Consider the following 57,389-nt stretch of genomic DNA (forward strand, 5'->3'; position numbering starts at 1 on the left):
TTCTGGCAGCCGCAGGCGGCCACCCCCAGCTACACCCACTAATCTTTCGAAACATCATTAGCCGCTCGGATCTGGTTCTTAATGGCATTCATATCCTGATCAAGCTGATGAACTAGGTGCGCCTTAGCCACTAATTCCTGCCGCAATTCATCCTGATGGGCCACGTCCTTCTTGTAGTTGAGTTCATGTTCCAACGATGCCCAGAAGTTCATCGCAATGGTTCGAATCTGAACCTCCACCGTAACCGCCTCGACCCCGGCATTTAGAAACACGGGCACGGCCAGAATCAAGTGTAGGCTTCGGTAACCATTAGCCTTGGGCTTAGTCACATAGTCCTTGCGTTTCAGAATTCGAATATCCGGTTGTTTCTCCAACCGCCGCTCCATCGCCACGATGTCGTCTTCAAATCTGACGATAATTCGAATGCCAGCGATGTCGTGCATCTGATCCGGTAGTGTGTCCAGGTTGAAATCTAAGTGTTTGCGCTGCACCTTCTCCAAAATACTCTCCGGTGACTTAATCCGTGACTGCAGGCTGTCTACCAACGAATGGCCGTGTTGAATCTGATATTCCTGATCCAAATAAGTAATCTTCGTCCGCATCACACGCACGGCACTCTGGTAGAGCAACATTAACTGTCGAAACCGGTCAACCGCTGCCAGCGAGGTCGGATCGGTTGGAAATGATGTGGGTAAATTTTCGTTTGCCATTGATGACGCCTCCTATGCGTGTTGTTGCCGAAAATGACGGATTTCTGGGACCAGCCACCACAATAAGCCAAAGTTCAAGAGTAACGTGATGGCCGTAAAAATAAAGACCCCATTATAGTTAAAAATGTTAGCCACGACCCCACCGAAGAGGGAACCAAACATGCTTCCCAGTGCCTGAAAGGATTGGTTCCAGCTAAACACGGTCCCGGTCAAAGACTGTGGCGAGTTTTTAGTTAACAGGGTCTGGACAGCGGGGAACAACGCCCCATCCGAAACCCCGATCATGAATCGCAAAATCCCTAGTAACCAGACACTGCTGACGAATCCTTGTGGGAAGTACATGAGAACCGCGAAAATATAGCCAAAGACTAACACACGACTAGTTCCGTGGCGGTCACCGTACTCGCCCAACTTAGGTGCTGCCAACAATGTCGACAGCCCTGGCAAGGCCGCAATAATCCCGGCAACCAAGGTAATTGGCCCGACGTTGTGCATCAATTGCTTCACGTAAAGACTAATAATGGGGGTAATGGAGTTGTTGCCCATTTGAATAATCAACGTCGAAACTAGTAATACCAATATCAGCTTGGGATTCTTGACCTGGTTCAGCCAACTCCCCTGCCGCGCCTGTTGGGCCCGACTCACTGGTGTGAAGTGTTCGTGCACGAGTGTCGCACTGAGGAAGAAGACAATAATTAAGAAGATCCCGGTCAGAATAAATGTCCAGCGAATAGAGAAAACCTGTGCCAGAATTCCGCCGAGGACCGGGCCAATCAGATTACCACTGACATAACCGGTCGTGAGAATTCCCAGTGCGTTACCACTCTTTTCCCGTGGCGTCTCCGATGCGATCAGAGCACTGGCATTGGGAATATAGCCAGCAAAGAACCCTTGCAAGAATCGCAAGCCGATTAGTTGCCAAATATTAGTCACAAATCCCATCAGCCCAATGACCACGGCCATCCCTAAGGAGGACCGCAACAGCATCAGTTTACGACCCTTTTGGTCCGCCAACTTGCCCCATAACGGGGACACCAATGCAATCACGAAGAAGGTCACGGCATACGTGACCCCACTGTACATGGTCAGCTGTCCCTTAGTAAATGTCCCTAGATCATCCACATATAACGATAAAAATGGCATGATTTCACTAAATCCCATGCCGGCTATGAAGGTTCCTAGCCATAAAACGGCTAAATTTCGCCGCCATTGTTCTTTTTTTCGTGTGCCCACGATGTCAATCGCCTCTCTACTTTTTGCTCTCGAAACGCCTTGATATCCAGTTTAGCACACCTTTTTTGATCCCGAACTTTTAAGCCATTTAAAAAATAAATGAAAAAAATTTACAAAATGACTGGCATTTTTGATCGTTTTGTTACATAATAGAGCCATAGGCATGTGACAACATTCACTTACACTTCAGGAGGTAATTACAGATGGCTCATCGTTTAGATGGTAAAGTTGCAATTGTTACGGGTGGTACTTTAGGAATTGGGTTGGCTGTTGCCAACAAGTTCGTTGAAGAAGGCGCCAAGGTTATGATTACTGGTCGTCACGCTGACGTTGGTGAAAAGGCAGCCAAGAGTGTTGGTGGCCCCGATGTTATCCAATTCTTCAAGCACGATGCAACTGACGAAGACGGTTGGGTTAAGTTATTCGATGCTACGGAAAAAGCCTTTGGCCCCGTATCAACTATCGTTAACAACGCTGGTATGGCCGTTAACAAGAGTATTGAAAACACGACGACTGCCGAATGGAAGCAACAATTAGCCGTTAACTTAGACGGTGTCTTCTTCGGTACCCGTCTTGGTATCCAACGTATGAAGAACAAGAACCTCGGTGCTTCAATCATTAACATGTCTTCAATCGAAGGCTTCGTTGGTGACCCTAACTTAGGTGCTTACAACGCTTCTAAGGGTGCCGTTCGGATCATGTCCAAGTCAGCCGCTCTTGACTGTGCTTTGAAGGACTACGACGTTCGTGTTAACACTGTTCACCCAGGTTACATCAAGACCCCATTAGTTGACGATCTTCCAGGTGCCGAAGCTGCTATGTCAGCTCGTACCAAGACCCCAATGGGCCACATCGGTGAACCTAACGATATCGCCTACATCTGTGTTTACCTTGCATCCAACGAATCCAAGTTCGCTACTGGTTCAGAATTCGTTGTTGATGGTGGTTACACCGCTCAATAAACCAATAATTTTAAATTTAAGGACGACCGTTCAATGCGGTCGCCCTTTTTCTTTTTGGCTTGAAAAATTGCTTTGGCGTTAGATTGGCCGCCTACGGCTGCCAGGGATTACGCCTGCTGTGGGGACGCTTCAGCCGGGAACCGGGCTTCTCGCTCGATTTGAAGCCACGAAAACCACGTGTCTTCAAAGTCGCCCGTAGCGTAAGGCCGAGAAGATCACTCGGTCTAACGCTACCATCACGGCCGGCTCCATCCCTGACCTCCTCCGGCTAGGATCCATTCAATCATCCATTTCTGAATCCAGCTAAGCTAATCAGGATATAGAAAAAGCGTTGGCAAATTTCTCCGCCAACGCCACAAATTCAAATTTAATCGCCATGGACCCCAATGAACAGGGCAAAAAGTAAGATAAACAACACCAAGGTCGTGATCGCCACGTACAGGTGGTCCCGCTCCTTATAGAACGCGTAAATGGAAACGACCACCCGTAGAACAGGTGTCAAGATCAGACAGTACGTGCCCAACATCATAATCGCATAGGCCTTGAGGTGCCAAGTGCCGACTAGGATCGCCCCCATGCTCAGTGGCATGGTACTGCCGGGATAACCGGATTGCCCAGTTACCAAGAAGATGACTAACCCAATCAACATCACAATGGCTGAAACAATGACCCCGACCTGCAGGATTCGGCCGATAATTGTTTCAACTTGTGCCATTTCTTTCGCTGTTGCTGTTTGTTTTTCTTGCATTAGAAGTGAACCCCCAATCCCTTAAAGAGCATCTGTAGCCCGATATAGAGAATAATCGGAATGAACACGATTCGAATCCAACGGGATGGCAAGATCTGCATGACTCGTGAGCCAATGACGGCCCCACCCAAAATTCCCAGGGCCATTGGCACGGCAATGCCAGGTAAAATGGATCCATTAAAGAAGTACACCGTGGCACTGGCTGCCGCGGTAACCCCCATCATCAGGTTAGATGTTGAACTCGATGGCTTTAACGGCATCTTCATGAAGGTATCCATCGCCATCACCTTGAAGGCCCCGGAACCGATTCCCAGCAAGCCGCTGGCCACGCCGGCCCCAAACATCACGGTAAATCCAGCCGGCACATTTTCAACTTGGTAGTCAACATCTTTCATTTCTGCCTTGTCGTAATAAGTCCCGTTGAGCTTCAGCTTCGTCGCAATCCGATCGGGTTCCACACGTTGGAGCACTTCTTGCCCCCGCCGCAACTTGCGGTACATGTTCCACCCAGAGAATACCAACAGGCACCCAAACAACAGATACAGGTACTTGGGATCTAAGACCCCAGTCAGTAACGCCCCCGTGATGGCCCCAGTGGTCGTGGCAATTTCCAAGAACATTGCCACGCGTAAGTTCAACACGTTGTCTCGCAAATAGGCAATTGTCGAACCAGAGCTAGTCGCAATGACAGCGATAATGCTGGCCCCAATGGCATATTTAATATTTAGACCCATTCCCAGGGTCAGGATGGGCGTGATAATCATCCCGCCACCGATGCCCAGAATGGACCCGGCGATCCCGGCAAAGATGCCGACCCCCATCATAATTAAGGCTGTTTGGATCATGATTTCAAATTCCTCCTCGTCAATCAATCTACGCCCTTGATTATCAACTTTTATTGACCCCGAGGCAAGCCGGTGTGACGGGCTAGACGGCAACTTGGAGAATTATTTTCACAATGACAAGTCCCGATATTAAAGCGTTTATATTAAGTATTCTTTTAATTTGTGATTAATTGTTCAATAGCTTGTTTCCAATCTTGCACACAATCCTTAATTAGCCATCGTTTTGAAACCGTGATGCCACTTGAAATAAAACGGTTACAGACAAACACGGCACTCCCATACAAAATAAATATGGGAATGCCGTGTAATTTGTATTTCAGATATGGTTAGTAACTGTCGATAAAGCGTTGAACCAGTGGGCTAGGCTCACGGTTAGCCGGCCAGACGACCTGAAGCGTCGTGCGCCAAGCCCGAAAGTTTATCGGATAAATCGTTGTCTGAACGCCACTAAGCTGGTCCGCCACGGAACGAGGCACTAACGCGACCCCCATCCGGGCATCCGCCCACTGAACGGCCGTCCGCGCATCGTCGCAGGTACAGGCGATGAAGGGCGTTAGGTCCTTTTCTGCAAAGGTTTGGTCAAAGATGTGGGTGAAGCGCCGATAGATAATCAAAGGTACCTGGGCCACGTCCTCGACCCGCAACGTCGCCGTTTGAAAGTGATCGTACTTACGGGGAACGACCGCCACCATGGGTTCACTGGCCAAGGACTTACTAGCCAGATCCGGAGCACTGAAGGGCGTCCGGACAATGGCCACGTCGATCAGCCGCTTTCGCAACTGGTCTAACAGACCATAGGTATTGTCCTCCACCAAGCGAATCTGAAGCTTGGGATAGTGCCGCGTCAACGTCTGTAGCTTGGCATTAGGCGTGGCCCCAATGGATGAGGACACCATCCCCACTGCTAATGTTCCCGCCAGTCCTTGTCCCAGGGCTTTAACCTGGCTATCAGCCTGAGCACGCAGATCCAGTAGCTGTTGGGCATAGTCTTGCAGCAGTTGACCTGCCGGCGTTAATGTCACGCCATTGACGGAACGGTTGAACAGGGTCACCCCCAGTTCTGTTTCCAATTGTTTGATCTGATAACTAAGCGGTGGCTGGGCGATGTGTAACTGCTGCGCCGCCGCGGTAATTTGACCGGTCTGCGCCACCGCCAAAAAATAAGTGAGTTGCCGAAAATTCACCACCATCACATCCGTTTCATTTTACGATCATTATACCAAAGTCTATGGGAGTCCCGTCTCGCCGGGATCCGAACTGGCATTCCGCGACTGTTTGGTCGGCGGCGTGTAGCGATCCTTGGCGGGCAAGACTTCTTGCAAGATGTACTGTCGAATCAGGAGGACAATCTGACGATTCTGCGGCAGATCCGAGTGGGTCGTATTATCCCCGGTCACGGTGATCTGAGTGTAATGCGCGACCTGATTTTGAAAAACGTACTTGCCTTGATTGACACTATTTGCGGGGACCGTCCCATCACTTGAATAGGTCTCGGAACCGGCAACGGAGTAGACAACCAATTTCTTCGGTAGGTTTTTGCGGCCATTAATTAGGTCTTTTAGAATCGGCGTTTGCTCAGTCGTACTGTCCGTTTCCATATTGTACGGCGTGGCAATCGTCATGAGTTTGTCGGCCGTGACCGACTTGATTTTAGGCAAATAATCTTCCATAAAGAGACTCAAAGCCAGTCCACCATTGGAGTGGCCCAACGCGGAGAAGTGGTTAAAACGATAGGTCTTAGCCAAATCCTTGAAGGCGAGATCCAACCAGGCTGCTTGCTTCACAATATTTGAATAGCCATCCCGATTATTCTCAAACGCGATCACGATGAAAGGTTGATTATCCCCCCGTTTGATACTCCCGGTATAGGACAACTGACCGTCTTCCATGACCTTGACCTTGAGGACACTGTGCGGCACCTTAGTTTCTTGCCGCAACTGTGTAATCAAGGTGTCAAATCGGTCCTGACTGGCACTCGACCCCGGCACCATAATAATGGGATTCAACGGTGTCCGATAATCTGATTTATATTGGCTGATCCGCTTGGATAGCCAGGCTTGACTCGGGATAAAGACAGCCACAATGACCACCACTAAGATCAGCCAACGCCACCAACTATGCCGCATGGTCCGCACCCCCTTCTAGATTCAGTAATCTTACAAAAGGCAGGTAAATGAGAACCGACAGAACCAAACAGAGCAAGCTCAAGGCTAGGGCTCGCCAATCACCACCTGTGCCTAGAAAGGCCACGAGCGGTCCCGGAGTCGTCCGTGGAACCGGGTAAACGATCGGTGGGACTAATTTCCACGAAATTGCGGTCCACGCCACAGCAATATTAACCGCCGGTGCGATCACAAATGGAATCAACAAAATGGGATTAAAGAGGACCGGTAGCCCCAACAAGGTTGCTTCGTTAAGGTTCACTAAATTAGGCAATAGTGTCTGCCCAGCCACTCGGCGGTAACGGGCCTGGTGGGACCCGATACCGATAGCAATCAGCAACGCTAGCGTCATCCCAGCACCCCCGAAGTTGGCATAGGCGTCACCTAACGTATGCAAGGTAATCGGGTGGGGCGCACCCCAACCGGAACCATGTTGCACGGCATAGGCCAAGTTCTGTAGCGAGGTCACCGAACTATTTCCAGCCACATCGATGGGCCCGATCAATCCCAGCCACCACAGACCATTACTCATAGCCGTCACCGCCAGAATCCGTAAGCCATGATGCCCAAGATTGGTATTTAAGGCCTGAAAACTCAGGTAAACCAAGGTGTTTAAGCCCCCGGTATTCAACCAGCTCAGGGCATACCCAACACTAACCGTGACCAGCAGAATGAGACTGAGCGGAATCGCAATCCGCCCGGTCCAAGACAATGGTGTTTGCCGATGGGCCAGCCACCAGCGGCCGAGGACCTTCATCAGGTGACTCGCTCCCCACCCGACCGCGAGCCCGACGACGATGGCGAGAAAGATCCCTTGTGGGCCTAAGTTGCCTTCGAGAAATTGTGAGGGACCCGTAGCACTGTTCCGATTGGGGTCACCCAATGCGAGGTAATTTACGTTAAGTGTTAAAAACGCCAGCGCGCTGGTCATCCCCACCGCTAAGGCATCGGACTGATAGGTTCGTGCCAGATAGTGGCCCGTGGTGAACGCCACCATGACGGCCACTAGACCATTAATCACAATACTAATCGCTTGGATCAGCTGTTGCCACAAATCCACGGCGGGTAGCCACTGCTTCACGTGATAAATTTGATAGAAAAAGCCCGTCTTCGTTAGCCACCCCTGGCCAAAAAAGTCGAGTAAGGCCATGACTAATAAAAACGGGTAAGCCACTCGCAGGGCTTCCGTAATGGCACGCATAGCCCGCCATTGGTTGATTCGTTGGTTAAAACGCCATAATACCCGCATTGCTACTCCCCCTAAAACGCTTGATCGGGCCACCCAAAGTGGCAATTCCCTGCAACAATTATCGTCAACTACCGACCAAAATTTTATCGCGTGGTCCTTAATGACCACGCACCGTTCACTTTGCTTTTTATTATACGAGCTTCACGAGACAATGGGGACCTCAACACTTATAAATTTTGTTATATTAGGCCCAATCCGTGCTAATAAGTTAAACGAAACACTGCTCAAATGGCAGCGGCAATGTTATACTGGCCCCGAGACGAACTGATTGTCTGACCAGTTCGTCTGGCATAACCTACCATAACTTAATCTCCACAAAAGAAGCCACCGGGATCTCTCGGTGGCTTCTTCTCGTTTACGTTGATTTTAATCATCTGTATTTTTTACTCGTCAGGTAGTTGAAAAATTCTACCTCCCGAGTGGTGCTGTAGGGACTGGAGCGTATTGACCAACCAAGTGAAACAGCACCACTGATCCTTCTGACTAGCCACCTTCCGGCTCAAGTCCAGTCGTTCAAACTTGACTATCAACCATCGTTTCTAAAACCGGAGTTCATCTGAAATGTTCAGTTATTGATAACAATTTATCTCAGCCGGAGGTCGGTGCTGGCGGGGCTCAGTGGTGTCGTTTGTCTTGTGGAAGAGCCTTTCTCCCGCTAGACAAAGGCCGAACTTGAAGCCCTTCGTTCTGTGAAGGGCTTCAAGTCGTGCCCACTACGTTCCAGCCCCGCCAGCACCGGCCGGGAGGCCCAGTTAATCACCATTTTTAGTTCCGGCCCAAGTAATGGAAATCCGGATCGCGGCCCTCGCGGTAACAAGCAAATGACGCCGTCAATTCATTGTGAAACGTCACCAGGATCGCTGGTGTAGCCCAGGTGGAAGCCGCCCAAAAGACGGTGTCATCTGGCTCACGATTGTCATTCGGATAGCGGTAATAGCCGACAGTCTCATCCCAAATAGTGCCTTGCGTATTGAGCCAGTCCTCGGCCAAGCCAGCCTGGACAACGGCTATAACGTCCTGATTATCCCGAATCAGGGCGGCTAACTTATCCCAGTCTAATTGCCAATCATGTTCCTTAGGAGACTGTCCCCGCGTACCTAGCGGTGTGTGACGCAACGCAATCGGCTTCAGATCAACAAAATCCATCTGATTACCCTCCTCGTTTTACCCTATCATACCGCATCCCCGGTTGACACGCAGCGGATAGCGATCAATTGCAAAGACCGGTAGCGCCCGGACGCTACCCGAATCACAATTTGGTCCTCATCCACCCCTGCGACTTGACCATCGACCGTCACCGCCACTTGGTTGGCATCCCAAACATTTAGCTGGAGGTGCACGGGTTGCTTGTGTCGCCAGGCACTCGCTAAGCGCTGACTGACCTCAGCCTGTGTCTGCCGAGGTTGAAGAATCTCCACCTGTTCAGCCGCATGCATCTTCGCCAGGGCACTCGTGTGATCAGATAGGTAAAAGCCTCCCCATTTCAACATGCCCCGGTCATGATAATCCCGCTGGAAAAAGTCATTGGCCATTCGGTCATTATCCACATGATGTAAATGCATGGCCCTTCACTTCCTTAGCGGATCCACCGTTGACTCTCTGGCCAACGAACATGACCAAAATTAACAAAATTTAGCGACAGTTGCGTATGTTTTTTAAGTGCCACAATAATCTTTTCCAAGATAGCCAAATCCGTGGCATGGACCGTATGCAGGGGGATCGACCGTTCCCGATGATTCTTACGGCGAATATCTAAGAAGAAATTAAAGGCCGAACCATACTGATTATTCACCACGTCGATCCGATACTGACAATGCCACTGCGCCGTAAACAATGGATCTAACCGAGTCGCAATGACGTCGGCCTCCTGATCACAATTAATCAAAACTATTCCCCCCATTATGACCACCAACCAGAGATGCCCGCCGCAACATGGTGCCACCGGGCATCAGACTGCTGGCCGGAATGACCGCGGTCTTGCCAAATTTATCGCGTAACTCATCGAGAACCCGGTCGAACTGATCATTTTTAATCTGCCGCTCAGGTTCCTGAAAGAGGTCCAGCTGAAGATTCTGACAGTGACTGAGACGGGAGAGGCCTACCCCAAGGTTTCGCACCGGTTGGTCGGCCCAGTTCTTCCGAAAGAGATGCAAAAGTGTCGCCACAATCGTCTGGGCATTATCGGTAGGCGCGATCCGACAAGAATGGTCAAACCCAGTTCGCCCGTCATTCTCCGTATCTGCTCGAGCAAAGCCCACGTACAGGCTGACACAACCGGCCTGTTGACGATGGTGCCGCATCCGTGAGGTCACTTGCTGCCCAATCTCTCTAATCACCAGCTCAATTTCGGCCTGTACACGGTAGTCTCGGGGCAGAACCTGCGAATTACTCCAACTCTTTTCCTTGGGTGGCCGTACCTGATGTAGCTGACTGCGATCGATACCCCAGGCCAACGCAAAAAGTTGGGCCCCAATCATCCCCATCTCGGATCGCAACTCATAAGGATTCACATGAGCCAGATCATCCATACTGTGAATACCCAGTCGCTCCAGATGGGCGGCCGTGCGATGGCCAATACTCCAAACCTTTTCCAAGTTAGTGATTGGCCAGATATGTTTAGGAAACGAGTCATAAGTTAGCCGGCCAATCAACTCGTGATCATGCTTGGCCTGTAAATCCAACGCCAACTTGGCCTGAATTGGATTCTCACCGATGCCGACCGTCGTATAGAGTCCTAGCTCGTGGCGAACCTTCAATTGAATGCGCCGGGCCACCTCTTCTGGAGTCTTACCGAATAATCGCCAGGAATGGGTCATATCTAAAATTGATTCATCAATTGAATAGGGAAACAGATCGTCATCTGTCACGAATTGGCGAAAGATCTTATTGATCGCCAGATTCTTTTGAATGTACAAGTTCATTCGGGGAGGGACAACTAAAATTCGTGAATCATGAGGAACCTCATACTGCCGCGAGACGTTACTGATCCCGAACTCTTTCTTGGCCATTGGCGATGCCGCCAACACCAGCCCACTCCCCGTGTTGTCCGCCTCCGACATCACAATCAGAACGGATTCCAAGGGATTCAGCCCACGTTCCACACTCTCAACACTGGCATAGAAGGATTTGTTATCAATCATCAGGAACATCCCATGTGGTTCTTGTTGGTAATCCATCGCCATCACCTCCCATCAATGATTGCTTTTATTATACGAACGTTTGTTCGATAGTGCAAGCTTATTTTAAAAAAAGTTCATTGCCGGCGGGTCGACTTCAAAACATCTCACGTTTCTCAATGGGTCACCAAAATTAATCTCATCCTGTAAACTAGTTCACCTAACAAACCGCCAGCGAGTCGCTCACAGTTCAGCCCCTAAATTCTCCGACAACTTAATTAAATTTGTTTCGCCGATCAGGTAGCTTTTACCGCACCAACGTGTTAAAATGTACTTGTGAAGTTAGCCCTAGTCAACTAGCTTCCTCAACTTTAAAAACAAGAACAGTCTTGCCGCACTTAAAAACGGTTAGACTGTTCTTGTTTTTTGGTTAGAAATTGATTTGTTACAGGACTGTTACAGTTTGCTTTATATGTAACTAAAATCTTATTGTTATCAATCGTTATACATATGTGTTTCAACTGTGTTCGTTAACGCGAACACAGTTGAAATCATAAAGGACGGTCGGAGAAATTCCGATCGTCCTTTATTTTATTAAGATAACAATTTAATCAGTGGCAAATGCCTGGCGCATCTGCGCCACATCTCTTACGGGGTCAGTACTTCGGGTCAGCAGCGTAATCACCGCCGCTCCGGCCGCACCCGCTGCCGCCACCTCAGGCATCGTCTCTACCGTGAGACCCCCGATGGCAACGACCGGCACGTGAGATTGATCAACTAATTTGGCTAAGCCTGCCGTCCCAATCACTGGATCGGCATCCGCCTTCGAAGTCGTCGGAAAGATGGGGCCACTTCCCAGGTAGGCGATTCCCGCCACTTGGTTAGCCGCCGCAACTTCCTCGGCCGTCGAACATGACAGCCCCACGAACATGTCGCGTGGCTTGACCGCGTCCAAGACCTGTCGCACCCCGGCGTCACTCTGGCCGACATGAATACCATCGGCATGTAGCCACAAGGCTAGGTCCACGTCATCATCGACGATAAAGGGCACACTTGCCGCACGACACTGTTCCCGCAAATCGCGACCCAGAGCGACCCGCTCCGTTGCCGTTAAGGTGCTGTTCCCCTTGTCTCTGAACTGAAAGGCCGTGATTCCGGCCTTAAGCATGGTGGCAAGTACCTCGCGGAGATCTTGGCCGGGCACATCTTGACTGCCCGCCACAAAATAAGCTCGTAATAATCCTGATTCAAATGTTACTGACATCGCTATTCAGCGCCTCCTTGCCGATATGCCCAATGATTCAGTGGGCCGTGACCGTTACCCACCGCAATTGGGTGAACGATTGCCGCGGTCACGAATTTCTTGGCGATTCGAATGGCCGTTTCAAAGTCTTGACCCTTGGCCAGTTCAGCCGTAATGCAAGACGACAGCGTGTCTCCCGTCCCATGCGTCCGAACCGTTTCAACTCGTGGCGCTTCCAGCCAAAATGATCGGCCATCCATGAGTAATACGAAGTCGCGAGCGACCTTGGCGTCCCCGTGACCGCCTTTAATCACAATGTTTTTGGCTCCCAAATCCTGTAGGGCAACCGCCGCAGCTTCCATATCCGTCTCATCGGCAATCGTCATCCCCGTCAGCCGTTCGGCCTCCGGTAGGTTTGGTGTTAAGACATCAGCCAACGGAATCAGTTCCTCACGAACCGTTTCCACGGCGTCGTCGGCCAGTAAGGCCGCGCCACCCTTGGCGATCATGACGGGATCGACCGTTAACGGTCCGAAATCAAATTTCTTCAAATTCTCCACAACGCCGTGAACATGGCTGGCATCCGCCAACATCCCCGTCTTACAGGCTCGAATCTTCAAGTCTGCCGCCAGTGATGCAAATTGTTCATCAATTAACTTTTGGGGGAGTGCCATGAAGTCCTGAACCCCTAAGGTATTCTGTGCGGTCACGGCCACAATCACAGCGGTCCCAAAGACGTTGCGCTCTTGCATCGTCTTAAGGTCGGCCATCACACCGGCACCGCCACCACTATCCGTCCCCGCAATCGTTAGGGTCTGTGGAAATTCATTTGCCATACTAACTCATCCCTTCTCCAACTGGTACGCCGCGATCGTCTCAATCTCAGCCACCGTTGTCATTTGTAACCCATCCATTAAATGCATGGTAAAGCTGCCGGCCGCCACTTGAGGCTGCCGCTGGACCACTAACTGACCGATGGCCGCGAAGACCATACAGGCAGTCTGAGCCGCTTCGAAGTAATCCGTAGTCACGGCACAGAAGGCCGCAACGATACTTGATAACATATCACCGGATCCCACGTGAACTTGAAATAACGGGGTGCCATTTGTCACCTTAACCACCCGCTCGCCATCCGTAATGATGTCGGTAGGTCCCGAAAGAATCACGACACAGGCTAACTTTTTAGCACAGGCTGTGGCGATGGCAACGAGATCCCCATCACCTTCACCAGCGTCAATCCCTTTAGCTTGCCAAGCTACCCCAGCTAACGCCGCAATCTCACCGGCATTCCCCCGAATCACATCGGGGTGGAAATCGGTCAACAGGCCCTCGGCCACCTCGCGTCGATAGGCGATTGCCCCGACGGCTACTGGATCAATCACGAGTGGTTTCTGTTGCTGGTTGGCGATCCGACCCACGGTGCGAATCTGTTCGATTTGTCCCTGCGTAAACGCTCCTAAGTTCAGGCAAACGGCCCCGGCTAAGCCAACCATTTCATCGGCTTCGGCGACCTCTTCGGACATAATAGGTGACGCCCCCAAGGCATTCAACCCATTCGCCACGTCCTGAACCGTGACAAAATTCGAGATATTAAACACAATTGGATTCTGTTGACGCAGCGTTTCTAGCAAGGCTAATTTCATAAGTCTTGTTCCCCCTTAGGTCTGATCGGGCCACTCCCTACACCCCGGTCCTTAGGGATCTAAAAAACGGGCCACCAGCTCACAATGTGGGTGAACCGGTGACCCGTTACGGTCTCACGACACATTCCCTTCGCAAGTGTGAACTTGACAGGTTCCAAGGGATCGCGTGCGAGACGCATCTCAGCCCAACTCGTGGACACCCCTAGTGTTCTGGTTACTTCCAGCATAACAGGAAATACCCAATCGTCAACGCTTCTTAGATTATCGGATGACTTGTTTGGCAGCCATACTAATTAATCCCCACATCCGATCGATGGTTCGATCCGAGAGAAAACGCCGAGCAAATAAAATCTGACTTCCAGCCCCAGCAGAGTAGCGGGTCTTGGGCCGCCGTGACAAGGCCGCGCGGTCCACCAATCTAGCAATCACCCGCGGTTCACTGGAAAAACGTTTAACTACTTGTAGGATCCGGCCGGCATCCGCGGCAGCCTCTTGATAGGGACCGTGCGCAGAGGTTTCTTTCAGGTGATCAGTGGCAATATCCGCCCAGGCCGACTTGATTGCTCCGGGTTCAATGACCGCCACATGCACACCCTTAGGGGCTAACTCTAACCGGAGGGTGTCTGAGAGTCCCTCTAAGGCAAACTTAGACGCGACATACCATCCGGCTAGGGGTTGGGCGACTTTGCCGTCTACCGACGTCACATTGATGATCCGGCCGGCATGTTGCTGACGCATCATCGGTAACACTGACTGAATCAATCGGGCTACCCCAAAGAGGTTGACCGCAAATTGATCTTCGGCCTGTTCCAGGGGAACATCTTCGACCGCTCCCATCAGGCCATACCCGGCGTTGTTAACTAGGATATCAATTCGCCCAGTCTCACTAACAATCCGGTTAACCACGGACTCCACACTCTTCGCGTCCGTCACGTCGAGTACCAGCGTCGTGATGCCCAAATCATCCAGATCATTCATGCGGCTCACTCGCCGAGCTCCCGCATAAACGGTAACGCCATTGCGATGGAGACTCCGGGCGATGGCATTGCCAATCCCCGATGATGCTCCCGTAACCAGTGCTACTTTTCGCTGTGTCATAAATTTTACACCCTCCTAATTTGATGGAACTTGTAACTGCTTGCGTTCGTTGTAAAAACCGCGGTAGGCCCAGTAACAAGCTAGAACCGAGCCAATACTGGTAGCCGACATCAGCATGAACGTCACCATGATTTGATACTTAATGGCTCTGACCGGATCGACACCGGCAAAGATTAAACCGGACATCATCCCCGGCAGACTCACGATCCCCACCGTTTTAGCAGAATCAATCGTGGGTTGCATGCCCGTCTTGATGCTGGCCCGGACGATATCTCTGGAAGCATGCTTTAGGTCGGCACCTAAAGCTAATTTCTCCAGGACGGCCTGCCGCTCCTGCTTGAATTGCGCATTGAGATTGCGATAACACAATCCAATCGCCACCATGGAATTTGAGGCAATCATACCGGAGATCGGAATCATTTGCGACGGGATAAACTTGATGGCCCCCGCCAGCATCAAGACGCCCAGGGTGACGCCGGTACTGATGAGGATCGCCCCGACGGAAATGGGCAGTGCCTGCGGAATGCCACCGCTCCGTTGTTTAGCATTATAGCCAGCGTTAAAAATAATAATGAGGATTAGGATCGCCGTGAGCCAGATGTTGGCAATTCGAAAGACATACTTCAGCAGGTACCCCACCACAAAGAGTTGGATGACGGCCCGCACGACGCCGATAATCATATCACGGTCAATACCTAACTTTTCCTTCCAGCCGATCGCTAGAGCAATCATGACTAGCCCCAACGCCAGCACTAGAGATTGATTATTTACCGCTAGATTCATGAGGCACCTCCTGGAACGATCTGACCGTCAACAATGGTGACCAACCGCTTAGCCGCCGTTATCTCGGATTGGTCGTGTGTAATCGTGAGAATCGTAATCCCATCGTCTTGGTTAAAGTGGTCGATTAAGGACCAGACAAATGCCTTGTTTTCGGCATCTAAGCCCGCGGTCACCTCATCCAAGATCAACACTTCCGGATAGATCATGACATTGCGTAGCAGGGCTACCCGTTGACGCTGCCCCCCGGAAAGGTCAATCACGGCCTTATCCAGGTCGGCCCCAGCGAGGCCCACATACTCGAGGGCCGTAATCGCGCGTTGTGAGTCGAAAGGCAGTTGTCGAATTTGATAAGGAAAGGCCAAGTTGTCTCTGACCGTCTCCCCAAACAGCGTGGGCTGTTGGAAACTGTAGGAGACTCGCCGGCGGTAGGCAATCGGATCATAGCTGTCAATCGGCTGGCCATCGAAGGTCAGCTCCCCACTGGTTCGACTCAAAAGTGACGCGATGATGCGCGCCAAGGTGGACTTCCCGCCACCGGACGGTCCAGCAAAGGTGACCCACTCGCCAGCGTCAATGTTCAGGCTGATGTCCCGTAAAATCTGCTGTTGCCCCACTTGATAACCCACATTTTTCAAGGTCAATAGGCTCACAGTTAGCGCCCCTTCCGCATAAAAGTCGTTGCATACCATTATTGTACTCAAATCCTACAGCCTTGCCTATGGAAGCGACTTCATTTTCTTCAAAAATTCATGGCCCCCCGAGACCCCTTAAAGTTTGGTATAATGTTCAGGACCGTACTCATTCGGTAACGTGGCTTTTAGCCACCTTAAGCAGATCAATTCAATGGCGATTTAGCCGTCACTCAAGACACTCTATAGGAGAAAATATGGCAAATTACGACTCACGAAATCATTCTAACCAGTACCATCAAAACAACCGGCGACCACGCCAGGAAGAACCTAGCGTCCAAGTCGAGGTGGGCCAACGCTTCCCATTAACCATCAAGCGCATGGGGATCAACGGGGAAGGCATTGGCTATTACAAGCGAATGGCCGTCTTCATTCCCGGTGCTCTAACCGGCGAAGAAGTCGTTGCCGAAGTAACCAGTGTCGCCCAACGCTTCTTGCGTGCTAAAATTCACCGGATTCGTTTGGCTAGCCCTCACCGGGTTGACCCCCGCGACAGCTACGCCGATGAGGTCGGTGGCTTCGAATTAGAACACTTGGCCTACCCCGAACAACTGAAATTCAAGCGTGACATCGTCAGCCAGTCGCTGGAACGGTACCAACCAGTAGGCTTTAAACACTTCGACCTCCGCCCAACTTTAGGCATGGCCGATCCTTACGGTTACCGTAACAAGGCGCAATTCCAAGTTCGCCGCAACGCCGACGGCCAGATCGAAGCCGGTCTATACGCCGAACGGAGCCACGACCTGGTCGATCTTCCAACCTGTTCTGTCCAAATGCCCGTCGTGATGACGGTCATGCGGGCCGTCGTTGCCATGCTCCAAGATTTGGACATGCCCATCTACGACGAAGAACAGGGATCCGGTATCGTGAAGACCCTAGTTGTCCGGGCCGCCGCCAATACCAACGACGTGCAACTGGTCTTCATCACCAACTCACAAAAGTTACCCCGTAAACGCGAACTGCTGGAACGGATCGCTAAGGAACTCCCTCAGGTCACTTCCGTCATGCAAAACGTTAACCCCGGCAAGACGTCATTAGTTTGGGGCGAGGAAACCAAGCATTTAGCTGGCGCTGAGGCCATCACCGAAAAGCTGGACGGCTTGTCCTTCAAGCTTTCTGCGCGGGCCTTCCTCCAACTCAACCCGGCTCAAATGGAAGTGCTGTACGCCGAAGCCAAGAAGGCCTTGGACTTACAACCCGGTGAAACGGTCGTCGATGCCTACTCTGGCATTGGGACGATCGGACTCTCACTGGCCGACGTCGCCGAAGAAGTTCGGGGGATGGATGTCATCCCCGAAGCCGTCGACGATGCCAATGCCAACGCCGAAGCCAACGGCATCACCAACGCCCACTATGAAGTTGGGACGGCCGAAGACCTCCTTCCTAAGTGGATCATGACCGGTTTCCATCCGGATGCTATCGTGGTTGATCCACCCCGCACTGGTCTTGACGACACGCTGATCGATACCATTTTAGCGGTTCGTCCACCAAAATTGGTTTACGTTTCCTGCAACCCATCTACTCTCGCCAAGGACTTAGTAGCGTTAGTTCACGACTACCACGTCGACTACATTCAGTCGGTTGACATGATGCCGCAGACTGCCCGTTGTGAAGCCGTCGTGAAACTCACCCGGCGTCAATAGATTAATAGGCAGGCCCCGGTTTTCGTGTTAGACTTTTAACTAACGATAAATTGGTTTTTAATTCTGTAGAAAGTTGGCAAATGACATGCAAGATCCTTTCAAGGGCTTTAACGATGATGATCAAAATAACCAAAATGATAACGGCCCTCAAGGACTGCCGTTACCGCCGAACTACGCAACCGTCGTTAACCCCGAGACGGGGAACATGCGAATTGCCAAGGTTGGCTTTTCTTGGACCATGTTCTTCTTCCCCCCGTTCCCGACGATCTTCCGGGCCGACTGGTACAATCTGCTATGTATCATGGGCATCGAACTCGGAAGTGCCATGCTTCTGACTATGGTGCTGACCCCCGCGCAACTCACTGAGTTCGTAGCGATTGGCTGGCCCATCGTCCGCTGTGTTCTCTGGGGGTCCCTGTACAACCTCATGTACTTCAAGCACCTGTTCAGCCGCGGGTTTGTCCCCGCTGACGTGCGCTCCCGTGACCTACTCGGCCGAGCACACTACTGGTCCCAACCTAAAGGTAAAAATTAGCTTTGAAACCCACCGTGACTCGGTGGGTTTATTTTTGTTATTGGACCTGCCTGCGGTAGGTAGGGATGACGACCTGTGGGGCCCGGGGCAAGCCTGAAGAGCGGTCTTGCCCCTCGCTTTAAGCCCCACTAAAACCGTGGGTCTTAAAGTCGTCCCAGGCTGTAAGGCCGGATAGACCACCCGACCTAACACCCTCGACACAGGTCGACACCCCTACCCTCCTCCGGCTTTGATCGGCTAAGCTAAATCTATCAGCTGCTTTAAATAGTTGCTGTTAACTTCACTGTCCCTAATTCCTGATCATTTTCAACTTATAGCTGTTACTGTCCATCTCAAAACGCATTCAGACGAAAGGCCAGCGATCTTCTTCAGATCGCTGGCCCTTTCTGAACATTCATTTAGGCTTGTTTCGTCGGGTAAATCGTAAATTCATTAACGTTGACTTCGGCTGGTTGGTCGATGGCAAAGTTGACGACACGGGCAATGGCATCGGGGGTAATGCCGACCGCATCGTACAGCTGATCCATACCCTGCTTGGCCTCCTGGTTGGTAATGGTGTGGAGAAGTTCCGTGTTGATGGCGGCTGGGTAAAGCGTAGCCGTCCGGATGTTGGTTCCTTCTTGCGCACTCTCCATGCGAATAACTTCCATCAAGTTACGAACGGCAAACTTCGTGGCCCCGTAGACTCCAGAACCCGGGAAACTCTTAATTCCGGCAATGGAAGACGTCGTCACAATTTGCCCGTGTTTCTGCTTCGTAAAGGTTGGCATCACCGCTGCAACTCCGTTGAGAACCCCGCGGAGGTTGATATCAATCATGTCATTCCACTCTTGAACGTGAAGCGCACTGATGGGTGAGCTTGGCATGATACCGGCATTGTTGAAGATGACGTCCAAACCGCCAAACGTGGACTGCGCCAGGTCGACTAAACCTTGTACCTCGGCAGCATCCCGTACGTCGGTCACCTGGTAAGTGGCTTGGCCGCCAGCGGCCTTAATCTCATCAACTAGAGTTTGTAGGCGTTCTTCACGGCGAGCACCGAGCACCACCTTGGCCCCATTACTTGCGAGCAACTTGGCCGTAGCCTCGCCAATACCGGATGATGCACCCGTGATTACAACTACTTTATCTTTGACTGTCATTAAAAAATCACTCCTATTTGATTGAATAGGCACAGTCTACCCGCTTAGAGTAACTCTAAGTCAAGACAACTTACGCACTTTTTTCAAGTTATCCTTAAGCTTTTGACCCGGCATTCTGATTTAGTTGCCTTTTCCAGCGGGATTTGCTAATTTGAAAGCTAACGACTGACCCACATAAAAGGAGAGCCATATGCCAACAACTCGATCCGACACCCCGATGAAACGATTTTTCAAGGGCGTGATTATTGCGTTAGGTTTTATCCTCCCCGGAGTATCCGGTGGGGTTCTCGCCGCCATCTTGGGAATCTATGAACGCCTACTGGGCTTCATGGCCCACTTTCGACAAAATTTCAAACGTGACTTCTGGTACTTCGTTCCGGTCGGCATCGGTGGTATCGTGGGGATTGCCCTGCTATCGGCCCCGCTGGAATTTCTCTTAGCGCATGCCCAGGTCGTGGTCCTCTGGGGCTTCGCCGGGGCCATCATTGGGACCTTACCGGCGTTGACTCAAACGGCCAGCGCTAAGACACCGCGCGATGCCATCGATCTGATCTGGTTCTTCGCCACCCTGATCATTAGTGGTGGTTTGCTCTACTTCATGAGTGATCTCTTCGGCCCGCTCCCGGCAAATTTTGGGGGCTTCATGGTGGCCGGGGCCCTGATTGCCTTGGGGGTTCTGGTTCCCGGATTGAGTCCTTCTAACCTGTTACTGATTCTCGGGCTCTTCACGCCCATGCTAACGGGTTTCAAAAATTTCGACCTCCTCGGTGTGTACCTACCCATTGGCCTCGGGGGCATTCTCGCGATGGCCCTCTTCTCTAAGGGGATGGACTATCTGATCCACCGCTTTCACTCGCGCGTGTATCACTTCATTCTTGGAATCGTGGTGGCCAGTACCATCCTGATCCTGGTTCCCAACAGCCACGCCGCCGAAAGTATCTCTTATGCGAGCGCGACGACCAGCACCTTGTTGGCTAGTGCCGCAGCTCTTGTGGCTGGCGTTGCCTTGGGGTATTGGATGAGTCAATTGGAAGAAAAATATAAATAGATCAAATAACCGCTAGGGATCGTGTCGATCCCTAGCGGTTATTTTAATCTGCAATCTTATCTAGCTGAAACGTGGGACGCAAGGCAGCTGGCTCCGCTTAAACCTGATAACCAAATAATCCAAGTTCGGGATTATCTGGTTATCAGCCTTAATGCTCGCCAGCTAACCGCCTTGCGTCCCACTCTTATTTTACAAATCAGGTTTAAAAGCTCGAGTTGCCGCCACGGCCTGTTGCCAGCCAGCGTACAACCGGGCGCGGCGATCTTCAGCCATGTTCGGCGTGAATAAACGTCCCGCACTGCGGATTTCCTTAATCTCATCGAGGCTCTGCCAGAAGCCTACGGCCAAACCGGCCGCAATGGCGGCTCCCATGGCGGTTGTCTCTTCGTCGGCTGCCCGTTGAACGGGAGTCGCTAAGATGTCGGCTTGGAACTGCATCAGGTAACGGTTCCGTGAGGCCCCACCATCGGCCATCAATTCCGAGATATCAATCCCGGTATCCTGCTTCATGGTGTGGAGAACGTCTCGTGTCTGATAGGCAATCGACTGAAGCGTTGCCTTCACGAAATCATTTCGATTGGTTCCCCGGGAAAGGCCGAAGACGGCCCCTTTGGCATCGGGATCCCAGTAAGGCGCTCCGAGTCCGTTAAAGGCTGGCACCACGTAAACTTCATCGTTATCCGTGGACGCCATCGCCGCCTGGCGAGATTCCGGCACGTTGCTGATAATCTGCATGCTTTCGTGTAACCAGGCCAACGCAGTTCCGGCCACCAGGATTGACCCTTCAAGGGCGTAGGTAACCTCGCCATTCATCTTGTAGGCAATCGTCGTCAATAGGTTATGTTCGGAGGTTTGCGGTTCCTTCCCAGTATTCATCATGACGAAGGCCCCATCCCCATAGGTGTTCTTCACTTTGCCGGGTTCGATGGCCAGTTGCCCCAAGAGTGCGGCCGATTGGTCACCGATAATGCCGGCGATCGGCACTTCCACCCCGTAGAACTGGAAGTTCTGGGTCACACCATAGACTTCGGAACTGGACTTCACCGTTGGCAACATAGCTGCTGGAATGTTGAGCCAGTTCAAAATATCCGCATCCCACTTCAACTCATGGATGTTAAAGAGCATAGTCCGGCTGGCATTACTATAGTCGGTGACGTGAATCTTTCCGCCGGAGAGTTTCCAGGCTAACCAACTATCAACGGTCCAAAATAGCAGGTCGCCGTTCTCAGCGCGCTCCTGGGCCCCCGGAACGTGGTCGAGAATCCAACGAACCTTGGTGGCACTGAAATAAGCGTCAACCACGAGTCCGGTTTTATCCTTAATGGCTTCGGCCTTCCCTGCGGCAACTAAGTCCTTAGCCATCGAGGCCGTCTGTTGACTTTGCCACCCAATAGCGTGATAGATTGGCTCGCCAGTAACCTTGTCCCAAACAATCGTAGTTTCCCGTTGGCTACTGATTCCAATGGCGTCAATATTTTCGGGGTGAATGGAGGCGTCGATCAGGGCGCTGGCAATCACCGACAAGACACTGTTCCAAATCTCATTGGCATCGGATTCAACCCAACCGGTATGCGGATAATATTGGGGAACTTCCTTATAGGCCTCAATAACCTTACGGCCGGTATGATCGAAGATAAGTGCTCGGGTGCTACTGGTCCCTTGGTCAATCGCCAAGAGGTAATTTTCTGGCTGTTTTAATGCCATATGTAATGTCTCCCTCCAACTAAAACACCGCTAAAATCGAAAGCGGTTTCAATTTCAATGCACTAATCATAGCATGTTCCCCGCCAAATCCCGCAGATTTTGCCCACCCACGATTAGATTTGGCAGATTCTTAAGCTTTAAACACTAAGATGTTGACCTGCTAAGAAGGATCGGTCGAAATCTGCTGAGGACTTAATTCGTTTACCAAATTCATCGATCAGCGCATGAAATTCTTGAAAATCCGTCAGGGTAAAGGCCAACTGCGGGAGTACCTTGCGTTGAAACGCCGGATAGGTCTTGGGCATAGTCGCACCCAACCACGTAAAGAGTCGACGGGCATAGGTGTCCACCATAAAGGTCCCGTGATCCAGCGTGTACATCAAAATGTAATCGGCCGTTTCGTTGCCAATTCCGGTGATCGCCAAGAGATCCTGACGTAGGCTAACCCCGTCACGCTGACACAGGGCCGTCAGGTCATCGTTAGCGGTTCCTAGCCAAGTGGCCAGCGCCAAAATTGCCTCGCTCTTGCGATGATAGAACCCGCTGCTCTGAATCAATGGCACCAGGGTTTCTGGCGTATAAGTCCGTAACTTAGCCGGTTCGAATTGGGTGGCCGCCTTGAGCTTAATCAACGACGGTTCCACGTTGCGCCAGTTCGTATTCTGAACCAGAATCGCCCCTAACATGATTTCCACCGGCGTCTCCGCCCACGGCGTTCCCGGTCGCAGCCAAGGTTGGGGCCCCATTTCTTTGGCCATCAAATGATAGAGTTCCATTAAAGTCATGTGCGGATCTCCTTCCCAAATAAAAAGGTCAGCCACCTGAGTGACCGGCCGTTAACTTCTTATTCTGTGACGCTTAGCTCCGCTTGATGACTAAACGGATATCACCGTCGCCATCAGGGTTCATGTCTTCATGGTAATCGAAATTAGCACTCTGGAAGTACTTCTTAATTTCTTCGTTGAGTGTCTCGATTGGCCGCACGTCTTTGTCTTGTTTCTTTAATAAAAGCGTGTATTCCTTAGAATCTTCATCGACGTTTTCAAAGCTGTATTCAACCGCTTCGGAATTCAAAATTTCTTGAATCAATTGCCGTTCTGTCATCTTGTTTACCTCGCTTTATTTTATTCCACCTCTCTACTATAAGATTAATCCGAGATTTTGTGAACTATTTCGTCAAGGTTAGACAACCCAATGATGACAAATACGTGGTGAAATGGGTATACTGGGCGGTAACTAACTGTCCGAAAGGAAGCGACGCCATGCGCCCACGAATTGCTTTACCCGCCGACACCCTCGACGAGGCTACCAATATTATTAACGAACGAAACGCCGCCTTTGCCCCCCGACCAGCCGTCGAGGCCATCGTCAAGGCCGGTGGCTTACCGATCATTTTGCCTAGCGTCGATCCTAGCGACGTCGCAGATTACCTGCCATTATTTGATGGCGTGGCCTTTCTCGGTGGATTTGACGTTGACCCCACCTTCTACAATGAAGAACCTCACTTGCGGCTAGGCAAGACCTACCGGAAACGTGACCTCTTTGAGATCGAGCTGTTACGCCAATCTGTCGCACAAAACAAGGCGATTCTCGGTATCTGTCGCGGTCTCCAACTGATTAACGTCGGCCTCGGTGGGACGCTCTACCAGGACCTCAGTGAAGATCCAACTGCCAAGTTAAAACACAGTCAAGCCGCCATGGGTAACCAACCCAGCCACCACATCACGGTCGACCCCACTAGCATCCTGAGTGACCTAATGGGTGTGCGACCCTACGTTAACTCCCGGCACCATCAGGCGGTTAAAGACGTGGCCCCGACGCTGACCGCTATCGCCAAGGCCGACGACCAAGTCATCGAGGCGCTGGAATCCACCAACAGCGACCAGATTGTGGCCGTACAGTGGCATCCGGAAAACATGTACAAACATCACGAGGAATCCCGCCAGATCTTCGTCAACTTCATCCAGCGCGCCGCCAAGCGCACCCCTAAATTGTAAAATTACAGTAAAGGGCTTTCACTTCCCGCCAACTTCCTCTACACTGGTAAGTAGACTGAATGAGGAGAAGGTGAGCTTGTGGCAAAGATGAAGGATTACGGCCAACGAATGCGTTTCTTAGGGTTTTCGATCCTATTGAACTCTGCCGCAAACGCACTCACCATCTCCACTAACCTGGGGAGTGCCGTCTGGACCGGGTCATCGGTCAACCTGTCGAACTGGATTCACGTGCCACTGGGGACTACCCTTTTTCTGTATGGGATTGCCGTGACCCTATTGAATCAGGCTCTGTTAGGTAAATTCGACCGACGCCGCTTCGTGTCCAACCTGCTGTATATCTTGCCCTTTAGCTACCTGGTTGAATGGTTCGGCTACTTCTGGAACTGGCTGGGCGTCAATCAGCTCAACCTGACCGGCCGTATCATTGTCGATATCATTGGCCTCTTCGGGGTTGCCTTCGCCGTGTCGATCTATCAACGGTGCAATATCATCATGCACCCCAACGACGACTTGGCCTACATTTTGCGATTTAAATATCTGCGGGGATCGGCGGTCCTGGCCCAATGGGTAAGCTACCTGCCACCGCTAACGATCATCGTGTTGTCCTACCTATTTACCGGTGACCTACACGCGATCGGCTTCGGGACGGTCTGGGCACTCATTACCCAAGGCATTGTCATGGCCTGGGCGGACTTCCACGTCTTCCCTCGACTGAAGCACCACATTGATGTTTAACTAAATTCGATTGAAAAGAGTGTGACAAAAGGCGGTTAGTCAATGAGCATTAACGTCGCTAGGCGAACAATCCCGGTCTTGGATTGTTTGCCTAGCGGGGTTAAGCGGAGTTGACTGCCTTTTGTCACACGTTTCGACTATAGATGTTCGAGGCGCAAAAAGGATCTGAGACTGTTGTCCCAGGTCCTTTGTTTGTGTTAATTTAATTTTCCCGTCAATACGAACTGTTTAATCTCTTTCAACGTCCGCTTGGTTTCCGGCAAGTGCGGCCAGAGAATATAATCATGCAACATAGACGTCATGACGTGCGCGGTAAAAGACGTGCCCTCCGCGGCCGAGAGTTTCTGTAGCAAGCGCTCATCATCGGCCTGAAGTAATTCATTTGTTCCAAAGTACAACTCGATCTTGCCTAAGTGATCAAAGTTGCCATAGATGGGACTGACCAAGGGATCCGTGACCGGATACTTGCCCGCATACTCATACCCAATGCGTTTCAAGGTCTCCAACGTCAAGAATGGGTCATGCTTGGCTGCGGCCGTTAAATCAGGATTCATCATGCTCAAGTCGGTCCACGGCGAAATCAAAATGGTCCCGGCCGGCATCGGTTCGTCACGCAACGCTAACTGTTGCAGCAACGTTAACGCCAGGCCACCCCCGGCGGAATCCCCCATTAAAAAGAATTCATCGTCTGGGTACTGGGCAAGCAGATAGCTATAAACGTTCATGACAAACACCACGGTTTCCTCAACGGTGGCTTCCGGCACCAAAGGATAATCCACATAGGTTATCCGTATGTTAGCCTGTTCAATCAGAGACACCATCATTTGCCGATGACTCGTGGTGCCCTCCATCGTGTACGCCCCACCATGAAATAGCATGATGTGCTGTGGTTGTGGGGCACCGGAACCCGCAGTCAAGAGACGGCCACCGAAGATTGGTCGCTCCTTGGTTACAATATTAGCCGGAAATTTTTGGGGAACAACGGCTTGGTTGCGCCGACTAGGCTGTAAAAATGCCTGCTGCATCTGTTGCTTGAGTTGACTATGTTTGGTCTTGAAGAGTAGCCATTTCCCACGCAAACTCACGACTATCACCCTTATCTTTAAACCTTCATCAATTCTCAAAACTCTCTCGTATACACCGCACCGCCTGCGGCCAGCAGACGCCACTTCATTCTTAAAATTATCAAACCACCTACGGTGGTCAGAGTGTCGTCCTATGGGGCCCGCCCGAAGCCAAAGAACGGTCTTCGGACTCACCTTCAAGCCCCACTAAACCCGTGGGTCTTGAAGATGGCCCATGCTGTAAGGCCGGATAAACCACCGACCTAACACCATCGACACAGGACGACACCCTGACCCCCTCCGGCTAAATCTGAATTAGTCTAATCCCTATTCGGACAATCTATGCTTAGCCGGAGGCAACCAGACAGAACCCCGTGTCGGTGGCCTTAGCCGAGGTTTTCTCTCGACTTAGACCACGGCCAACTTTGAAACTCGCGTTTTTTGCGAGGTTCAAGGTTGCCCTGAAGACCGCTTCTCAGGCTTCAGGTCTGCCCCACAGGGTGGCGTCTGGTTGCCTCCGGCGGTACAAGGCGGTACAAGGAAATTTATCCAAACTTATAGTGTTAGTATACAGCGTTTGGCGTCAAAACGCCTCCCCAGAATCAATTACTAGGTAATTTCTTGAAAAACCGGTAGAATAGGACGGGTAACAAACAATATTTGAAAGGGTGGGAACACATGACAAATAACCGAATGCTGGATGTGACCGGAGGGATTAACTTCCGCGAATTAGGAGGGTACCCCACGATTGATGGGCACACCGTTAAATGGCATAAATTAGTTCGAACCGCCGGCTTAGCGGATCTCACCCCCGCTGACCAACAACACCTCAGTAACTATGGGGTTGTCACCGACGTTGATTTCCGTTCTAAGGATGAGCAACGCCAGGCCCCTGATAAGGTTCCGGCCGGTGTCACCTATCGTTTTCTGCCGGTCTTTCCAGCCGATGACGAGACCGATGCCTCCGCTACTCAGGAAGAATTGGCTGCCCGTTTCTCCAAAAATGATCAGGCTGGGCACACACACATGTTAGATGTTTATCGCCAAATGATTACCCTGCAAACTGCCCAAGATGCCTACCACGACTTCTTCGCCACGCTGCTGGCTAACGATCAAGCCGACCAGGCCGTCCTCTTCCACTGTACAGCGGGTAAGGACCGAACCGGGATTGGGGCCTTCTTTGCGATGAGTGCCTTAGGCGTCGATCCTCAGGTCATTCGTCAAGACTACCTGTTAACCAATCAGGCTGTCGCCCCTCGTGTGGACCGTCAGGCTGCCGAGGCCAAGGCCCAAGGCTTAAACGACACCTTTGTTACGAATATGCGCGCCCTGTACACGGTACACGCCGACTACTTTGACGCCGCCATGAAGATCATTAACACCCAATATGGTGGGACCCAAGACTATTTGCACGATGTCCTCAATGTCTCCAATGGCGATATCAAGGATTTGAAGAAACTCTATTTAGACTAAACGAGCGCCAGGCTAGCCGCAATTTACGGGTAGTCTGGTTTTTTAACCCCTCGCCAGAAAGGACCTGATTAGATGAAAAAGAAAACATTGACTTGGGCACTGCCCCTTGCCGGATTGGCCGCAACCTCTTTAATTGCCAGTGAACGCCTGTTTAACTTTGCTTTCAAGCGGGTCAACTACGTTCCGGAAACCTCCGCCGATAAACAAAAATACGCGGATGCCTACTATGCCTACGTCGACTGGTTTAAGCAGGTTAACAAGGAAAAGTGGTATCTCCACGAACACGACCCGAAAAACAGAATGGTGGCCGAATATATCCCAGCGGAAACGCCGAGTGACAAGACCGTCATCATCTCCCACGGATACAAGGGAAATGGGGAAACTATGGCCAACTTTGCGCAAATGTATCACCAGTTAGGCTTTAACGTTCTCCTCCCCGACGACCGCGGTCATGGGGAGAGCGCCGGTAAGTACATCAGCTTCGGCTGGCTTGACCGCCTGGATTATCTCCAATGGATTCAACAAGTTATTGACCGGGCCGACGCCAACGTCAAAATTCTCCTGTTTGGTGTCAGCATGGGTGGGGCCACGATGGAGATGCTCTCTGGTGAAACGCTACCCGCTCAGGTCAAGGCAATCATCGCCGACTGTGGTTATTCCAGCATCGAGGCGGAACTGACCTACCTGCTCAAACGCCAATTTCATTTGCCAAAATACCCGATCGAGCCGCTGGTCAGCACCATTTCCAAGCGCCGCCTCGGCTACTACCTGGGTGACGTCACGGCCACCGACCAATTAAAGAAGAATAAACGTCCGATTCTCTTTATCCACGGAGAACAGGACGTCTATGTGCCGGTGGGCATGGCCTATGAGAATTACGCCGCCACCCACGCCCCCAAACAACTCTGGATCGTCCGTAACGCCTCGCATGCCGAGAGCTTCTGGATCAACCCAGATCGTTACCGGACCCACGTGACGGAGTTCTTAAAGACCTACTTTGACAATCCCGTCGAAGAAAATTCACAGGTTTAGACTTCCTTTAACAAATGATCAAAAAGTCATCACAGTCTGCCCCCTTTTCTCGTCACAAAGTCCGGGTATAGTTATCATCATAGTAATTAGCCAATAACTGTTACTAGTCAAATTCTATATCCAATCCCTTTTAGATTCTCTCCCCCAAAGAGAATCTGATCATTGGTTAGGTTCCCTCAAGCCTAACCACTCCTCTAACTGAGTGTTACTCCCCCTAAGTGACCTCACTCCTCAATAAAAACCGCCACATCCTCCTCCCCGGAAGGTGTGGCGGTTTTTGCATGGATTAGGTGGTATACTTAACTTATCAGCTGAGTAAATCGTTATTACGCGAAACTAATTAATGGCCATCCGTGTTGGATGAGCCGAGATAAGAGGCGTTCCCCATGAATAAGTTAAAAGCCACCATTCTCACCCTAACCGCCATCTTGGGATTTGGCATCATCGCACCAGCCATCCCCGCTGTTAGTCAACCAATCACGGCGCGGGCATCCACCAAGGTCGTGACCGTCAAAATCAAATACTGGGCCAATGCTGATGTTGAAGTCGGCATGGAGTCTTGGCTGTATGCCACCTTCAGTAACAAGATTGCCAAGGCGATTATTGTGAAGGCGGACGTTGCCTACAACAACACCTATGCCAAGACCAGATCGCCACGAGCAGCCCTGATCGCTATGATGGCCACCATCAAGCGCTACACTAGTGTGAAATTTAAGATTATTCGCAACGACTACGTCAACGGCTCAAACGCTCTCGACCGGTCGAAGGCCAAAGCGGCCTTGAAGAATGCCGCCACAGCGGCACAGGTTTCGGCCGCGGTGTCCCCCGAGGTCAATCAAGCGGTCAAAGCCTTCAAAGTAAAACAGGCCGCCTATGCTTACAAAGTTTCTAAGCTAACCTCGACGAAAACCAAATCTAATCAGGCCGTGAAGGTCACAGGGACCGTTGCCATTCACAATCACGCCAATGCCAAGAAACATCACGCCAAATGGGCACGGATCACCACTTATAAAGGCTACAAGTTCGTTCGCTTAAATCAACATGGGACCTTTAAGGCCACAATCAAGGCTCCTAAGGCCAAGAAAGCCTGGGCACGGGCTGGCTACTATACGAAGAAAACGAAACATGGCAAGGTCGTCAAAAAGAACGGTAAGATCGTTTACATCTTCCATTTACTCTCAGGTCAGAAGAAGGTCACGGTTCAAGCATATGAAGGGTAAACAAAAACGAACTCCTAAGGGGGTTCGTTTTTGTTTACCCTGTATGATCTCGAACTTAGTCTAAGCCCAGTCGTTTAAAAATCAAATCAATTCGGCGCAAGTGATAATGGTAGTCAAAGGCATCGGCGATCTGGTCCGGTGTCAGTCGAGCGGTAATGGCCGCGTTGGCCTCGACCAATGGCCGGAACTGAATCTGTTGGTCCCAAGCCTGCGCCGTCAACGGTTGAACCAGGTCATAGGCATCCTCACGACTCAATCCAGATTCAATCAACTTCAATAGTAATCGTTGACTGTAAATCAGCCCATAGGTCCGGTTCATGTTGGCCAGCATGGTCTCTGGGAAAACGTCCAGGTTGGTCAGGATACGGTTGATCCGGTGCAACATGTAATCCAGCAATGTGGTACTCTCCGGTAAAATCATGCGTTCAGCGGAGGAATGCGAGATGTCCCGTTCATGCCAGAGGCTGACGTCTTCATAGGCCGTCACCATGGTTCCTCGCAGGACCCGGGCCAGACCGGTCACATTTTCCGATCCGATCGGGTTCCGTTTATGCGGCATTGCTGAAGATCCCTTTTGGCCGGGATTGAAATGTTCTTCCACCTCATGAATCTCCGAACGTTGGAGGCCCCGAATCTCCGTCGCAATATTCTCCACACTCGTGCCAATCAAGGCCAAGGTCGCCACGTAATCGGCATGGAGGTCCCGTGGGAGCACTTGGCTGGCAATCGGCTGCGGCGTCAGTCCTAATTGGTCGCAGACATAGGCTTCGACCTCGGGTGGGACGTTGGCAAACGTTCCAACAGCCCCACTAATCTTGCCAGTCTCAACGCCAGCAGCCACTCGGTCAAACCGATCCAGGTTACGCTGCATCTCCGCATAGAAACGGGCAATCTTCAGGTCAAACGTCGTCGGTTCGGCTTGAACCCCGTGGGTCCGGCCAATCATGACCGTATCCTTATATTGTCGCGCCATATTGCCGAGCGTTTCGATCAGCGTCGTCAAACTTTGCCGAATTTGCGTATTAGCCTGCTTTAACCGCACGCCCTGTGCCGTATCCACGACATCGGTACTCGTGACCCCAAAGTGAATCCACTTACGTTCAGTCCCAAGGGACTCGGAGACGTTGCGGGTGAAGGCGACCATATCATGGTGGGTAACGGCTTCAATTTCAGCGATCCGATCGACATCAAACGTCGCGTGTTCGCGGATCTTCTGGGCATCGGCAGCTGGCACCTCACCGACCTGAGCCCAGGCTTCATCAATGGCAACCTCAACAGCCAGCCAGGACTGATACTGATTCTCTAATGACCAAATTTGGCCCATTTCCGGACGGGTATAACGTTCTAACATGCGTTTCCTCCTATATCAGAAAAGAATTAAAAGACGAACATTAAATTTATAGTTAGCGTATTGCTCCGTTAGCTATCATATCATAGTTCGTCCCAATTTAGCCACCGTTTGCCCGTTATTTAAGGGGATAATTCGTTTCCTTACTGAATATTCAGAACTTTTATGGCCATTTAAATAAAAATAGTTCGCATTTCACTTGCTTTTTAAATCCGAACTTGGTACACTGAATCTTGCTGGGCGTTCGGCTCAGTAAAATAAAGCGATGAGGTGTTGTTATGTCATCAACAGTAGTAGTTGGTAGTCAATGGGGCGATGAAGGTAAAGGAAAGATCACGGATTTTCTGAGTGAGAAGGCTGATGTCATTGCCCGCTACCAGGGTGGTGATAACGCCGGTCATACCATCGTCTTTAATGGTCAGACCTTCAAGTTACGCTTGATTCCTTCAGGGATCTTCTACGCGGATAAATTGAGTGTCATCGGTAACGGCGTGGTCGTTAATCCAAAGTCACTGATTGAAGAACTGACTTACCTCCACGAAAATGGCGTCTCGACCGATAATCTTCGGATTTCTGATCGGGCTCACGTGATTCTGCCTTACCACATCCTGTTAGACCAGGCCCAAGAAAAGGCCAAGGAAAACAAGATCGGAACCACCAACAAGGGTATCGGCCCGGCTTATATGGATAAGGCCGAACGAATTGGGATTCGAATTGCGGATCTGCTGGATCACGACATTTTCGCTGATAAATTACGTCAAAACTTAATTGAAAAAAATAACGTCTTAACGAAACTCTATGACGTCGCACCACTCGATTTCGACGACGTCTTTGACGAGTACTACGCCCTGGGCCAACAAATCAAGGGTCACGTTACCGACACGTCGGTGGTCATCAACGATGCCATCGACGCCGGTAAGAATGTCCTGTTTGAAGGGGCTCAAGGGGTTATGCTGGATATCGACCATGGGACTTACCCCTTCGTCACGTCCTCAAACCCCGTTGCCGGTGGGGTAACCATCGGCGCCGGGGTCGGCCCAACCAAGATTGACCACGTCGTCGGCGTTTGCAAGGCCTACACGTCTCGGGTCGGTGACGGTCCATTTCCTACCGAATTATTCGATGAGATCGGTGACACGATTCGCGAAACTGGTCATGAATATGGAACAGTTACGAAGCGTCCACGCCGAATCGGTTGGTTCGACAGTGTCGTTCTCCGTCACGCCAAACGCGTCTCTGGATTGACAACCCTGTCTCTCAACTGTCTCGACGTCTTGACTGGTCTTAAGACTGTCAAAATCTGCAAGGCCTACAGCTTAAATGGGGAAACCATTTACCACTACCCCGCTAGCCTAAGCGCCTTAGCCGCCTGCGAACCCGTTTATGAAGAACTCCCAGGCTGGACAGAAGACATTACCCACTGCAAGTCGATCGAAGACCTGCCAGTCAACGCACAGAACTACGTAAAGCGCCTGGCCGAACTCGTCGGCGTCGACATTGCGACGCTGTCTGTCGGTCCCGACCGTGAACAAACCAACGTGCTCCAACCCGTTTGGAACGCCTAACCTTATCAAGGAGTGATTGCCATGCACCCAACCGAAGTATTTGACTACGAAGATATTCAACTCGTTCCCAACAAATGTGTCATCGATAGCCGTTCTGAGGCCGACACCAGCATCGAATTTGGCCCCCATCGGTTCAAGATTCCGGTCGTACCCGCCAATATGGAGACGGTCATTAACGAACCGTTAGCCGTTTGGCTCGCGCAAAACGACTACTTCTACGTCATGCACCGTTTCCAGCCAGAAGAACGACGCGGGTTCATTGCCCGGATGCATGAAAAATCACTCTTTGCGTCCATCAGTGTTGGCGTTAAACCCGACGAACACGCCGTCATCGACGAACTGGCGGAAGCCGATCTGGTTCCTGAATACATCACGATCGACATCGCTCACGGCCACAGTGACGCCGTCATCCGAATGATCAAGAAGATCAAGACGACCATGCCCACGACCTTCCTGATTGCTGGTAACGTCGGCACCCCCGAAGCCGTGCGGGAACTGGAAAATGCCGGGGCAGACGCCACTAAAGTCGGCATTGGACCTGGTAAGGCCTGCATCACGAAGCTCAAGACTGGTTTCGGTACCGGCGGTTGGCAATTAGCGGCGCTACGGCTCTGTGCCAAGGCTGCCCGTAAACCAATCATCGCCGACGGTGGGATTCGCTACAACGGTGATATCGCCAAGTCCGTGCGCTTCGGTGCCAGCATGGTGATGATTGGTTCCATGCTCGCCGGCCATGAACAGTCCCCTGGTAGCCTGCTGACTATCGACGGCCGGACCTTCAAACAATACTGGGGTTCCGCTTCTGAGAAGCAAAAGGGCGCCTACCGTAACGTTGAGGGTAAGCAGATGTTGGTCCCATTCCGTGGTGACATTGCCAACACCTTGAATGCCATGCACGAAGACCTGCAGTCTTCCATCTCCTATGCCGGTGGGCGCAACCTGCTCGACATCCGCACGGTGGATTACGTCATCGTGAAGAGTTCCATCATGAATGGTGACAGCTACTAAAACTGAAGTTAATGAAAGTCCCACGAAGATCCTTGCTGATCTTTGTGGGACTTTTTGATCATAGTGTTTGGGGGTTAGTGTCGCACGACCATCACCGAAATCGGCGCATATTTTGCCATGTAGGCCGCCTGACTCCCGAAATGGCGACTGACACCCTTCTTGGCCAGCGACCCAATAATCAGGAGATCTGGTTTCACGTCCGGGATCACATCCTTCACAATGGTCTCGCCGGGTTCCCCCTCTGCCACCATCATGCGAACGTCGGCCACGCCGGCCGATTCTGCCGCCTTCTGGTATTCGCGCACGTGTTCCTCCAGTTCATCGAACTCGCCATGAATATAGTCCTTGTCCAGGGCTTCATAGATATTCATCTTATCGGCCTCAAGCACCGACACAATCACGAGCTCGGCGTCGTCTCGTTTCGCCTGCTGAATCGCATAACGAAACGCTAGCAAGGCATCTTCCGAGTCATCGACTCCCACTAAAATTCGTTTAAATATGGTTGTCATGGCAATTCCCCCTACTCCTAATTCACTAACGGTATCTGACCCCTAGTTAGTCACAGTGTACCGTATCCTCACTTGGTAGCCTCAAATCCTAGCTCTGTTGCGTCAAGCACCTAATTATCCAGGATACACAAAAGGTCCCCACCATCGTGAGGACCTTTCATTAATACAATTCATTTAATTTTAACGGACAACCATCACAGAAATCTTGGCATACTTCGCCATGTAGGCCGCCTGGCTCCCAAAATGCCGGCTGACACCCTTCTTGGCGATTGACCCAATGACTAACAAATCTGGCTCGACGTGAGGAATGACGTTCTTCACGATAGTTTCTCCAGGTTAACCTTCCGCAATGACCACCTTAACGGCAGTCAACCCGGCATCTTCGGCCTGCTTCTGGTAGGTTTTGATGTGGGCCTTCAGGGCGTCACGTTCGCCATGAACGTAGTCACTATCCAGTGCCTGGTAAATGTTCATGTCGTCATTCTCCAATACGGACACAATCACCAATTCCGCTTGGTCACGCTTGGCTTGATGAATCGCATAGTCGAAGGCCAGGAGTGCGTCTTCGGAATCATCAACTCCAACTAGAATTCGCTTAAAAGTCGTTGCCATTATTTGGCCTCCTTGTCGGTTGTGCCTTTAGCATCCGCGGCCAATTGTGCTTCTAGCTTTTGACTTCCAAGATGAAGTTCCCAAATTGTCCAGATTAACAGCGCTAAGATCGCGGCATCCAAACCGTAGGCAATACTATTGGCAATGACCGTCTGACTAGCTGTGATGCCATCCCCATAAAATGCTTGAACGGAGGCCGGCATGTTAATCAGGTTAAGACCCGTTAGTGACAGGACAGAAATCCATCCCAAAATCTTAATCCACAGCGAGTTCTTGAAACGTTTCCCCATTTCGATCTTACTATCCGTCATCATCAGTAACGGTAACATCGAGAACGGTAAGGCAAAAGCCAGGAAGACTTGCGAATTATTCATCAGATCATTCAGCGCCTCATGTTCATCAATGGCACTCTTGCCACTGGTCAACAGCACACAGACAACGACAGGAATCACAGAAAGTAACCGGGTAACCAGTCGCCGTAACCATAGTGGCATCCGCATGTGAACGAAACCTTCCATGATAACTTGTCCGGTCAGCGTTCCCGTAATCGTTGAGTTTTGACCCGAAGCCAGTAAGGCCACGGCAAACAGTGTTGAAAGAACCCCGGTCCGCGCAACACTAGCTAAGACCCCATTACTCATGGTGCTGGTATCAGACAGAGCTTGGAACAACCCGAAGAATGACGGATCCTTGACAGAACCACTCTTGAATACGGCAACCCCCATGACTAAGAGGAGGGCATTAACGAAGAACGCCAGCGTCAGTTGGATGTTGGAATCCCAACTGGTAAAGCGAACCGTTCTTGCCACGTCTTCTTCGTCGTTGTGATCAATCTCCCGCGTTTGTGAAATAGCAGAATGCAGGTACAGGTTATGTGGCATAACCGTGGCCCCAATGATCCCTAAGGATCCACTGAGTGGCGTTTGTCCCCCAATTTGTGGTATAGATGAAATAGTCTTCATACTTGGAATCAAACCACCAAAGACGCCACCCCAATTAGGTGATGACAAGGCCACTTCGTAGGCAAAGACGACCAGGATCACCAGGATTAAACAAACCACAATGGCTTCGATCTTCCGAAAACCAATCTTGGTTAATAACAATAAGAGCAAAACATCTAAAACCGTAATAAATACCGCAATGATTAACGGAATGTGGAACAGTAGATACAACGCAATTGCCGCCCCAATAACTTCGGCAATATCCGTTGCCATGATGGCAAATTCCGTCATGATCCATAAGACGATCCCGAGGGATTTGCTGGTTCTGGCCCGAATAGCTTGAGCCAAGTCCATCTGACTCACGATACCAAGTTTAGCTGCCATGTATTGCAACAACATCGCAATCAAACTTGAGATCAAGATAATCGACATCAATAGGTATTGGAAGTTTTGACCACCGGTAATTGACGTTGACCAATTACCTGGATCCATGTACCCCACTGCGACTAATGCGCCAGGCCCGGAATACATAAATAATGTTTTCCAGAATCCTTTACCCTTCGGTACTTTAACCGTACCGTTGATTTCTTCGAGTGACCGCCCGTTGGCGTACTCAATGAGCTTATGCTTCTTTGGTTCATCGCTCATAACTAAAACCCCCTTCTATCTCCTACACGGATCATTGTACCTTAATGTTCAGGTAAATCAAATAGAATTTTAGGGCCGCATAACATTTATTTGTCCAAATATTAATAAAATAATATTTGGATATAGCGCTTTCATCGCGATGTCCTTCCGTTTCTGCCTTTCTGTTTTGGTGTTGAAATTTAGCCTAAACGTTCGCAAAATTTAATAACAAACGCCGTTATATCGGCCATTTGGTTTTGGGCAACTAACTTTTCCGAAATGAATATCACCTATTTAAAAAAAGAGTTGCTTTTTCAACCAGCAATCGTTAAAGTTTTAAGTGAGAATTATTTTTTTAGGGACACTTAAACTTTCAACAACTTGGGGGAGTTGATGAACATGTTACGCCAACAAAATAAATACCTGCGAATCATTGCAGAGTGCAACTTTGCGCGACCACGTGTCAGCAATAAACAAATCATTCGTTTCGCTCAGGTGTCGCCCGCATCCGTCACGGAAATGACCCGCCACTTGCAACTAGCCGGCTGGGTTCACCGTCGCCGATATACCGGCGTGACGCTGACAACCAAGGGTCAAGCTCTGGCTGGCAAGCTTCTCGAACGTTACCGGCTCTGTGAGGTCTTCTTAGCCCAACAGCTGAAACTACCCTTACCTCAGATTCCAGGCCAGGCTTGGGCGATGGCGGCAACGCTAACGCCGGAAACTACCACGGCCCTAACCACTTTTTTGGATCACCCACAAACCAGTCCCTTCGGTGGCAGTCTCAATCCCACCGATATTTTAAATGACTCAGAAATGACGCGACTCAGCGAGGTTGCGCCGGATACAACCGTTATCTTTCATCACTACTTAGAGACGCCCGATATGGTCACCTATTTAGAACATTTGGAACTGCCGTTGGGCCAGCCCATCCACCTCATTAAACAAGATCCAGCGCTCAATTTACTCTACATTGACTGGAACGATCACGATACCGTGGCCCTTGACCTAGCTGCTGCGGACTACATCTATACCCAAGCATCAACCGAATAAAAAGAGCTCGAGACAGCGTCTCGAGCTCTTTTTGACAATTAAATTTTAACGACCACTCGCCGCCATCGTTGCGGATGTGGCACTCTGGTCGTCTGAGGCAGGTAACCGCTTCAGGCCGACACCGGTGAACCCACTCAGAATGGAGAAGATTGGTGAAAGGAGACTGAAGAAACAGAATGGTAGGTAGGCTAACGTGGAAACACCCAACGTGTTGGCAGCAAAGACCGCTGCAACACCCCAAGGAACCAAGTAGTTAATCACAGTCCCACCATCTTCTAGGACCCGACTCAAGGCCAGGTTGTCCAAGCCATGGTCGTTGAAGGTCTGCTTGAAGGCCTTCCCAGGTAAGATAACGGAGAGGTATTGTTCCCCAACGAAGATGTTAACCCCAATTCCAGCGAGAATAGCAGCCGTCACGACAGCTCCAGTTCCCTTCAAACGGTTGGCCAAAGGCACCATGGCGGTCTGGATGATGTTAAACTTCATCAGCAGGCCCCCTAAGGTCAGGGTCAGGATAATCAGGGATACAGTCGACATCATGGCGCTAATCCCACCACGGGTCAGTAAGGCATCAACGCTGGCGTTCCCGGTCTTGGCAACGAAACCAGATTCGATCATCGTGGCGATACTCTTTAACGAAGTACTTGGCTTTTCAATAAAGATCATGACCACCCCTAGGACGACGTTTAGGAACAACGTCGCAATGGCTGGAATCTTTCGCCAAGCGCAGACGAACATCACAATAATTGGTAAGGCGGCCCACCAGGTAATCGTAAAGTGCGTATTTAACGTGGTAATCGTTGCGTTAATCTTACCTAAGGCGTTGGTATCTGAGGCACCAGTTCCCATGAAGAAGTACAAGATGAGGGAAACAACGAAGGCTGGAATCGTCGACCACATCAGGTTCTTGATGTGCGCGAAGAGTTCGGATTCAGCAATGGCAGAAGCCAGGTTGGTTGAGTCAGACAATGGTGACGTCTTATCCCCGAAGATCGCCCCGGAGATGATGGCCCCGGCAACTAAGGCTGGGTTGAAGCCCATCGTGGTCCCCATCCCGAAGAGGGCAATCCCAATCGTAGAGATGATGGTAAACGCACTCCCGATAGACGTTCCGATGATGGCACAAACCAGGAAGACAGAGGGCACAAACCACTGTGCGGAAATTAAGTGGAACCCGAAGACCATCATCGAAGGAATAATTCCGGCGGCAATCCAGACACTGATTAAGGCCCCGATTAACAGGAAGATAAAGATGGGAACAATTCCCGTTTTGATTCCGTCAATAATGCCATTATGTATGTCGTCCCACTCTGCGCCTCGTAACTTAGCCCAGAGAATAACCAAAGCAATCACCAGAAGAACTGGCGTCATTGGGGAGAGTCCAAATTTTATAACGCCGGTCCCCATCACCAATAACATTACCAATAAAATCATTAGGGCTTCGCCAAAACTAACAGCCCGCCATGCCTTCTTGTTTTCTTTCATCAAAATCGCTCCTCTTATAGTTATGCCAAATTTTTAAAGTATAAAAAAATCGCCCCCGCTGCAATCATGATTGCAACAGGGACGATTAGACTTCAACCGTGGTACCACCCAGCTTGAGCGACTGGTTCTAGACCCAGTCCACTCCACTCACTAGAAGGTAACGGTTCTAGTTATTCTCCGCCTGCCGTAGCAGGACATTCCACTGTATTTCGTCGTAATCACCCTGATCGGTTCGCAGCAACCACCGACTTTCTGACCCACAGATGACACGCTACTTGGTAATGGAAATTAGCGTTCGTTATTTGATTGACTTTGATGATAGCACGATGAGAAACTACCGTCAACTCTAATTTTAAATTTATTTAAACGGTGCTGGATATTCCAGCATCCCGCCAACGTGGGCCAAAGCCCCGGGGGTCAACGGTTTAATCAGACTGTTCCCCATCCGAACGGGTAACGTGTTATGAATGGCAAAATCCTCCGCCATGACGTAGCCGCGACGACCATAATAGGTCGTGTCACCAACCACACTGACGGCGCTGAACCCGGCCTGACGAGCCCGGGTTTCCAGCTCACTCAGCAGTTCACTGCCGATCGCCTGCCCTTGCCATTCGGGATCAACGGCTAAGGGTGCCAAGGCAACAATGGTCGTCGTATGCCAGTTACCCCGAATCGTGACCGGGCTCAATAGCCCATGCGCTACCACACGGTCAACTGAAGGCTTGGCGACAACCTCTAAGCTCGGTTGGTAATCATAGGTATCGCGGATGCGGTGAATCAGATCGACTTCGGTTCCCGTACTCTCGGCAACGGGAGCGAAAGCGGCGGCGACCACTTGGTCTACCTGATCGTAATCCATCGGCTGAATGGTTTCAAAACTCAAATTCAATTCGTCACCCTCACAATCTCTAAGCGGTTTTCATCTACATTTACTATTTTTCTGAGGCTATGGGACCTGCGGCTAGAGGCAACGTTCATGTATATATTCACAATATATGAATAAATTTAATTACACGACCCGCTGATCAATTAATCCGATAACGGACAAGGCCAAATTGCCCCGTAGTCGCCAATTCATGGCCGCAAATACCCAGCCAGATCTAACAATACTGTGTTATTATACACGTCTAAGCCCTCAATGGGGAAAATTTACTAGACCATTTAATAAAATCGCTTGAAATCCACCCGGTAAACCCCGTAAACTTAGACCAAACCAAATGAGAATTGAGGAACATGATATGACACACAAACAAACTTGGGCCACCGTCTCAACCGTGATTTACGTGGCTTTCATCCTGGCCGTTGTCTTTACTGGCTTTCTAAATCCTAGCCAAATTGGCCTCGAATGGACCATCTTTTGGGTCGTCGTTGCCGCCGGTCTTTGTTACTACTTTTACTTTAAAAACGTCAGCTATCGTGAGGTCGTTTACTACGCAAAAAAGCTAGGTTATCACAAGGATGACCTAGCCGCTTTGGTGCCTAAATTAAAGGAGACCCAGGACGTTCCCGACCCGGATCATCCCCATTTCTTCAGTCCCTTCGCCGGAATTCCCTTGGCAGTGACCAATCGGATCACTGAAAAACTGGAACCCTTGGCTAAGGAACAACAGATTCCACCTTACCGGTAATTACTTCCGGCCGTCGTAAGTCTGCGACTGCTTTAACCACGCATCGTCTGCTGGATCGGGACCAACCCGTTTGCCAGCATCGAGCGCACTGATTGCCCGCATTTCATCTTCGTCTAAACCAAAGGCAAAGATGTCGCGGTTCTGTTGGATACGTTCCTCATGCGTTGACTTCGGAATCACAATTTCTTCCCGTTGCACATGCCAACGCAAGATAATTTGAGCGGCGCTGACATCGTGGGCGGCCGCCAATTCATTAATCACTGGGTCAGTCAAGGCATTGTTCCGGCCACCACCGAGTGGGCTCCAGGCTTCGTGTAAGATGCCTTGTGTCTCCAGGTAGGCGTGCAGGTCGTTTTGCTGGAAGTAAGGGTGCGTCTCAATCTGATCGACCACGGGCTTAACCGTAGCCGTCTCCATCAACTTCTCAATGTGCGACCGATTGAAGTTTGAGACCCCAATATTCTTAATCTTGCCAGCCTTGTAAAGGTCTTCCATGGCCCGCCAGCTTTCAGTAAAGCCGGGTGCTGGCCAGTGAATCAAGAACATATCGAGGTAGTCGAAGCCTAACTTATCCAGAGTCCGTTGGAAGGCCGCCTTGGTCTCGTCGTAACCCCGTTCATTGTTCCAGAGCTTAGACGTCACGAAGATATCTTCACGCTTGACGTCACTCTCACGGATGGCCTCGCCCACCCACTGTTCGTTGCCATAGTAGGCCGCGGTGTCGATATGGCGGTAGCCCGCAGCTAGCGCCCATTTAACAGCATCCTTGGTGTCTTTGGCGTTATCCACCTGGAAGACCCCTAGTCCCAATTGGGGAATGCGGTTATTGTTATTTAAGGGTAATGCTGGAATTTCATTGTGCAAAATTAAAACCACCTTTCAAACTTTGATCCACTTCTATCATACAATACACGTCCCTTTTTCGGTGACCAAAAGATTAGAAATGTGGCAAATGAGACGTTAACATTTTCTTCTGATCACTTTTTGAGGTACTATGGAAGGTGTGGTAGTTTGTCGTCTCGGCGGCAAGCTTGTTTTTTCACACCGTTCTGGACATGGAGGTTTTTCAGTTGAACAACCAAGAACCAAAATCACGCGTACAACGGTATAACTTTAATCAGGACCCCGAACACCCTACGCGGCAACGACGCAAGCGTCCCCGTCGTTGGTGGCCTTGGGTTATGACGCTAATCACACTGGCGATCGCCATTCTGTTAGTCCTGGCCATTTCGCATCATAACAATTCAACATCGAACACTGCCGCTTCTTCCAGCGACAGTGCTTCGATTGCCGCCAAATCGTCCTCCAACTCGGAGCAGACGGCCTACGACAACTTCAAAAAGAAGTATGATGCGTATAACGATAATGGCCTTACCGTCACTCAGAAACAAAAATTACAAAACATCATCAACGACGAATCAAACGACGCCGTTCAAGACCGCGAACAACAGCTCCTCGATCAAGCATCGACGAAATCATCCGCAACCAGTTCCTCTAAGGAAAGTAGCGGATCGAATTCCTTCGATGACGTTCACACCTTCTCCTCAGTTGACGATGCCCAAAACTGGGCACAGGCTTCCAAGAATCAGTGGCTTCAAGCCGGCTACACGACGTATACCATTACGTCCGATGGGCAAGGTAATTACAATTTACAGTTCGTTCATTAGATCTTAAAGTGCGTTTGGGCAATTGCCCAAACGCGCTTTTTAGTTATCCGTCGGTTGCGGCTTTTCAGCTACATTCCCCGGCTTCGGTGAAGCAGACCGCTTCACTGCCGTCTGCTTAGATTTCTTACTCGTTGATCGTTTCTTGGTCTGCTTACTCAACCGGTTGACGGTCGTTTGCAGGTGATCAACCTTCGCCGTGAGCGAACGAATCTCTCCCATCAGCTCGGCCATATCGTCCTGTTGCTGGGTGTCTTCGCTCGCAGCAACTCGGGTGTTAACGAAATCGACAATGGTACTGGTCAATAACCCAATGAAGCCAACCCCACCAACCATCAGGATGGCCGCGATGATCTTCCCAAAGGCCGTCTGCGGAGTGACATCCCCATACCCAACGGTGGTGGCGGTCGTAATCGCCCACCAGAGAGAGTTAGCCAGTGACTGCTTCTCAGTCAGCGAAAAGAGAAACGCACTGACCACAATAATAGCCACACTAATTGAAAAGAGATAAATAAATCCAGTTTTATAAACGAAACGGTGAAAGGCCTTGGTCCACTTGCCAGAAATTCCTAGCCGCCAGAAGAGGTGGTGGAACCGAATGATTCGAACCAGCCGACTCAACCGAAAAAGGGCAAAGACCGGGTGCATGGGAATGATTCCCAATAGATCGAAAGCCGCATGAATCAGGAAGATCTTTCGATTTTTAGTGGTCATCAGTCGAACAAAGTAGTCGAGGGCAAAGACCACCAGTAAGCCGTTGGCAATTCCCATTTCTAGGGCGTAGCTTCCAACTTTCAGAAGTAAGAGCCCTAGGTTGACGACTGACCAGAGTGTCAGAATCGTCACGACCCAATGATAGACAATTAGCCACTGATGACGTCGTTTCTTTTCCATATAACCCCCGCTCCCCATCAATGATTTATAGATTAATATAAGCTGTTTCAACCGAATTGCCAAGACTTCTGATCAATCTTAACCAGTTTGCTAATTTTAATAGTCCAACTAAATCATAAAGCCCCGCAACTCCTCTTAAATTAAGCGGACTGCGGGGCCTTTTGGCTAGCCTTGTAATTGGTCAAAGAACGCGGGTACTAACTTTTCATAAACCGTGATTGCTTGTAAATATTCGGTAATTGAGATGTACTCATCGGCCTGATGGGACGTGTCACTCCCCGGCCCCATTTCGATACTGGTAAAGTCGGCCTTGGCCCGTAAGAACTCGGCGCCATCGTTGGCCCCACCGGATCCCACCACGTGTGCTGGCCGTTGGCAGACCTCTTCACTGATTTGTTTGGCCAACTGGACCAGTGGCGCGTGGGGATCACCCGGAATAGCCTCCTCTGGATAGCTATACGTGAGTTTAAGGTCGACCCCGTCCTGTTGATTCAATTTGGCAATCAGGCCCTCTAGCTCATCGTAAATGACCTGATTAGGGGTCGCCGGAATTGTCCGCATATTAGCCATCAGTTCGGCATGTGCCGGAATCGAGTTAATCTGCTCCCCACCGGAAATCAGATCGACGTTGTGGAGCAGGTGCCCCAAGACTGGATCTTCCTCGGTATGCTTAGCCATCAGTGGCCCCACGGCATTGTAAAACTGCATGAGGTTGTCGATAGCGTTGATACCATTCTCCGGTTCGGCACTGTGACTGCTCTTGCCCGTCGACACCACCTTGTAGTCGATGACGCCTCGTGCCGTATAGACCACCTGATCCAGGCCACTGGGTTCGGCAATTACCAGACCGGCAAGCTGGTCGGCGTAACCTGCATCGGTCAGCGTGGCCGCGCCGTACTCGCCAGTCTCCTCACCCACCGTGGCTAGGAGCCGGACACTCCCATTGAGTGGTGTTCCCTGTTCCAAAAATTCCAGCATAGCGATCGTAATCGCTGCTAGGCCACTCTTCATGTCAGAAGCCCCACGACCAAAGAGCCGGTCACCGACAACTTCACCCCCGAATGGATCGTGATGCCAAGCTGAGGTATCGCCAGGAGCCACAACATCCATGTGCCCACTCAACCCCAGCTGCGGTCCAGCACCACCGATCGTCACGACTAGATTGTCTCTGCCGGGGGCGAATGGGATCTTCTCCACCTGAGCCTGCGGATATGGCGCGAACAGGCTGGCTAGGTAATCCGCCACCTCGGTCTCGTGGTCATTGACTGAAGGAATCTGAATCAGGTGCTGTAAAATTTCAATCTTCTTCTGGGGTGTCATGTGCATCTTCCTTTCACTGGATCATCATGAATCTTAGGATACGCCATTTTATCTAAATAACAACATTTTATGGAAATTTATGAGCTAAAAGCTAGTGTTTCGTATTTTTATACATTATAAATGCATATTCGCGTCACATTTCTCCCTGCGGTATAATGAAGATAAGTTTCATTTAGGAGGGATTCGGATGAAAATTACAGTACCAACCGAACAGGGCGGCTTCCTGGCTGCCGAATATAGTAAGCAGGCCATGGGATCTGACGTCCACGGCGGTGATCCCGTCAAGTCATTCCCGATCAGCCTCACGGATGTACCAGCCGGCACCAAGACGCTGGCACTGAGCCTCGTCGACTTTGACGCTGTGCCTGTCTGTGGTTTCCCTTGGATTCATTGGGTTGCCGCTAACTTTCCAGGTACGACGCGTGAGATTCCGGCCGACGTGTCGCGGACTGACCAGATTGTCCACGTTCACGGCCGCAACAGTAATGCCGGCTCATTAGTTGGGAACACCGATCCACAAATTTTTCAGAACTACACAGGGCCCTTCCCACCCGATGCCGATCACGATTACATCCTGACCGTCTATGCCCTAGACCAGACCCTTGATCTACCGGAAGGCTTCTGGCTAAATGATCTCATGCACCACGCAGCCGACCATACCCTGGCTACCGCCACATTCACCTTACGCGGACGTGCCTAGCGGTCATTATCGGCAATAGGAGGAGGGTTCACTATGGAAATTGAACACGATTATCAACGTATCTTGGTCCCGGTCGATGGCTCCGTTCAGGCCGAACTGGCCTTGAAGAAGGCAATCACCGTGGCCCAACAGAATCACGCCAAGATTGACCTACTCAACGTCCTCCGAATTAACCACTACGGTTTCTACGCCAGCGGCTCAATGCCGGGTGACGTCATTCACGAACTGGCAACCGATGCGACGTCCTACCTGACCTCATTGGTTGAAACGACCTCGGCCGCCACCGGCTTCAAGGATCTCAACATTCACGTGCGTTTTGGGAATCCCAGAACGGTCATTGCCCACGAGTTCGTCCGCGATCATGGGAATGACTTGATCATGCTGGGGGCTACCGGGATGAGCGCCGTTGCCCGGATGGTCGAGGGTTCTGTCACGGCGTACGTCAGCCGGATGGCCGATATCGATGTCTTCGTCGTTCGGACCACGGCAGAGGGCGTCCGCGTTGACCCCAAGAAACTTGTTCAGAAAAATCAAGAACAACCAAAATTCTAAAAAAAGATAAGGAGGACCAGGCAATTGCCTGATCCTCCTTATTGTTTATTTACGCCAAAATGTCGTACATTCAGCTTTATCTGCAATATTAAAGGCAATGATCCGGTGGAGCAACTCATAATCGACGTCCTGCGTCCACTTGATCCGACCAAACTTCTTACCTGGATTGTAGTTGTCAGCGGCAATCCCCGTGGCGAAGTGTTCCATGACCACACCCTCGGGTGCAAAAGCCATGTGGGATTTGGCCACACTAAAACCAATAATGAAGGTGCCGTGATCAGTAAACATCGGCTGATTCCAAGCATATCGCTGTTCCAGCTGTGGGAATTCGGCCTGAACCCATTCCAATACGTGCCGCATCCGTGCTTGATGGTCTGAGTTCTCAATCTTATCAACGAATTCTTCGAAATCTTGAATCATGTAAACACCCCTTAACGATTTTTGAACTTGATGGTTATTAGTATAGCACGGTGGACCGAGAGTTGCCCTGTCAGAAAATTTATCGCTTCAGACAGCAAAAGAGCCGTCCTCACAGGAACGACCCCAAAGTTCAAAACAGCTATTTAGTAGCTAAATCGACAGATTCGTCACCAGCCTTGGCCCGTAACGTGGATTCAATATCTTCCAATGAACGGTTCCGCGTCTCGAAGACCTTCTTCTGAACGAACCAGATAGAAACGAAGCACAAGATACCATATCCGATAAAGAGGCTCCCAGTCCCGAAGAAATCCAATAATGATGGGAATGTCAGTGAGACAATCATGTTTGCTGTCCAGTTAATCACGGAAGCAAAGGAGTTCCCTAATCCTCGAATGTTCAGTGGGAAGACTTCCCCAATCATGACCCACATCACAGGGCCCCAAGTTGCGGAGAAGAACGCGATGTAGATGGTTAGGGCAATCACAGAGATAATGGCTGCCAATTGTGACCCACCAGAGAATTTCATCCCGAAGCTCATGACGAATAAGGAAATTCCCATCCCCACGGCCCCGATGTTCAACATCTTCTTGCGGTCAATCTTATCCATGATAGATACGGCAACTGCCGTGACAATCACGTTGAAGATCCCGATACCAATGTGGGCCAAGAGCGCCGCACTGACACCAAAACCAACATCCGTGAAAATAGTTGGGGCGTAGTAGAGCACCGTGTTACACCCCATAACCTGTTGAAAGATCGCCAAGCCAACCCCGATAATCAGAGAAGGTCGAGCCATTTTACCAAAAAGTTCGGACCAACCCCCACTGACCACTTGCGCTTGTGATTGAATTTGTTCGACTTCTCGGTTTACAACCGCTGTGTCATGTTTGTTCATGGTATCAAGAACGGCACGGGCTTCATCGAGGCGCCCCGTTCGAACTAAGAAACGGGGACTTTCTGGTAGAATCAACCCACCAAAGAAGAGCAAGGCTGCGGGAACTGCGGCAAAACCGAGCATCCAACGCCACCCGGTGTAAATGCCGGCGAACCCATAGTTCGTGATGTAGGCTAACAGAATCCCCGTCATTACCATCAATTGGAACAGACTGGCAACTGTCCCCCGCTTATCGGCAGGGGCCAATTCAGCTAAGTAGGTTGGAATTAAGGCCGATGCGGCCCCCACTGCCATCCCGAGAATGACCCGTGAGACAATCAGTGTCCAGAATTCCGGCGAGAAGGCTGAACCCAAGGCCCCGATAAAGAAGATGACAGCTGACAGTAAGAGTAGTTTACGTCGCCCATATTTATCAGATGATGGCCCAATAATAGCAGCCCCTAGAATGGCTCCCAGTAGAACGGCACTCACAACCCATCCTTGTTGCCATGAGCCCAGGTGCATTTGCTTCTGAATAAAGAGGATGGCTCCTGAAATAACTCCGGTGTCATACCCAAAGAGCAACCCACCTAGGGCGCCGAAGAAGTAAACAAATCCCGTTGAAACTTTTCGCATTTTCTGACTTCCTTTTACCGGTTCATCGCCGTAGATTTTTTGAAGTTTTGTAAGTTGGCTAGTTATTCGGTTAGTTGATTGCCACAACCAACCATGATATTAGGATAACACTTTCCTAAAAATATTGGAAGCGTTTTCCAAAATAAAAAGCCGAGAATAGTCTCGGCCCTGAAAACTTTATTTTATTCTGTTGCACTAACGGAGGCTGGTTCACCAGCCTTGCTCCGTAAGGTTGCTTCAATTTCTTCCAACGAACGGTTCCGAGTTTCGAAAACCTTCTTTTGAACAAACCAAATGGCAACGAAACAGAGAATCCCATAACCAATGAAGAGACTTCCAGTTCCGAAGAAGTTCAACAGTGCTGGGAAGGTCAGAGAAACCACCATGTTTGCTGTCCAGTTAATCACGGAAGCAAAGGAGTTCCCTAGTCCGCGGATGTTTAATGGGAAAACTTCCCCAATCATGACCCACATCACAGGACCCCAAGTAGCGGAGAAGAAGGCAATGTAGATCGTCAAGGCAACCACAGAGATAATTGCCGCCGCTTGTGACCCACCGGAGAACTTCATCCCGGCACTCATAACGAACAGCGAAATCCCCATCCCGACAGATCCAATATTCAGCATTTTCTTCCGATCGACCTTGTCCATAATCATCACGGCAATGGCCGTCACAATCACGTTAAAGACCCCAATTCCAATATGGGCAAGTAATGCTGCGTTGACTCCAAAACCAACATCAGTAAAGATGGTTGGCGCGTAATATAACACCGTGTTACAACCCATCACTTGCTGGAAAATTGCTAAGCCAATCCCAATTGTCAAGGATGGTCGTACCATCTTACCGAAGAGCTCACTCCAACCGCCACTCTTCATCTGAGCCTGTTCCTGAATCTGGTTTAATTCGGCTTCAACGGCAGCTGTATCATGCTTATTCATGGTATCCAAGACCGCTTTGGCCTGATCGACATGCCCAGTCTTCACTAAGAAACGCGGACTTTCGGGTAAAACTAATCCCCCTAAGAACAGCAATGCGGCAGGAATTGCGGCGAATCCTAACATCCAACGCCAACCAGTGTAAATGTCAGCCCAGGCGTAGTTGGTGATGTAGGCCAATAGAATTCCGGTCATCACCATTAGTTGAAACAGACTGGATACCGTCCCCCGCTTGTCAGCAGGTGATAATTCTGCGAGATAGGTTGGAATTAAAGCGGAAGCCGCCCCAACTGCCATCCCTAGGACCACTCGAGAAATAATGAGTGTCCAGAACTCTGGCGCCATTCCGGAACCTAATGCTCCGACAAAGAAAATAATGGCTGATAACAAGAGGAGCTTCCGCCGCCCATACTTATCAGAGGAAGGCCCAATAATGGCAGCCCCTAGAATGGCACCCAGCAGGACGGCACTGACGACCCATCCCTGTTGCCAAGAACCCAGGTGCATCTGCTTTTGAATAAACAAGATGGCACCAGAGATAACCCCAGTATCATAACCAAAGAGTAATCCTCCAAGGGCTCCGAAAAAATAAACAAATCCGGTCGAAACTTTACGCATAGATATCGCTCCTTATACGGCTCACGCCATAGATTCTAAAAAGTGCAGTATGTGGAAGTTGTACTGAATTGTAAGTTGGTTAAATGACACGTTGGTTGAGTTGAACAACCAACTATGACGATAGCATACCATGTTCATTTTGATAATGGAAGCGTTTTCTATAAATCTCCTAAAAAAACTCGGATCACCCGAGTTTTCTGTAAACGCAACTTAAAGAGACGTTAATTCTGTCCGCCGGTAATCCAACAACTGGGCACTAATGGCCTTCGTTTGCTGGTAAACCTGGCTGTAAATAGCGTGCATCTTGGCATACTTCGCAACATTCTCAGGGTTTGGTTTGTAAGCCTTCCCAAAATGAACGAAGGTTTCGGCACAGTCTTGAAGCGAGTCGAACCAGCCCAGACCGGTAGCCGCGATCATGGCAGCCCCCATCCCTGGCCCCTGTTCGTTCTTAAGGCTGACCACCTTGCGATTGAAGATATCCGCTTGGATCTGCAACCAGAGCGGACTCTTGGCCCCACCCCCGATAGAAACGACCGTATCGAAATCACCGCCGTTTTCCTCGTAGATGTCAAAGAGGTCCTTAAAGGAGTAGACAATGCCCTCTAAAACGGCTCTGACGAAGTCGTAGCGCTGATGGGTTCCATCTATCCCGGTAAAGCTTCCCCGGATGTCAGCGTCTGCGTAAGGGGCCCGCTCGCCGACAATATAAGGAGTGTACAGCAAGCCGTTGGCGCCGACCGTCGATTTACCCGCACTCGCCACCACATCCGTAAACTCCTCGGCTGGAGCGAAGGTCTTCTTGAACCAGCTCAGCGAATAGCCCGCAGCCAGCGTCACCCCCATTGAGTAGTACTTATTGGGAATGGCATGATCCTCGAATTGAACCACACCGTGATAGTTCACATCGGCGTTGTCTTCATACTTCAAGACCACGCCGGACGTCCCGATGCTGGATAGCACCATATTCGGGTGCAGAATTCCCGCACCAACGGCACCAGCAGCATTATCAGCCGCCCCACCATAGACCTTGGTGGCTGTGGTCAGACCAGAGAATTCGGCATAGGCTGGTGTAACCGTCCCAGCGAAGTCAATCGATTGGATCAGTGGTGGACAGAGACTCAGCGGAATATCAAAGGCCTCGCAGACCTCCTGACTCCAAACACCCTTGGCCACGTCCAACAACACCGTCCCGGTCGCATCGGAGTAATCCATCGCTAGATTTCCCGTCATCCGGTAACGCACATAGTCTTTAGGTAAGACAAAAGTCTTGGCCTTCGCCCAGATCTCCGGTTCATTCTCCTTCACCCACAATAACTTCGTCAGCGTGAACCCTTCCAATGGTTGGTTACGGGTGATGTCGACAAACCGGTCGCCCATCTTGACTTCGATCTCTTCTCGTTGTGGTGTGCTTCGGGTGTCGTTCCAGAGAATTGAAGGCCGTAACACCTTGTTATTTTCGTCGAGCAAGACCAACCCATGCATTTGACCGGAGAAGCTCAGCCCCTCGATATCCTCGGCGGCCAGGTGATCATTTAGGATCAACCGGACAATAGCCACGGTCGTGCCAGATACCCAATCTTCGGGATTCTGCTCGTTGTAACCGGGTTGTTTCTGAATTAAGTCATAGTCAAAACTCTCCTGCGCGACGATCTGCCCCGCATGGTCGACAGCCGAGACCTTAACGGCACTGGTTCCTAGGTCGACACCAAGTACGTACTTACCCATCGGTTATTCCTCCTCAGTCGGCGGGTCTTCCCGCCTAATCATGATTCACAAAAGAAGCGAACGAACTCTCGTCCGTTCGCCTCTTATTACTAATTATTTGCTTAACGTTTCCACGATGTAATGGTTAATCGTGTCCTTAACTTGTTCCAAGTGATCGGAGTGTGTTGCACCAACCAAGTCAGCTTGGGTCTTGTCTAAGGAGTAGTCTTCCAAACTCTTCAAGTCGGCCTTGCCGCTTTCGATATCGGCACCGATACCGGACTTGTATGAGCTGTAACGGTCAGCCTTCAAGTTATCCAAGAAGCCATCTTCCTTCATAGCCGCTGCGATCCGCAGGCCGGCAGCGAAGCTGTCCATACCCACGATGTGGCTTCTGAAGAGGTCATTTGCTTCGAAGGATGAACGACGAGGCTTTGCATCAAAGTTTAACCCACCGCGAGGTCCGATACCACCATTTTCGATAACTTCATACATTGCGGCCGTAGTTGCGTATAAGTTTGATGGGAATTCATCGATATCCCAACCAATTAGCTTGTCCCCTTGGTTGGCATCCAAGGAACCAAGTAAGCCGGCTTCACGGGCAACGCGAATTTCATGTTGGTAAGTGTGACCAGCCAAGTTGGCATGGTTTCCTTCCAAGTTCAACTTGAAGTCCTTGTCCAGATCGTATTCCTTCATGAAGGCGATCGTGGTTGCGGCATCAAAGTCGTACTGGTGAGTCGTTGGTTCCTTAGGCTTTGGTTCTAACATCATCTGAGCATCGAAGCCGATTTCGTTAGCGTAATCCTTAGCCAAATGGAACAACTTAGCGGCATGTTCTTGTTCTTGCTTCATGTTCGTGTTCCAAAGTGATTCGTAACCTTCACGACCACCCCAGAAGACATAGTTTTCGGAACCGACACGCTTACCGATTTCCAAACTGTGCTTGAGTTGTGCAGCACTGTAAGCAAACACATCAGCGAATGGTGATGTTGCGGCACCATCGACGAAACGAGGGTTAGAGAACATGTTAGACGTGTTCCAGAGAACCTTCATCCCAGTTGTTTTTTGGTATTCAACGATCTTGTCAACCACTTTATCGAGGTTGGCGTTGGTTTGACGTAACGTGTCGCCTTCAGGGGCTAAGTCCCGGTCATGGAAACAAAGGTAATCGACACCCAATTTGTCATAAAATTCAAAGGCAGCATCCACCTTAGCCAAGGCTAAGTCCATTGGATCTGTGTAGTTATCGTATGGCCGTTGTGCGGTCCCATCACCAAATGGGTCCACTAAACGTTGGTCGAAGGTGTGCCAGTAGGCAACAGAGAACCGTAACCAGTCCTTCATCTTCTTGCCAGCAATCACTTCTTCAGGATTGTAGTATTGAAATCCAAAGCTTGACTTCTTATCTTGATGACCGACGTATTGGATCTTGTCGATCCCATTCCAGTAATTTGTTTTCGTATCCATAATTTATTAAACCCTCCTGGTTAGTTCGTTGCGACAACCAACTTACAAGATTCATTATACAGAGTTGTTTTTGTTTTGCAAGCGTTTTCTCGAAAGCATTTTATCTTTTGGATCAAAAAAGATCTGAGAATAAGCTCTCAGACCTTTCGTTAAGCAAGTTTCGTTAGTCATTTTCAGTTTGTTCTTCAGTTGGTTGGGTAAAGTTCAGTTCATAGCCATCCAGTTCCAATACGCGATGGGTAATGAGAGAACAACCACCCAAAACCGTGGCCAGTCGCGCATTAGGCGTGATTGCAATACTCAAATCATTTGCCGCCAATTGTTGATACGTGGCTTTGATGGATGCCAGTAAGGCTGGTAACTCCTCTACTAACGGTGAGTTTAAATAAAAGGCATCTGGATCCAGGGTCCGCATTGTATTATAAATGAGCCCGGCAATTGCTGTGGTAAAGGATCTTAGAATCTCTGTCGTTTCCGGATCGCCAGCCTGGTAGAGTTTGACGATCGCTTGACGATTAAGCTCCTTGAGTCCCTTCCGTTCTTCGACTTGACGGATAACGGCATCCTCGGAACTCACGTCTTCAGCATGTACTGGATGTGGGTTGCCGGCGCCGTCCATCTGGATGCTAGCCACCGATCGGCCAATTTCACCCGCATCCCCGTGCTCGCCACGGAAGAGATCGCGATGCAAAATAATTCCGGCCCCAATCCCACTATGAATACTGATTGTAACCGCGCTATTTAAGTGCCGCGCGCCGTTGAAGTCCCGTTCGTAGATAGCCGCGAGGTTCGCTTCGTTTTCCAGGATCACTGGAACCTGGTAGGCCGTCCCAAAGACTTGTTCTAAGTCAACACCATCCATCTCAATAAATGGGGACGTCTTGACTTGGTTATCATTCACAATCCCGTGAATGGAGAAACAAATTCCCAACAAACCGTGACTCGTCGTATCGTCGTGTTGGACCTGCCCAATGTACTGATTAATTTGATCAACCATTTCATGGATCGATTTTCCCTGTGACTTGATGCGATTGTACTGGCGAACGTGGCCATCGATCCCAGTAACTAAGGCATGCAAATGGCGATACCCCAGGTCAAACGTTAGCGTATAGCCGTAATTTCGATTGATTTCGATTAAGGTTGGTTTACGTCCCCCAGCCGTCGACGCTTCCCCCAAACCTAATTCCGTGAGGTAACCCTCCGCCATTAAAGTGTTATAGAGTGAAGAGACCGTCGACTTGTTCAAATGCAACTGGTGCGAGATCTCAATCCGTGAGGTGGGATGATTATTGAAAATTTGCTGTAACACGAGCCTTAAATTTTGATCATGTAATTGATTCCGATTCATGCTGCGTTGAACCATCCAATCACTCCTAAATAGTCATTTTAATTGAGAAGCTTGTTCTTCACTTAAAGTGAGAACTAGATTTCCAAACCAACTGGCTGCCACGACTAGCTATGACTAGCCAGCCTTCAGCCGTCCTCAGACCAGTCTCACATTGGTTTAATGAACCAACTAACATCAGTATCCCCTATAAATGAAAAGAATTCAACTACTTATTCAATCTTTTTGAAGCGCTTGCAAAACTTTTCGTCAACAAAAAAGGAAGCCCCTATCATGAGACTCCCTAAAAGACTTATCTTGTTTGCAATTCGTTAACCAGATCGGTGACTCGCTGTTGAATCTCATCGCGGACTTCACGGAAGACCGCCAGACGTTCAGTTTCACTTCCGGTCGCCTGCGCGGGATCAATGAGCGGCCAGTGACGACGTTCCACGGATGGTGGCGTCATGGGACACTTATCCCGCGCATCCCCACAGAGGGTCACGACAACATCGCTACTCAGCAAGTACTCACTATCAATTAACTTTGAAACCTGCTGACTGATATCGACGTTCTTTTCAGCCATGACTTTCACATCTAGTGGATTCAGGCCGTGAACCTCGACACCAGCACTGGCAACTCGCCAGTCCTTGGGCGCGAATACCCGGGCAAAGCCCTCTGCCATTTGGCTACGACAAGAGTTTCCGGTACAGAGAAAATAAAGTTGGGTCATGATAACGCCCTCGCTTTCGGCTTGCGCCAGTCTTTAGTAGTTGGCGCTAATGGCTACGTATGATCCGTTTGATCGTTGGCATGCTCTTGACGCCAGTTTTTCACGTAATCCAGTCGTTTCTTGAAAAGTCCTTCACGTCCCTGATCGGTGGGGTCGTAGTACGTATGACCTACCAGGTCGTCTGGAAGCGTCTGCATCGTGGTTAATTTATCCTTCGTATCGTGAGCATACTGATAATCCTTACCATAGTCCAGATCTTTCATCAACTTGGTTGGCGCATTGCGAATCTGCAGAGGCACGGGCTCGTCACGCGTCTCCTGAACGTCCTTCTTGGCGGCTAGCCGGGCCTTGTAAATGGCATTCGACTTGGGTGCCAACGAGAGATAGGTCACGGCCTCGGTCAGGTGCACATCACATTCTGGCATCCCCAAGAATTGACAGGCTTGAAAGACATTCACGGCCACGTTCAGGGCGTTGGTGTCGGCCAGCCCGATATCTTCACTGGCAAAGCGAACCAGTCGCCGCGCAATGTACAGCGGGTCCTCACCGCCTTCCAACATCCGCGACATCCAATAGATCGCCGCATCCGGATCACTGTTACGCATCGACTTATGCAACGCGGAAATAATGTTGTAGTGTTCCTCACCGGACTTGTCATACAGCACAAACTTTTGGTTGATGAGCTGTTTCAGGTCGTCCATGGTCACCGCCACTTTGTCACCTTGCTTATCACCGTTTAGGACTGCCATTTCCAGCGTATTTAGCGCTGAACGGGCATCCCCATTGGCAAACTCCGCGATGGCGCGAATCTCATCATCACCGATCGTGACCTGCCCCTTGAACCCAGCTGGATTGGCTAAGGCATTCTTCAGGAGTTGTTCGACATCGGCAGTTTGAAGCGCCTTGAGTACAAAAACCTTACACCGGGACAACAAGGCGGAGTTAATTTCAAATGACGGATTCTCGGTCGTGGCCCCGATCAGCACAATACTCCCCCGCTCAACGTATGGCAGGAAGGCATCCTGTTGGGCCTTGTTAAACCGGTGGATTTCATCGACGAAGACGATCGTCTTTTCCCCTACTGAGAGGTCACTGGCGGCCTGTTTCATAATCTTTTTAATCTGACTAATACCACTGTTAACGGCACTGAATTGGAGAAATTTAGCCTGCGTCTGTCGGGCAATAATCTCGGCCAACGTCGTCTTGCCAACACCCGGCGGACCCCAGAAAATCATCGACGAGACTTGGTCGTTTTCAATTAACTCGCGGAGAATCTTGCCGGGACCCAGCAGGTGGGCCTGACCGACAAATTCCGCCAATGACCGCGGGCGTACCCGACTGGCCAACGGCGACTGTTGCTGATTTGCAAATAAAGATTCCTGCTCCACGAGACTCACCACCCTTTTAGGTCAATGATAACCCGTTTAGTTTGCGAACAAAAGGGTTAGCGATCCTGATCGGGTGCCGTCAGGGGTTCCAAGGCCCACCGCAGCCGACCCCAGGCAATGCCCAAGGCAAATCCCAGGAAGGTCGGTACCAGCCAGCCCAATCCGAGACTGGCAAATGGCACGACTTGATGATAAACGGCCAGAGCGGCATGGACCGGCGCCAACTGCGTCACGACAGCCGGGGCACTGTTGAGCATGTCCAGAACAGCAGGAACAACTGTGAAGGCAATCGTGAGTTTGTAGACGATACCGGCATACGGCCGATTAGCCACGGTCAAAGCAACCAAAATCAGCGCTAATGATAACGGATAAAGGAGCATCAACACTGGTAAAGACCAGGCAATGATGGTATCGAGACCAGCATTAGCGACCAGGAAGGAAACCAGCGTCGTAACCCGTAACCAAGCGAGATAGCTGACCCGCGGAAAGAGCTTGTGGAAGTCCTGGGCAAATGACGTGACCAACCCCAGCGCCGTGGTGAAGACCCCTAGGGTCACCAGGACCCCGAGAAAGAGCGTGCCAAAATTACTAAAGTAATGTCCGACAATTTGCGACAGTGCCACCCCACCATTAGCGGATAGGCTGAGTTGGCTGAGGCTAAAGGCCCCCAGTAGCACCAAACCGAAGTAGATGAGGATTTCTAGGCCAATACTCAAGGCCCCTGCCTGAGCAGTCAGCTTAGTGAGCTCACGGTCATGGTAACCCAGACCACGAACGGCGTGGACGAAGGTCACACTCAGAGCCAACAATGCCACGGCATCAACGGTGTTGTAACCTTCGAGAAAGCCGTGAACCGTCGCATGCGTCTGATAGGTCACCGTGGCAGTGTGTTGAAGGTTCCCCATTGGATTGAAAAAAGCCACAACGAAGATAACTGCTAGCATCAAGAGGAAGCCGGCATTGAGATACTTTCCCACGACCTTCACCAAATTATTCTGGTGCGTGGCCAGAACATAGGCGGCGCCGAAGAAGAGACCCGTGAAGATTAGCATCCCCACCGTATTGAAACGGGTGGGCAGAAACGGCTGAACCGCCATTTCATAGGCTGTGGCGGCCGTTCTGGGAGTCCCGAAGAACGGTCCGATGGTCAGGTGAACCAGGACTAGGAAGAGGGCGGCGTAATGCCGACCCACAGGCTTGGCAAGGTCAAAGATCCCATCACTCTTAGTCACCACTACCGCCAGAATTGCCGAGAGCGTAAAATATCTTGTGTAAATGCATAAAAGATTTCTGAATTGTATAGA

Annotated in this window: 55 protein-coding genes, 1 pseudogene and 1 riboswitch; of the genes and pseudogenes, 16 read left to right on the top strand and 40 right to left on the bottom strand. The window is 50.5% G+C overall.

Annotated elements, in window-relative coordinates:
* Nucleotides 1–38: 38 nt before the first annotated feature.
* Entirely contained in the window at nucleotides 39–710 is a 672-nt protein-coding gene (locus tag IV54_RS04935) for a GTP pyrophosphokinase (protein ID WP_057878288.1), read from the bottom strand.
* Nucleotides 711–722: 12 nt separating this feature from the next.
* Nucleotides 723–1,943 carry a multidrug efflux MFS transporter gene (locus tag IV54_RS04940; protein WP_083488514.1) on the bottom strand — a complete coding sequence of 407 codons (1,221 nt, stop codon included), beginning with the start codon at nucleotides 1,941–1,943 and terminating at the stop codon, nucleotides 723–725.
* A 203-nt stretch (nucleotides 1,944–2,146) separates the two neighbouring features.
* Here IV54_RS04940 and IV54_RS04945 point away from each other — a divergent pair, with 203 nt between their 5' ends.
* A complete protein-coding gene (locus tag IV54_RS04945; RefSeq protein WP_057878290.1) occupies nucleotides 2,147–2,905 on the top strand; it encodes an NADP-dependent (R)-specific alcohol dehydrogenase in 759 nt (252 codons plus the stop codon).
* A 367-nt stretch (nucleotides 2,906–3,272) separates the two neighbouring features.
* Here IV54_RS04945 and IV54_RS04950 read toward each other — a convergent pair whose 3' ends face one another.
* From IV54_RS04950 to IV54_RS05020, 15 genes are all read right to left on the bottom strand, one after another.
* Nucleotides 3,273–3,653: a DUF1634 domain-containing protein gene (locus IV54_RS04950; protein ID WP_057878291.1), complete on the bottom strand. Its 381-nt coding sequence runs from the start codon at nucleotides 3,651–3,653 to the stop codon at nucleotides 3,273–3,275.
* Nucleotides 3,653–4,498, bottom strand: a complete 846-nt coding sequence (locus IV54_RS04955) for a sulfite exporter TauE/SafE family protein (protein ID WP_057878292.1) — start codon at nucleotides 4,496–4,498, stop codon at nucleotides 3,653–3,655. Before IV54_RS04955 ends, IV54_RS04950 begins: the two co-directional genes overlap by 1 nt.
* 326 nt (nucleotides 4,499–4,824) lie before the next feature.
* Nucleotides 4,825–5,682 (bottom strand): LysR family transcriptional regulator, encoded by an 858-nt coding sequence (locus IV54_RS04960; RefSeq protein ID WP_057878341.1) that lies wholly within the window; start codon nucleotides 5,680–5,682, stop codon nucleotides 4,825–4,827.
* Nucleotides 5,683–5,724: 42 nt separating this feature from the next.
* Complete coding sequence (locus IV54_RS04965; RefSeq protein WP_057878293.1) at nucleotides 5,725–6,624, bottom strand: alpha/beta hydrolase; 900 nt, start codon at nucleotides 6,622–6,624, stop codon at nucleotides 5,725–5,727.
* Nucleotides 6,614–7,909 carry a PTS transporter subunit EIIC gene (locus tag IV54_RS04970; RefSeq protein ID WP_057878294.1) on the bottom strand — a complete coding sequence of 432 codons (1,296 nt, stop codon included), beginning with the start codon at nucleotides 7,907–7,909 and terminating at the stop codon, nucleotides 6,614–6,616. The genes IV54_RS04965 and IV54_RS04970 overlap by 11 nt, the downstream gene beginning before the upstream one ends.
* Nucleotides 7,910–8,674: 765 nt before the next feature.
* The gene (locus tag IV54_RS04975; protein WP_057878295.1) at nucleotides 8,675–9,055 is read right to left on the bottom strand and encodes a hypothetical protein; all 381 of its coding nucleotides are present in this window, start codon (nucleotides 9,053–9,055) and stop codon (nucleotides 8,675–8,677) included.
* A gap of 26 nt (nucleotides 9,056–9,081) precedes the next feature.
* A complete protein-coding gene (locus tag IV54_RS04980) occupies nucleotides 9,082–9,471 on the bottom strand; it encodes a hypothetical protein (RefSeq protein ID WP_057878296.1) in 390 nt (129 codons plus the stop codon).
* Nucleotides 9,472–9,485: 14 nt separating this feature from the next.
* Nucleotides 9,486–9,794, bottom strand: coding sequence for a hypothetical protein (locus IV54_RS04985; RefSeq protein WP_057878297.1), 309 nt, complete (start codon nucleotides 9,792–9,794; stop codon nucleotides 9,486–9,488).
* Nucleotides 9,787–11,091 carry a Y-family DNA polymerase gene (locus IV54_RS04990; protein ID WP_057878298.1) on the bottom strand — a complete coding sequence of 435 codons (1,305 nt, stop codon included), beginning with the start codon at nucleotides 11,089–11,091 and terminating at the stop codon, nucleotides 9,787–9,789. The genes IV54_RS04985 and IV54_RS04990 overlap by 8 nt, the downstream gene beginning before the upstream one ends.
* Nucleotides 11,092–11,632: 541 nt before the next feature.
* On the bottom strand, nucleotides 11,633–12,289 hold the full coding sequence (gene thiE, locus IV54_RS04995) for a thiamine phosphate synthase (RefSeq protein ID WP_057878299.1): 657 nt from the start codon (nucleotides 12,287–12,289) through the stop codon (nucleotides 11,633–11,635).
* Nucleotides 12,290–12,291: 2 nt separating this feature from the next.
* The gene (thiD, locus tag IV54_RS05000) at nucleotides 12,292–13,104 is read right to left on the bottom strand and encodes a bifunctional hydroxymethylpyrimidine kinase/phosphomethylpyrimidine kinase (RefSeq protein WP_057878300.1); all 813 of its coding nucleotides are present in this window, start codon (nucleotides 13,102–13,104) and stop codon (nucleotides 12,292–12,294) included.
* 6 nt (nucleotides 13,105–13,110) lie between these two features.
* Complete coding sequence (thiM, locus tag IV54_RS05005) at nucleotides 13,111–13,911, bottom strand: hydroxyethylthiazole kinase (RefSeq protein ID WP_057878301.1); 801 nt, start codon at nucleotides 13,909–13,911, stop codon at nucleotides 13,111–13,113.
* A 107-nt stretch (nucleotides 13,912–14,018) separates the two neighbouring features.
* Nucleotides 14,019–14,125, bottom strand: a riboswitch (TPP riboswitch).
* A 47-nt stretch (nucleotides 14,126–14,172) separates the two neighbouring features.
* The gene (locus tag IV54_RS05010) at nucleotides 14,173–15,009 is read right to left on the bottom strand and encodes an oxidoreductase (RefSeq protein ID WP_057878302.1); all 837 of its coding nucleotides are present in this window, start codon (nucleotides 15,007–15,009) and stop codon (nucleotides 14,173–14,175) included.
* Nucleotides 15,010–15,024: 15 nt separating this feature from the next.
* Nucleotides 15,025–15,792: an ABC transporter permease gene (locus IV54_RS05015; protein WP_057878303.1), complete on the bottom strand. Its 768-nt coding sequence runs from the start codon at nucleotides 15,790–15,792 to the stop codon at nucleotides 15,025–15,027.
* Nucleotides 15,789–16,442: an ABC transporter ATP-binding protein gene (locus IV54_RS05020; RefSeq protein ID WP_083488516.1), complete on the bottom strand. Its 654-nt coding sequence runs from the start codon at nucleotides 16,440–16,442 to the stop codon at nucleotides 15,789–15,791. Before IV54_RS05020 ends, IV54_RS05015 begins: the two co-directional genes overlap by 4 nt.
* A gap of 236 nt (nucleotides 16,443–16,678) precedes the next feature.
* Between IV54_RS05020 and rlmD the strand changes: the two genes are divergently transcribed.
* Together rlmD and IV54_RS05030 are read left to right on the top strand one after the other, a co-directional pair.
* A complete protein-coding gene (gene rlmD, locus IV54_RS05025; protein ID WP_057878305.1) occupies nucleotides 16,679–18,124 on the top strand; it encodes a 23S rRNA (uracil(1939)-C(5))-methyltransferase RlmD in 1,446 nt (481 codons plus the stop codon).
* An 85-nt stretch (nucleotides 18,125–18,209) separates the two neighbouring features.
* Nucleotides 18,210–18,659, top strand: a complete 450-nt coding sequence (locus IV54_RS05030) for a hypothetical protein (RefSeq protein ID WP_057878306.1) — start codon at nucleotides 18,210–18,212, stop codon at nucleotides 18,657–18,659.
* 398 nt (nucleotides 18,660–19,057) lie between these two features.
* Here the strand turns inward: IV54_RS05030 and IV54_RS05035 are convergent, their stop codons facing one another.
* A complete protein-coding gene (locus tag IV54_RS05035) occupies nucleotides 19,058–19,801 on the bottom strand; it encodes an SDR family oxidoreductase (RefSeq protein ID WP_057878307.1) in 744 nt (247 codons plus the stop codon).
* A 190-nt stretch (nucleotides 19,802–19,991) separates the two neighbouring features.
* On the opposite strand from IV54_RS05035, the gene IV54_RS05040 reads away from it, so the two are divergent.
* Nucleotides 19,992–20,849, top strand: a complete 858-nt coding sequence (locus IV54_RS05040) for a DUF368 domain-containing protein (protein WP_057878308.1) — start codon at nucleotides 19,992–19,994, stop codon at nucleotides 20,847–20,849.
* A gap of 189 nt (nucleotides 20,850–21,038) precedes the next feature.
* Here the strand turns inward: IV54_RS05040 and glpK are convergent, their stop codons facing one another.
* The 3 genes from glpK to IV54_RS05055 form a co-directional block, all read right to left on the bottom strand.
* Entirely contained in the window at nucleotides 21,039–22,553 is a 1,515-nt protein-coding gene (gene glpK / locus IV54_RS05045; protein WP_057878309.1) for a glycerol kinase GlpK, read from the bottom strand.
* 137 nt (nucleotides 22,554–22,690) lie between these two features.
* Entirely contained in the window at nucleotides 22,691–23,338 is a 648-nt protein-coding gene (locus tag IV54_RS05050) for an endonuclease III domain-containing protein (protein WP_057878310.1), read from the bottom strand.
* A 73-nt stretch (nucleotides 23,339–23,411) separates the two neighbouring features.
* Nucleotides 23,412–23,657 carry a hypothetical protein gene (locus IV54_RS05055; RefSeq protein WP_057878311.1) on the bottom strand — a complete coding sequence of 82 codons (246 nt, stop codon included), beginning with the start codon at nucleotides 23,655–23,657 and terminating at the stop codon, nucleotides 23,412–23,414.
* Between the two features lie 158 nt (nucleotides 23,658–23,815).
* On the opposite strand from IV54_RS05055, the gene IV54_RS05060 reads away from it, so the two are divergent.
* Nucleotides 23,816–24,550, top strand: a complete 735-nt coding sequence (locus tag IV54_RS05060; RefSeq protein ID WP_057878312.1) for a gamma-glutamyl-gamma-aminobutyrate hydrolase family protein — start codon at nucleotides 23,816–23,818, stop codon at nucleotides 24,548–24,550.
* A 78-nt stretch (nucleotides 24,551–24,628) separates the two neighbouring features.
* Complete coding sequence (locus tag IV54_RS05065; RefSeq protein WP_057878313.1) at nucleotides 24,629–25,285, top strand: YczE/YyaS/YitT family protein; 657 nt, start codon at nucleotides 24,629–24,631, stop codon at nucleotides 25,283–25,285.
* Nucleotides 25,286–25,482: 197 nt separating this feature from the next.
* On the opposite strand, the gene IV54_RS05070 is transcribed toward IV54_RS05065, so the two are convergent.
* Entirely contained in the window at nucleotides 25,483–26,379 is an 897-nt protein-coding gene (locus tag IV54_RS05070) for an alpha/beta hydrolase fold domain-containing protein (RefSeq protein ID WP_237756669.1), read from the bottom strand.
* Between the two features lie 648 nt (nucleotides 26,380–27,027).
* Here IV54_RS05070 and IV54_RS05075 point away from each other — a divergent pair.
* From IV54_RS05075 to IV54_RS05085, 3 genes are all read left to right on the top strand, one after another.
* Nucleotides 27,028–27,822, top strand: coding sequence for a tyrosine-protein phosphatase (locus tag IV54_RS05075; RefSeq protein ID WP_057878315.1), 795 nt, complete (start codon nucleotides 27,028–27,030; stop codon nucleotides 27,820–27,822).
* A 72-nt stretch (nucleotides 27,823–27,894) separates the two neighbouring features.
* Nucleotides 27,895–28,854, top strand: a complete 960-nt coding sequence (locus tag IV54_RS05080; protein WP_057878316.1) for an alpha/beta hydrolase — start codon at nucleotides 27,895–27,897, stop codon at nucleotides 28,852–28,854.
* Between the two features lie 386 nt (nucleotides 28,855–29,240).
* On the top strand, nucleotides 29,241–30,074 hold the full coding sequence (locus IV54_RS05085; protein ID WP_057878317.1) for a hypothetical protein: 834 nt from the start codon (nucleotides 29,241–29,243) through the stop codon (nucleotides 30,072–30,074).
* A 55-nt stretch (nucleotides 30,075–30,129) separates the two neighbouring features.
* Here the strand turns inward: IV54_RS05085 and purB are convergent, their stop codons facing one another.
* Entirely contained in the window at nucleotides 30,130–31,425 is a 1,296-nt protein-coding gene (purB, locus tag IV54_RS05090) for an adenylosuccinate lyase (protein ID WP_057878318.1), read from the bottom strand.
* A 275-nt stretch (nucleotides 31,426–31,700) separates the two neighbouring features.
* On the opposite strand from purB, the gene IV54_RS05095 reads away from it, so the two are divergent.
* Together IV54_RS05095 and IV54_RS05100 are read left to right on the top strand one after the other, a co-directional pair.
* Nucleotides 31,701–32,987: an adenylosuccinate synthase gene (locus tag IV54_RS05095; protein ID WP_057878319.1), complete on the top strand. Its 1,287-nt coding sequence runs from the start codon at nucleotides 31,701–31,703 to the stop codon at nucleotides 32,985–32,987.
* Between the two features lie 21 nt (nucleotides 32,988–33,008).
* A complete protein-coding gene (locus IV54_RS05100) occupies nucleotides 33,009–33,995 on the top strand; it encodes a GMP reductase (protein WP_057878320.1) in 987 nt (328 codons plus the stop codon).
* Between the two features lie 74 nt (nucleotides 33,996–34,069).
* Here the strand turns inward: IV54_RS05100 and IV54_RS05105 are convergent, their stop codons facing one another.
* The 3 genes and pseudogenes from IV54_RS05105 to IV54_RS05115 form a co-directional block, all read right to left on the bottom strand.
* Nucleotides 34,070–34,504, bottom strand: a complete 435-nt coding sequence (locus IV54_RS05105; protein ID WP_057878321.1) for a universal stress protein — start codon at nucleotides 34,502–34,504, stop codon at nucleotides 34,070–34,072.
* A gap of 180 nt (nucleotides 34,505–34,684) precedes the next feature.
* Nucleotides 34,685–35,116 (bottom strand): annotated as a pseudogene (locus tag IV54_RS05110) (universal stress protein).
* A complete protein-coding gene (locus IV54_RS05115) occupies nucleotides 35,116–36,705 on the bottom strand; it encodes an Nramp family divalent metal transporter (RefSeq protein ID WP_057878322.1) in 1,590 nt (529 codons plus the stop codon). The pseudogene IV54_RS05110 and the gene IV54_RS05115 overlap by 1 nt, the downstream one beginning before the upstream one ends.
* Before the next feature lie 378 nt (nucleotides 36,706–37,083).
* Between IV54_RS05115 and IV54_RS05120 the strand changes: the two genes are divergently transcribed.
* Nucleotides 37,084–37,737, top strand: a complete 654-nt coding sequence (locus tag IV54_RS05120) for a metal-dependent transcriptional regulator (RefSeq protein WP_057878323.1) — start codon at nucleotides 37,084–37,086, stop codon at nucleotides 37,735–37,737.
* A 45-nt stretch (nucleotides 37,738–37,782) separates the two neighbouring features.
* On the opposite strand, the gene nhaC is transcribed toward IV54_RS05120, so the two are convergent.
* Together nhaC and IV54_RS05130 are read right to left on the bottom strand one after the other, a co-directional pair.
* On the bottom strand, nucleotides 37,783–39,222 hold the full coding sequence (nhaC, locus tag IV54_RS05125) for a Na+/H+ antiporter NhaC (RefSeq protein ID WP_057878324.1): 1,440 nt from the start codon (nucleotides 39,220–39,222) through the stop codon (nucleotides 37,783–37,785).
* A gap of 358 nt (nucleotides 39,223–39,580) precedes the next feature.
* The gene (locus IV54_RS05130; RefSeq protein WP_057878325.1) at nucleotides 39,581–40,111 is read right to left on the bottom strand and encodes a GNAT family N-acetyltransferase; all 531 of its coding nucleotides are present in this window, start codon (nucleotides 40,109–40,111) and stop codon (nucleotides 39,581–39,583) included.
* A 349-nt stretch (nucleotides 40,112–40,460) separates the two neighbouring features.
* Between IV54_RS05130 and IV54_RS05135 the strand changes: the two genes are divergently transcribed.
* The gene (locus tag IV54_RS05135; protein ID WP_057878326.1) at nucleotides 40,461–40,850 is read left to right on the top strand and encodes a hypothetical protein; all 390 of its coding nucleotides are present in this window, start codon (nucleotides 40,461–40,463) and stop codon (nucleotides 40,848–40,850) included.
* Here the strand turns inward: IV54_RS05135 and IV54_RS05140 are convergent, their stop codons facing one another.
* Nucleotides 40,851–41,714: an aldo/keto reductase gene (locus IV54_RS05140; protein WP_057878327.1), complete on the bottom strand. Its 864-nt coding sequence runs from the start codon at nucleotides 41,712–41,714 to the stop codon at nucleotides 40,851–40,853. It lies immediately after the preceding gene.
* A gap of 206 nt (nucleotides 41,715–41,920) precedes the next feature.
* On the opposite strand from IV54_RS05140, the gene IV54_RS05145 reads away from it, so the two are divergent.
* On the top strand, nucleotides 41,921–42,517 hold the full coding sequence (locus tag IV54_RS05145; RefSeq protein ID WP_057878328.1) for a hypothetical protein: 597 nt from the start codon (nucleotides 41,921–41,923) through the stop codon (nucleotides 42,515–42,517).
* A gap of 39 nt (nucleotides 42,518–42,556) precedes the next feature.
* On the opposite strand, the gene IV54_RS05150 is transcribed toward IV54_RS05145, so the two are convergent.
* Together IV54_RS05150 and IV54_RS05155 are read right to left on the bottom strand one after the other, a co-directional pair.
* Nucleotides 42,557–43,408, bottom strand: a complete 852-nt coding sequence (locus tag IV54_RS05150) for a potassium channel family protein (protein ID WP_083488518.1) — start codon at nucleotides 43,406–43,408, stop codon at nucleotides 42,557–42,559.
* Between the two features lie 165 nt (nucleotides 43,409–43,573).
* On the bottom strand, nucleotides 43,574–44,728 hold the full coding sequence (locus tag IV54_RS05155) for an ArgE/DapE family deacylase (protein ID WP_057878329.1): 1,155 nt from the start codon (nucleotides 44,726–44,728) through the stop codon (nucleotides 43,574–43,576).
* Nucleotides 44,729–44,915: 187 nt separating this feature from the next.
* Between IV54_RS05155 and IV54_RS05160 the strand changes: the two genes are divergently transcribed.
* Together IV54_RS05160 and IV54_RS05165 are read left to right on the top strand one after the other, a co-directional pair.
* On the top strand, nucleotides 44,916–45,428 hold the full coding sequence (locus tag IV54_RS05160) for a YbhB/YbcL family Raf kinase inhibitor-like protein (RefSeq protein ID WP_057878330.1): 513 nt from the start codon (nucleotides 44,916–44,918) through the stop codon (nucleotides 45,426–45,428).
* 33 nt (nucleotides 45,429–45,461) lie between these two features.
* On the top strand, nucleotides 45,462–45,980 hold the full coding sequence (locus IV54_RS05165) for a universal stress protein (protein WP_057878331.1): 519 nt from the start codon (nucleotides 45,462–45,464) through the stop codon (nucleotides 45,978–45,980).
* Between the two features lie 45 nt (nucleotides 45,981–46,025).
* On the opposite strand, the gene IV54_RS05170 is transcribed toward IV54_RS05165, so the two are convergent.
* The 9 genes from IV54_RS05170 to brnQ all read right to left on the bottom strand — a co-directional run.
* Nucleotides 46,026–46,400: an iron chaperone gene (locus IV54_RS05170; RefSeq protein ID WP_083488519.1), complete on the bottom strand. Its 375-nt coding sequence runs from the start codon at nucleotides 46,398–46,400 to the stop codon at nucleotides 46,026–46,028.
* A gap of 139 nt (nucleotides 46,401–46,539) precedes the next feature.
* Nucleotides 46,540–47,910, bottom strand: coding sequence for a sugar porter family MFS transporter (locus IV54_RS05175; RefSeq protein ID WP_057878332.1), 1,371 nt, complete (start codon nucleotides 47,908–47,910; stop codon nucleotides 46,540–46,542).
* Nucleotides 47,911–48,092: 182 nt separating this feature from the next.
* Nucleotides 48,093–49,463, bottom strand: coding sequence for a sugar porter family MFS transporter (locus tag IV54_RS05180; protein ID WP_057878333.1), 1,371 nt, complete (start codon nucleotides 49,461–49,463; stop codon nucleotides 48,093–48,095).
* 210 nt (nucleotides 49,464–49,673) lie between these two features.
* Nucleotides 49,674–51,191, bottom strand: a complete 1,518-nt coding sequence (gene xylB, locus IV54_RS05185; RefSeq protein ID WP_057878334.1) for a xylulokinase — start codon at nucleotides 51,189–51,191, stop codon at nucleotides 49,674–49,676.
* Between the two features lie 93 nt (nucleotides 51,192–51,284).
* A complete protein-coding gene (gene xylA / locus IV54_RS05190) occupies nucleotides 51,285–52,640 on the bottom strand; it encodes a xylose isomerase (protein ID WP_057878335.1) in 1,356 nt (451 codons plus the stop codon).
* Between the two features lie 163 nt (nucleotides 52,641–52,803).
* Nucleotides 52,804–53,949 carry an ROK family transcriptional regulator gene (locus IV54_RS05195; RefSeq protein WP_237756670.1) on the bottom strand — a complete coding sequence of 382 codons (1,146 nt, stop codon included), beginning with the start codon at nucleotides 53,947–53,949 and terminating at the stop codon, nucleotides 52,804–52,806.
* A 328-nt stretch (nucleotides 53,950–54,277) separates the two neighbouring features.
* Entirely contained in the window at nucleotides 54,278–54,697 is a 420-nt protein-coding gene (arsC, locus tag IV54_RS05200; protein ID WP_057878337.1) for an arsenate reductase (thioredoxin), read from the bottom strand.
* A gap of 53 nt (nucleotides 54,698–54,750) precedes the next feature.
* Nucleotides 54,751–56,085 carry a replication-associated recombination protein A gene (locus IV54_RS05205; protein WP_057878338.1) on the bottom strand — a complete coding sequence of 445 codons (1,335 nt, stop codon included), beginning with the start codon at nucleotides 56,083–56,085 and terminating at the stop codon, nucleotides 54,751–54,753.
* Nucleotides 56,086–56,141: 56 nt separating this feature from the next.
* Nucleotides 56,142–57,389 (bottom strand): branched-chain amino acid transport system II carrier protein (gene brnQ / locus IV54_RS05210; protein ID WP_057878343.1); only part of this gene is annotated, 1,248 nt, incomplete at its 5' end.

The sequence above is a fragment of the Levilactobacillus paucivorans genome (genome assembly GCF_001437125.1).
In the GTDB taxonomy this organism is placed as follows: Bacteria; Bacillota; Bacilli; order Lactobacillales; family Lactobacillaceae; genus Levilactobacillus; species Levilactobacillus paucivorans.

Coding starts and splice junctions, on each gene's coding strand:
- IV54_RS05175 (WP_057878332.1), bottom strand. CDS start 47,910: ATGCGAAAAGTTTCAACGGGATTTGTTTACTTCTTCGGCGCCCTAGGT.
- IV54_RS05100 (WP_057878320.1), top strand. CDS start 33,009: ATGCACCCAACCGAAGTATTTGACTACGAAGATATTCAACTCGTTCCC.
- IV54_RS04970 (WP_057878294.1), bottom strand. CDS start 7,909: ATGCGGGTATTATGGCGTTTTAACCAACGAATCAACCAATGGCGGGCT.
- IV54_RS05105 (WP_057878321.1), bottom strand. CDS start 34,504: ATGACAACCATATTTAAACGAATTTTAGTGGGAGTCGATGACTCGGAA.
- IV54_RS04990 (WP_057878298.1), bottom strand. CDS start 11,091: ATGGCGATGGATTACCAACAAGAACCACATGGGATGTTCCTGATGATT.
- IV54_RS04945 (WP_057878290.1), top strand. CDS start 2,147: ATGGCTCATCGTTTAGATGGTAAAGTTGCAATTGTTACGGGTGGTACT.
- IV54_RS05010 (WP_057878302.1), bottom strand. CDS start 15,009: ATGACACAGCGAAAAGTAGCACTGGTTACGGGAGCATCATCGGGGATT.
- IV54_RS05180 (WP_057878333.1), bottom strand. CDS start 49,463: ATGCGTAAAGTTTCGACCGGATTTGTTTATTTTTTCGGAGCCCTTGGA.
- nhaC (WP_057878324.1), bottom strand. CDS start 39,222: ATGAAAGAAAACAAGAAGGCATGGCGGGCTGTTAGTTTTGGCGAAGCC.
- purB (WP_057878318.1), bottom strand. CDS start 31,425: ATGTTAGAACGTTATACCCGTCCGGAAATGGGCCAAATTTGGTCATTA.
- glpK (WP_057878309.1), bottom strand. CDS start 22,553: ATGGCATTAAAACAGCCAGAAAATTACCTCTTGGCGATTGACCAAGGG.
- IV54_RS05150 (WP_083488518.1), bottom strand. CDS start 43,408: ATGGAAAAGAAACGACGTCATCAGTGGCTAATTGTCTATCATTGGGTC.
- IV54_RS05030 (WP_057878306.1), top strand. CDS start 18,210: ATGCAAGATCCTTTCAAGGGCTTTAACGATGATGATCAAAATAACCAA.
- IV54_RS05135 (WP_057878326.1), top strand. CDS start 40,461: ATGACACACAAACAAACTTGGGCCACCGTCTCAACCGTGATTTACGTG.
- thiE (WP_057878299.1), bottom strand. CDS start 12,289: ATGTCAGTAACATTTGAATCAGGATTATTACGAGCTTATTTTGTGGCG.
- IV54_RS05120 (WP_057878323.1), top strand. CDS start 37,084: ATGTTACGCCAACAAAATAAATACCTGCGAATCATTGCAGAGTGCAAC.
- IV54_RS05155 (WP_057878329.1), bottom strand. CDS start 44,728: ATGACACCCCAGAAGAAGATTGAAATTTTACAGCACCTGATTCAGATT.
- IV54_RS05015 (WP_057878303.1), bottom strand. CDS start 15,792: ATGAATCTAGCGGTAAATAATCAATCTCTAGTGCTGGCGTTGGGGCTA.
- IV54_RS04965 (WP_057878293.1), bottom strand. CDS start 6,624: ATGCGGCATAGTTGGTGGCGTTGGCTGATCTTAGTGGTGGTCATTGTG.
- IV54_RS05050 (WP_057878310.1), bottom strand. CDS start 23,338: ATGACTTTAATGGAACTCTATCATTTGATGGCCAAAGAAATGGGGCCC.
- thiM (WP_057878301.1), bottom strand. CDS start 13,911: ATGAAATTAGCCTTGCTAGAAACGCTGCGTCAACAGAATCCAATTGTG.
- IV54_RS05095 (WP_057878319.1), top strand. CDS start 31,701: ATGTCATCAACAGTAGTAGTTGGTAGTCAATGGGGCGATGAAGGTAAA.
- IV54_RS05115 (WP_057878322.1), bottom strand. CDS start 36,705: ATGAGCGATGAACCAAAGAAGCATAAGCTCATTGAGTACGCCAACGGG.
- IV54_RS05075 (WP_057878315.1), top strand. CDS start 27,028: ATGACAAATAACCGAATGCTGGATGTGACCGGAGGGATTAACTTCCGC.
- arsC (WP_057878337.1), bottom strand. CDS start 54,697: ATGACCCAACTTTATTTTCTCTGTACCGGAAACTCTTGTCGTAGCCAA.
- IV54_RS05055 (WP_057878311.1), bottom strand. CDS start 23,657: ATGACAGAACGGCAATTGATTCAAGAAATTTTGAATTCCGAAGCGGTT.
- IV54_RS04935 (WP_057878288.1), bottom strand. CDS start 710: ATGGCAAACGAAAATTTACCCACATCATTTCCAACCGATCCGACCTCG.
- IV54_RS05165 (WP_057878331.1), top strand. CDS start 45,462: ATGGAAATTGAACACGATTATCAACGTATCTTGGTCCCGGTCGATGGC.
- IV54_RS04980 (WP_057878296.1), bottom strand. CDS start 9,471: ATGCATTTACATCATGTGGATAATGACCGAATGGCCAATGACTTTTTC.
- IV54_RS05160 (WP_057878330.1), top strand. CDS start 44,916: ATGAAAATTACAGTACCAACCGAACAGGGCGGCTTCCTGGCTGCCGAA.
- IV54_RS05040 (WP_057878308.1), top strand. CDS start 19,992: ATGCCAACAACTCGATCCGACACCCCGATGAAACGATTTTTCAAGGGC.
- xylB (WP_057878334.1), bottom strand. CDS start 51,191: ATGGGTAAGTACGTACTTGGTGTCGACCTAGGAACCAGTGCCGTTAAG.
- IV54_RS05170 (WP_083488519.1), bottom strand. CDS start 46,400: ATGATTCAAGATTTCGAAGAATTCGTTGATAAGATTGAGAACTCAGAC.
- IV54_RS04955 (WP_057878292.1), bottom strand. CDS start 4,498: ATGATCCAAACAGCCTTAATTATGATGGGGGTCGGCATCTTTGCCGGG.
- IV54_RS04950 (WP_057878291.1), bottom strand. CDS start 3,653: ATGCAAGAAAAACAAACAGCAACAGCGAAAGAAATGGCACAAGTTGAA.
- IV54_RS05080 (WP_057878316.1), top strand. CDS start 27,895: ATGAAAAAGAAAACATTGACTTGGGCACTGCCCCTTGCCGGATTGGCC.
- rlmD (WP_057878305.1), top strand. CDS start 16,679: ATGGCAAATTACGACTCACGAAATCATTCTAACCAGTACCATCAAAAC.
- IV54_RS05060 (WP_057878312.1), top strand. CDS start 23,816: ATGCGCCCACGAATTGCTTTACCCGCCGACACCCTCGACGAGGCTACC.
- IV54_RS05035 (WP_057878307.1), bottom strand. CDS start 19,801: ATGACAGTCAAAGATAAAGTAGTTGTAATCACGGGTGCATCATCCGGT.
- thiD (WP_057878300.1), bottom strand. CDS start 13,104: ATGGCAAATGAATTTCCACAGACCCTAACGATTGCGGGGACGGATAGT.
- IV54_RS05085 (WP_057878317.1), top strand. CDS start 29,241: ATGAATAAGTTAAAAGCCACCATTCTCACCCTAACCGCCATCTTGGGA.
- IV54_RS04975 (WP_057878295.1), bottom strand. CDS start 9,055: ATGGATTTTGTTGATCTGAAGCCGATTGCGTTGCGTCACACACCGCTA.
- xylA (WP_057878335.1), bottom strand. CDS start 52,640: ATGGATACGAAAACAAATTACTGGAATGGGATCGACAAGATCCAATAC.